The sequence below is a fragment of the Pseudomonas borbori genome (assembly GCF_900115555.1).
Taxonomy (GTDB): Bacteria; Pseudomonadota; Gammaproteobacteria; order Pseudomonadales; family Pseudomonadaceae; genus Aquipseudomonas; species Aquipseudomonas borbori.
On record NZ_FOWX01000019.1, the window covers coordinates 1 to 57,671 of the forward strand.

A 57,671-nucleotide genomic window follows, 5' to 3' on the forward strand; every position below is an offset into this window, starting at 1 on the left:
ACCGGCATCGTGAGGTGACGGGATGGGCGAACAGAAGTCAGCCGAGGCCGTAGTAGTTGCTCGAAACCGGAGTGACGAAGGGCTGAACCTGCCATGAGTGGACAGTCGGGTGTGATCTCTGTTGGATCGTAAAGCAGAAACTCCGCGTAGCGGGGGTCGAGACCATCAGGAGGTAGGAGCCGGAAGCTCCGAGGGCCGGTCTGGGCGCTTAGATACCGCAGGCGACACATCAACGGAACCAAGCTCGCTGACGCTGTTGGTTAGTAGGCAGGAACCGCCGTATACGGAACCGTATGTACGGTGGTGTGAGAGGACGGCGGGGGCAACCCCGCCTCCTACTCGATTTTCGGATTACTGCGGCGAACGCTCCAGTGGTTCCGGAGTCGGTACCGGCACGCTCTGCACCTCGTCGACTTCGCGCTGGATCTGTTCGAGCAAGGAGCCTGGCGCTGGCTTCTCTTCGGTTTGCGGTTGCACAGTGGCTGGCGGCGTCGTCACGCTGGCGCCATCCTGGCCGAGGATGGCCTCGTCGCGGCTGACACCAGGCATGAAGTCGCCCGACAGGCCGGCCAACTGATCGTTGTCATTGAAGACCAAGCTGACGCGCTCTTGCAGGCGTTTGCCGCCACCTGGCTGAATGCTGTACAGGTAGTCCCAGCGATTGGCATGGAAGGTGTCGGTCAATAGCGGGTTGCCCATGATAAAGCGCACTTGGCTGCGGGTCATTCCGGGGCGCAATTGGTCTATCATGTCTTGTGTAACGACGTTGCCCTGTTGGACGTCGATTTTATAAACCCCGGGGAAAGAACAGCCGGCGAGCGCGAGGAGTCCCACGAAGGTGAGACTGGTCAGCAGGAACTTGGTTTTTTGCATCGGCGGGTGACTTCCACTATCTTGGCTGGGCAACGTAAACCCCGATCATACCCGCAATAAAGGAAGCTGCGAAGCCGCTTCCGCGAGAAAGCAGACCATGGTTGAAAATAGCGAACTACGCAAAGCTGGCCTGAAAGTGACCCTGCCGCGGGTCAAGATTCTGCAGATGCTCGATTCCGCCGAGCAGCGTCACATGAGTGCAGAGGATGTTTACAAGGCGCTGATGGAGGCGGGCGAAGACGTCGGCCTGGCCACCGTATACCGCGTTCTGACCCAGTTCGAGGCGGCGGGGCTGGTGGTGCGGCATAACTTCGATGGTGGTCATGCCGTGTTCGAATTGGCCGATAGCGGTCATCACGACCATATGGTCTGTGTCGATTCTGGCGAGGTGATCGAGTTCTTCGATCCTGAAATCGAGAAGCGGCAGAGGGAGATTGTGCGCGAGCACGGCTTCGAGATGGTCGATCACAACCTGGTGCTCTACGTGCGCAAAAAGAAGTAAGCGCACCGGTGCGACATGCACAAAGGCGGCCCTCGGGTCGCCTTTGTCGTTGTGCGGTCAGGGGTTGTAAAAAATTCGAGCTTCGAGCGCAGTAGGCGAGTGTTTTTCCACAGGTTTCCAGGGGCTGAGAAAAGCCGGAGACCTTAACGAGTGCGCCGTCGGCAAGCGACATTTGTGCAGCCTCTCAGACCTGGGCGCTGCCGACCATCTGTCGGGCATGGGCCAGGGATTCTTCTGTCAGGTCGACACCGCCGAGCATGCGGGCGATTTCCTCGACCCGCTGGTTGCTATCCAGTTTGCTCACGGCCGTGCGGGTGGCGTCGTTGCCGCGTACCTTGTGCACGAACAGGTGCTGGTGGCCCTGGGCGGCTACTTGTGGCAGGTGGGTGACGGTCAGTACCTGGCCGCGTTCGCCGAGACGGCGCAGCAGTTGCCCGACCACTTCGGCGGTAGGGCCGCCGATGCCGACATCGACTTCGTCGAACACCAGGGTCGGCACGCGCGAGGTTTGTGCGGTGATTACCTGGATCGCCAGGCTGATGCGTGACAACTCGCCGCCGGAAGCCACTTTGGCCAGGGGCTTGAGTGGCTGACCGGGGTTGGCGCTGACCAGGAACTCCAGCTGTTCTAGGCCGTAGGGCTGTGGTTCGCTGCTGTTGTTGGCGCTCAGCCTGATGCTGAAGCGCCCTCCCGGCATGCCCAGATTGTGCATTTCCAGTTCGACTGCCGCCGCCAGTTCGCTGGCCGCGCGCTGGCGCAGGGTGCTGAGTTCGCCGGCCTTTTCCTGGTAGTGGCGCTCGAAGGCGGCCAGTTCTTCGTTCAGGCGTTCGGCGGCCTGGTCGTCGGCGTTGAGGCTTTCCAATTCCTCGAACAGTTGCTGCTGCATGGCGATCAGCTCGCCGGGCTGAGTGCGGTGCTTGCGCGCCAGGGTATAGATCGCGTCCAGGCGTTCCTCCATCTGCTGCAGGCGCTCGGGGTCGGCGTCGAAGTGGTCGAGGAAGCGGTTGAGTTCGCCGACCGCTTCCTCCACCTGGATCTGGGCGCTGGCCAGCAGGTTGGTCGCTTCGCTCAGGGCGCCCGGTTGGCCCTGAAAAGCGCCCAGGCGGTTGAGGCTGCCGGTCAGGGCCGAGAGCACGTTGCCGGCGTCGTTCTCGCTGCACTGCTCGATCACCAGGCGGCAGGCGCTGAGCAGGTTTTCGGCATTGGTCAGGTTCTTGTGTTCCTGCTCCAGTTGTTCCAGTTCGTTTTCGCCCAGGGCCAGGTTGTCCAGCTCTTCCAGCTGATAGCTGAGCAACTGGTGGCGGGCGCGCTGTTCGTCGCCGATGCTGGAGATGCGCTGCAGTTCGCTTCTGGTCTGTTTCCAGCGTTGTGCGGCCAGCAGCACCTGGCGTGCCAGTTCCTGGCTGCCGGCGTATTCGTCGAGCAGGCGGCGGTGGGTGTCGGCCTTGAGCAGGGACTGATGTTCATGCTGGCTGTGGATGTCGATCAGCAGTTCGCCGAGGGCCTTGAGGTCGCCCTGGGGGCAGGGGGAGCCATTGATGTAGCCGCGCGAGCGGCCTTCGGCGGTGATCACGCGCCGGAGGATGCACGGGCCGTCTTGATCCTGGTTGTGACCCAGGTCGCGCTCGGCCAGCCAGGCGCGGGCTTCGGGGATGTCGGCAAGGTCGAAACTGGCCAGGATATCCGCCTTGTCGGCGCCGGGACGGACCACGCCGCTGTCGGCGCGATCGCCCAGGCACAGGCCGAGGGCGTCGAGCATGATCGATTTACCGGCGCCGGTTTCGCCGCTGATCACGCTCATGCCGCTGTCCAGCTCCAGGTCGAGGTGTTCAACGATGGCGTAGTTGTGTACGGACAGGTGCACCAGCATGGCGAGGCCTCCCAATTCTTTAGTGTGTATATTTATACAGTGTTTGTTTCTCGGCTGACAATCCTTGCGCAGTACTTGAAGCTGCAGAATTTGTCCCCATATAGGCGGCAGACGCGCAAGTTTAGGTTTGCGTCGAATTTTTAGAGGAGAAACGCATGGCTGACGAACAGACCCGCGATAACCAGCTGCCAGAGCTTGCCCCCGATGCCGAAATGGGAATGAGCGATCAGTTGGATGCTCGCATCCAGGTGCTGGAGGAAGAGCTGGCTGCCGCTCAGGATCAGGCTCTGCGCATGGCGGCGGACCTGCAGAACGTGCGTCGTCGCGCCGAGCAGGATGTAGAGAAGGCGCATAAGTTCGCCTTGGAAAAATTCGCCAATGACCTGCTGCCGGTCGTCGATAGTCTGGAGCGCGGTCTCGAGCTGTCGAGTCCGGATGACGAGGCGATCAAGGCTGTGCGCGAGGGCCTGGAGCTGACCCTCAGGTTGTTCCAGGACACCCTCAAGCGCTATCAGCTGGAGGCCATCGACCCGCAGGGCGAGCCCTTCAATCCCGAGCACCATCAGGCCATGGCCATGCAGGACAGCACCCATGTAGAGCCGAACAGCGTGCTCAAGGTGTTTCAGAAGGGCTATCTGCTCAACGGTCGACTGTTGCGTCCGGCGATGGTGGTGGTCAGCAAGGCGCCTGCCGAAGTTCCGCCGTCTATCGATGAGCAGGCTTGAAATTCGCCGATCGGCCCCCATTTATGAGTCAAGCGTTTTAGTGCTGCCGCGGCTGACAAGGCATGGCGGCGGAAATATCAAAATTTCAGGAGAATGATGATGGGTAGAATTATCGGTATTGACCTGGGGACCACCAACTCGTGCGTCTCCATTCTGGAAAACGGCAACGTCAAGGTCATCGAGAACGCCGAAGGCACTCGCACCACGCCGTCGATCATTGCTTATGCCAATGACGGCGAAATCCTCGTCGGTCAGTCGGCCAAGCGTCAGGCTGTGACCAATCCGCATAACACCCTGTACGCGGTGAAGCGTCTGATCGGTCGTCGCTTCGAAGAAGACGTCGTGCAGAAAGACATCCAGATGGTTCCGTACAAGATCGTCAAGGCCGACAATGGCGACGCCTGGGTCGAAGTGAATGGCCAGAAGATGGCGCCGCCGCAGATCTCGGCTGAGATCCTCAAGAAAATGAAGAAGACCGCCGAAGACTATCTCGGCGAATCCGTGACCGAAGCGGTGATCACGGTTCCTGCGTATTTCAACGACAGCCAGCGCCAGGCCACCAAGGATGCCGGGCGCATCGCCGGTCTGGACGTCAAGCGTATCATCAACGAGCCGACCGCCGCGGCGCTGGCCTACGGTATGGACAAGGCCAAGGGCGACCACACCGTGATCGTCTATGACCTGGGTGGCGGTACCTTCGACGTCTCGGTGATCGAAATCGCCGAAGTCGATGGCGAGCACCAGTTCGAAGTGTTGGCCACCAACGGCGACACCTTCCTCGGCGGTGAGGACTTCGATATTCGTCTGATCGATTACCTGGTCGACGAATTCAAGAAAGAAAGCGGCATGAACCTCAAGGGTGACCCGTTGGCCATGCAGCGCCTGAAAGAAGCCGCTGAAAAAGCCAAGATCGAGCTGTCCTCGAGTCAGCAGACCGACGTCAACCTGCCATACATCACCGCAGATGCCACCGGTCCCAAGCACCTCAACGTGAAGATTTCCCGTGCCAAGCTGGAGTCGCTGGTCGAGGACCTGGTGCAGCGCACCATCGAACCATGCCGCATTGCGTTGAAAGACGCTGGTATCGACGTGGCCAAGATCGACGACGTGATCCTGGTCGGCGGTCAGACCCGCATGCCGCTGGTGCAGAAGCTGGTCACCGATTTCTTCGGCAAGGACGCGCGCAAGGACGTCAACCCGGACGAGGCCGTTGCCATCGGTGCCGCCATCCAGGGCGCAGTTCTGGCTGGCGACGTCAAGGACGTGCTGCTGCTCGACGTATCGCCGCTGACCCTGGGTATCGAAACCATGGGCGGGGTGATGACCGCGCTGATCGAGAAGAACACCACGATTCCGACCAAGAAGTCCCAGGTGTTCTCCACCGCCGACGACAACCAGAGCGCGGTGACCATTCATGTGCTGCAGGGCGAGCGTAAGCAGGCGTCGCAGAACAAGTCGCTGGGCAAGTTCGATCTGGCCGAGATTCCGCCGGCACCGCGTGGCGTACCGCAGATCGAGGTGACCTTCGATATCGACGCCAACGGCATTCTCCATGTCGGCGCGAAAGACAAGGCGACGGGTAAGACCCAGTCGATCGTGATCAAGGCCAACTCCGGGCTGTCCGAGGAGGAAATCCAGCAGATGGTGCGTGACGCCGAGGCCAATGCCGAGGAAGACCGCAAGTTCGAGGAACTGGCCACCGCGCGTAACCAGGGTGATCAGCTGGTGCATGCCACCCGCAAAATGATCACCGAGGCGGGCGACAAGGCGACTGCGGACGAGAAGGCCGCTATCGAGACCGCGCTGAGCGCGCTGGAAGCGGCGATCAAGGGTGACGACAAGACGGCTATCGAAGCCAAGATCAGTGCATTGTCCGAGGCTACCACCCCGCTGGCGCAGAAGATGTATGCCGAACAGCCGCAGCCGGGTGCTGCTGCCCAGGGCGCCGATGATGCGCAAGGCGCTGGCGACGATGTGGTCGACGCGGAGTTTGAAGAGGTCAAGGAAAGCAAATAGGCGCAAACAGGCGCAAGCCTGTGACCCACGGGGATGTGGGAACTGCAGCAAGCCGCTTGAGCGGCTGCTGCCTGCCGCTCCAGGCAGTCGTGGCCTAGGCTGCGACCGTTACGAACCGTCGCGCGGGAGCTTGCTCCCGCGTTGGCGCGTCTGGAGGATACGATTCAAGGGTGTTAAGGACTTATGGCTAAACGTGATTATTACGAGGTGCTCGGTGTCGAGCGCGGCGCCAGCGAAGCGGAGCTGAAAAAGGCCTACCGGCGCCTGGCGATGAAGCATCACCCGGACCGCAATCCTGACGATAAAGCGTCGGAAGATCTGTTCAAGGATGCCAACGAGGCCTACGAAGTATTGTCCGATGCCAGCAAGCGTGCGGCCTACGATCAGTACGGGCATGCCGGGGTGGACCCGAGTATGGGCGGTGCGGGTGGCGCCGGCTTCGGCGGGGCGAATTTCTCCGATATCTTCGGCGATGTGTTCAGCGACTTCTTCGGTGGTGCCGGCGGTCGTGGCGGCCAGCGTGGCGGTGCCCAGCGTGGCAGCGATTTGCGCTACACCCTGGAGCTGGACCTGGAAGAGGCCGTGCGCGGTACTACGGTCAACATCCGGGTGCCGACCCTGGTCAATTGCAAGGTCTGCGAAGGCTCCGGGGCGAAGAAAGGCACCTCGCCGGTGACCTGTACCACCTGCGGCGGTATCGGGCAGGTGCGCATGCAGCAGGGCTTCTTCTCGGTGCAGCAGACCTGTCCGCGTTGCCATGGCAGCGGCAAGATGATTACCGATCCGTGCGGCTCCTGCCATGGCCATGGTCGGGTGGAAGAGCACAAGACCCTGTCGGTGAAAGTCCCGCCCGGTGTCGATACCGGTGATCGCATTCGCCTGTCCGGCGAAGGCGAGGCGGGCGCGATGGGCGGCCCGGCGGGCGACCTCTATGTGGTGGTCAATGTGCGCGAGCACGCGATCTTCCAGCGCGACGGCAAACACCTGTACTGCGAGGTGCCGATCAGCTTCGCCGATGCGGCGCTGGGCGGCGAGCTGGAAGTGCCGACCCTGGATGGCCGGGTCAAGCTGAAGATTCCGGAAGGCACCCAGACCGGCAAGCTGTTCCGCCTGCGCGGTAAAGGCGTGGCGCCGGTGCGTGGTGGCGGTGCCGGCGACCTGATGTGCCGGGTCGCGGTGGAAACCCCGGTCAGTCTGGATCGGCGTCAGCGCGAACTGCTCGAAGAGTTTCGCAGGACGCTGCAGGGCGATACCCGCCATTCGCCCAAGGCCAGTGGCTGGTTCGAGGGTGTGAAGCGCTTCTTCGGTGATGTTTAATTTCCGGTGATGTTTAATTTCCAGTGGCAAGCTGCAAGCTGCAAGCCTCAAGAGGGTGTTGCTTGCGGCTGGAGGCTTGAGGCTTGGGGCTGACTTTATGCAACGAATAGCAGTGATGGGCGCCGCCGGGCGCATGGGCAAGACCCTGATCGAGGCCGTGCAACAGGCCGATGGCGTCAGCCTGACGGCGGCGATCGATCGTGCCGACAGCAGTCTGATTGGCGCCGATGCCGGCGAGCTGGCGGCGCTGGGCAAGATCGGCATCAGGCTGTCAGGCAGTTTGAGTGAAGTGCTGGATCGGTTCGATGTGCTGATCGATTTCACCCATCCTTCGGTAACCCTGAAAAACCTGGAAATTTGCCGGCAGGCCGGCAAGGCCATGGTGATTGGTACGACCGGATTCAGTGTCGAGGAAAAACAGCTGTTGGCCGATGCCAGTCGGCAGATACCCATAGTGTTTGCCGCCAACTTCAGCGTGGGCGTCAACCTGTGCCTGAAGTTGCTGGATACCGCGGCGCGGGTGCTCGGTGATGAGGTGGACATCGAGATCATCGAGGCCCATCACCGACACAAGGTCGATGCGCCATCCGGCACCGCCCTGCGCATGGGCGAGGTAGTGGCCAATGCCCTGGGGCGTGACCTGCAGAAGGTCGCGGTCTACGGCCGTGAAGGCCAGACCGGCGCCCGCGACCGCGAAACCATCGGCTTTGCCACGGTAAGGGCGGGCGATGTGGTCGGCGATCACACCGTGCTGTTCGCCGCCGATGGCGAGCGCGTGGAAATCACCCATAAAGCCTCGAGCCGTATGACCTTCGCCAAGGGGGCGGTGCGTTCGGCCGCATGGCTGCAGGGGCGTGCGCCTGCGCTGTACGACATGCAGGATGTGCTTGGCCTCAGCTGAGGCGCTTCGTCGGAAGCCTATATTCTGGCTAGGAGTTAATCGCATCTGCCGGTGGACCAAAAAGGCACTTTCCTGTAGGCTTCCTGCTTTAGTGTGTCCACTAAAAGTTGCGCAGAATGAATCATATAAAAAAGCGGGGTGACGGTCGGTACGTCATCCCGCTTTTTTACAATCTGCGTTTGCTTCAAGCTTTGATCTACGGAGGTTTTCTTGAGTAAGCCAGCCCTTAAACCTGCCATCCTGGCCCTTGCTGATGGCAGCATTTTTCGTGGCGAGGCCATCGGTGCCGATGGCCAAACTATTGGAGAGGTGGTTTTCAACACCGCCATGACCGGCTATCAGGAAATCCTTACCGATCCTTCCTATGCCCAGCAAATCGTCACCCTGACCTATCCGCACATCGGCAATACCGGCACCACGCCGCAAGATGCCGAGTCCAATAGGGTCTGGGCTGCCGGCTTGATCATCCGCGATCTACCGCTGATCGCCAGCAACTGGCGCAGCAAGCAGCCGCTGGATGAGTACCTGAAGGAAAACGGTACCGTGGCCATCGCCGGCATCGATACCCGTCGCCTGACCCGCATCCTCCGCGAGAAGGGTTCGCAGAACGGCTGCATCCTGGTCGGCGATGACGCCACCGAAGACAAGGCTCTGGACCTGGCGCGCAGCTTCCCCGGCCTCAAGGGCATGGACCTGGCCAAGGTGGTCAGCTGCACCGAGCCCTACGAGTGGCGCTCCAGCGTGTGGAACCTGAAGGACGACAGCCACCCGGAAATTCCGGCCAGCGAGCTGCCTTACCATGTGGTCGCGTACGACTACGGGGTCAAGTTGAACATCCTGCGCATGCTGGTCGAGCGCGGTTGCCGGGTGACCGTGGTGCCGGCGCAGACCCCCGCTGCCGAGGTGCTGGCGCTGAGTCCCGACGGTGTGTTCCTGTCCAACGGGCCGGGCGATCCCGAGCCGTGCGACTACGCGATCCAGGCAATCAAGGAAGTGCTGGAAACCGAGATTCCACTATTCGGTATCTGTCTCGGCCACCAGCTGTTGGCCCTGGCCTCCGGTGCCAAGACCCTGAAAATGGGCCACGGTCACCACGGTGCCAACCACCCGGTGCAGGATCTGGACAGTGGCGTGGTGATGATCACCAGCCAGAACCATGGTTTCGCCGTGGATGAAGCCAGCCTGCCGAGCAACGTGCGGGCGATTCACAAGTCGCTGTTCGACGGTTCTTTGCAAGGTATCGAGCGGACCGACAAGGTTGCCTTCAGCTTCCAGGGGCACCCCGAAGCGAGCCCCGGCCCAGCCGATGTGGCCCCGCTGTTCGACCGTTTTATCGAAGCCATGGCCAAGCGCCGCTAAACCTCGCCGACTGACCCAAGGATTCGAGTAACCGCTATGCCAAAACGTACAGATATTAAAAGCATCCTGATCCTCGGTGCCGGCCCGATCGTCATCGGCCAGGCCTGCGAATTCGACTATTCCGGCGCCCAGGCCTGCAAGGCCCTGAAAGAAGAGGGCTACCGCGTCATTCTGGTGAACTCCAACCCGGCCACCATCATGACCGACCCGGCCATGGCCGATGCCACCTACATCGAGCCGATCAAGTGGTCGACCGTGGCCAAGATCATCGAGAAGGAGCGCCCGGACGCCCTGCTGCCGACCATGGGCGGGCAGACCGCGCTGAACTGCGCGCTGGACCTGGAAAAGCACGGCATTCTGGAAAAGTTCGGTGTGGAAATGATCGGTGCCAACGCCGACACCATCGACAAGGCCGAAGACCGTTCGCGCTTCGACAAGGCGATGAAAGACATCGGCCTGGCCTGCCCGATTTCCGGCATCGCCCATAACATGGAAGAAGCCTACGTCGTCCTCGAGAAAGTCGGCTTTCCCTGCATCATCCGGCCGTCCTTCACCATGGGCGGCACCGGTGGCGGCATCGCCTACAACCGTGAAGAATTCGAGGAGATCTGCGCGCGCGGCATCGATCTGTCGCCGACCAACGAGCTGCTGATCGACGAGTCGCTGATCGGCTGGAAGGAATACGAGATGGAGGTGGTCCGCGACAAGAAGGACAACTGCATCATCGTCTGCGCCATCGAGAACTTCGACCCCATGGGCGTGCACACCGGCGACTCGATCACCGTGGCCCCGGCGCAAACCCTGACCGACAAGGAATACCAGATCCTGCGCAACGCCTCGCTGGCGGTACTGCGCGAAATCGGCGTGGAAACCGGCGGCTCCAACGTGCAGTTCGGCATCTGCCCGAACACCGGCCGTATGGTGGTGATCGAGATGAACCCGCGGGTCTCGCGTTCCTCGGCGCTGGCTTCCAAGGCCACCGGCTTCCCGATCGCCAAGATCGCCGCCAAGCTGGCCGTCGGTTACACCCTCGACGAGCTGAGCAACGACATCACCGGCGGCCGTACCCCGGCGTCGTTCGAGCCGGCCATCGACTACGTGGTGACCAAGATCCCGCGTTTCGCCTTCGAGAAATTCCCCAAGGCCGACGCGCGCCTGACCACCCAGATGAAGTCGGTCGGTGAGGTCATGGCTATCGGTCGCACCTTCCAGGAGTCCATGCAGAAAGCCCTGCGCGGCCTGGAAGTCGGTGTGTCCGGCTTCGATCCGATGCTCGATCCGAACGACCCGGATGCCGAGAGCACCCTCAAGCGCGAGCTGACCGTGCCGGGTGCCGACCGCATCTGGTACCTGGCTGACGCCTTCCGTGCCGGCAAGACGGTTGCCGAAGTGTTCGAGCTGACCCGCATCGACGAGTGGTTCCTGGTGCAGATCGAAGACCTGGTCAAGGACGAGGAAAAGATCAAGACCCTGGGTCTGGTCAGCATCGACCGCGACCTGATGTACAAGCTCAAGCGCAAGGGCTTCTCCGACATCCGTCTGGCCAAGCTGCTCGGCGTCTCCGAGAAGAGCCTGCGCAGCCACCGCCACAAGCTGAAAGTGCTGCCGGTGTACAAGCGCGTCGACACCTGCGCCGCCGAGTTCGCCAGTGACACCGCCTATATGTATTCGACCTACGAGGAAGAGTGCGAGGCGGCGCCGTCGAGCCGCGACAAGATCATGATCCTCGGCGGCGGGCCGAACCGCATCGGCCAGGGCATCGAGTTCGACTACTGCTGCGTGCACGCCGCATTGGCGCTGCGTGAAGACGGTTACGAGACCATCATGGTCAACTGCAACCCGGAAACCGTCTCCACCGACTACGACACCTCCGACCGCTTGTATTTCGAGCCGGTAACCCTGGAAGACGTGCTGGAAATCGTCCGCGTCGAGCAGCCCAAGGGTGTGATCGTGCAGTACGGTGGGCAGACCCCGCTGAAAATCTGCCGCGCGCTGGAAGAGGCCGGTGTGCCGATCATCGGTACCAGCCCCGAGGCGATCGACCGCGCCGAAGACCGCGAGCGCTTCCAGCAGATGGTCCAGCGTCTGGGCCTGCGCCAGCCGGCCAACGCCACGGCGCGCAGCGAGGAGGAGGCCCTGGCGGCGTCCAAGGTCATCGGCTATCCGCTGGTGGTGCGTCCGTCCTATGTGTTGGGCGGACGGGCGATGGAAATCGTCTACCAGGAAGAAGAGCTCAAGCGCTACATGCGCGAAGCGGTGAAGGTGTCGAACGACAGCCCGGTGCTGCTCGACCACTTCCTCAACTGCGCCATCGAAGTCGACATCGATGCTATCTGCGACGGCGAAACCGTGGTGATAGGCGCGATCATGCAGCATATCGAACAGGCTGGCGTGCACTCCGGTGACTCGGCGTGCTCGTTGCCGCCGTATTCGCTGCCGGCGCATATCCAGGACGAGATCCGCGACCAGGTCAAGAAAATGGCCCTGGAGCTCGGTGTGATCGGCCTGATGAACGTGCAGATGGCGGTGCAGGGCGAGGATATCTTCGTCATCGAAGTCAATCCGCGCGCCTCGCGCACCGTGCCCTTCGTCTCCAAGTGCATCGGCATCTCCCTGGCGATGCTCGGGGCCCGGGTGATGGCCGGCAAGACCCTGGCCGAAGTCGGTTTCACCGAGGAAATCATTCCCAACTTCTACAGCGTCAAGGAAGCGGTGTTCCCCTTCGCCAAGTTCCCGGGCGTCGATCCGATCCTCGGCCCGGAAATGAAGTCGACCGGTGAAGTGATGGGTGTCGGCGATACCTTCGGCGAGGCCTTCGCCAAGGCCCAGCTGGGCGCCAGCGAAATCCTGCCCAACAGTGGCTGTGCCTTTATCAGCGTGCGCGACGACGACAAGCCGCTGGTGGCCGAGTTGGCGCGCAACCTGATCGAACTGGGTTTTGACGTGGTGGCCACTTCGGGTACCGCCAGGCTGATCGAGGCCGCCGGCTTGCCGGTGCGCCGCGTGAACAAGGTGACCGAGGGTCGTCCTCATGTGGTCGATATGATCAAGAATGACGAAGTCACCCTGATCATCAATACCACCGAGGGTCGTCAGTCGATCGCCGACTCCTATTCCATTCGGCGTAATGCGCTGCAGCATCGAATCTGCTGCACCACCACGCTGGCGGCGGGTGAAGCGATTTGTGAGGCGCTCAAGTTCGGTCCCGAGAAGACCGTGCGCCGGTTGCAGGACCTCCATGCAGGAATCAAAGCATGACTAAATACCCCATGACCGTCCGGGGCGCTCGCGCCCTGGAAGAGGAACTGGCCCACCTGACCAAGGTGGTGCGGCCCAAGCTCAGCCAGGACATCGGCACCGCGCGTGAGCTGGGTGACCTCAAGGAAAACGCCGAATACCATGCCGCCCGCGAGCAGCAGGGCATGGTCGAGGCGCGCATCCGTGATATCGAAGGCCGTCTGCAGAATGCGGTGGTTATCGATGTCACCGGTATTGCCCACACCGGCAAGGTGATTTTCGGCACCACCGTGGAGATCGCCAATGTCGAAACCGACGAAAGCGTGACCTATCAGATCGTTGGCGAAGACGAAGCCGATATCAAACTCGGCAAACTATCGGTTGGCTCGCCTATCGCCCGTGCGCTGGTCGGCAAGGAAGAGGGCGATGTGGTGGCGGTGAAAACTCCCAGCGGCATCGTCGAGTACGAGATCGTCGAGGTTCGTCATATCTAGGCCCGACAGCCAAGCTGCTGGTGCGATAAGCTGGCTGCTGGCCCAGACCTTCTGGGTCGGCGGTCTGTGGTTGTTGCATTTTCTGCTGTTGCCGGCAATCGCCAAGCTGGGCTTGGCGCCGTTGCTGGTCGAGGAGATCGCCCGCGCGGTTCGCCCGCTATTGGTAGGGCTGGCTGGGGTTTGTGCGGGGCTGCAGGTGCTGGTGCTGATCCGTGCCGAGCGTTTGGTCAGTCTGTGGCGCGATATCCGCGGGCAACTGTTGTTGACGGTGTTGGTGATGGCGGCCAGTTACTTTGGTGTGCGCCATTACTGGCCTGGCGGCGGGCTCTGGCTGATGTTCAGCTACCTGGTGATGGCGTTTTGCGGTTTGCTGCTGGTGCTGCAGCCAGTGCCGGGCCGTGGCAAGCGAAAAGCTGCAAGCTTCAAGTAAGGCAGGAAGCGTGCAGCCTGAAGCGATCAGCCGTGATGACGGTGAACGTTGGACAGGTTTTTGTTGACCTTGGGGTTCTTGCGGTAGATCAGCGCCATCTTGCCGATGACCTGCACCAGATCGGCATGACCGGCTTTGCACAGCTCGTTAATGGCTGCAAGGCGGCTTTCGCGCTCGACGATGCGCAATTGCACTTTGATCAGTTCATGGTCGCTCAGGGCACGCTCCAGTTCGGCCAGCACGCCTTCGGTCAAACCATTGTCGGCCACGATCAATACGGGTTTCAGGTGGTGGCCGATAGATTTGAATTGTTTCTTCTGCTCTTGAGTGAGCGGCATAATCTGATTCCTGCATTTAATCTGGTAAAAAACGGCGATCAGTTTACCCGAGCGCCTTGGTTGCCGCCCAGATATTCATGCTCTGCACAATTCGAGGTATTGCGTGGCCCGTTCCAAAACCAGTCAAGGTTGGCTGAAAGAGCATTTCAACGACCCTTACGTCAAAATGGCGCAAAAGGATGGCTATCGCTCGCGCGCCAGCTACAAGCTGCTGGAGATCCAGGAAAAGGATCGAATCCTGCGCCCGGGTATGACTGTGGTCGACCTGGGAGCTGCGCCAGGTGGCTGGTCGCAGGTCACCAGCCGCTTGATCGGCGACAAGGGCACCCTGATCGCCTCCGATATTCTGGAGATGGACAGCATTCCCGATGTCACCTTCATTCAGGGCGATTTCACCGACGATGCGGTGTTCGCGCAGATCCTCGAGGCGATTGGCGGTAATCCGGTAGACCTTGTGATTTCCGATATGGCCCCCAATATGAGTGGAGTAAGGGCCGCCGATCAGGCACGCGCCATGTATCTGTGCGAATTGGCGCTGGACTTGGCTGGGCGCGTGCTGCGTCCGGGTGGTGATTTTTTGATCAAGATTTTCCAGGGCGAAGGCTTCGATATTTACCACAAGCAGGTGCGCGAAATGTTCGACAAGGTGCAGATGCGCAAGCCCTTGTCCTCGCGTGATCGCTCGCGCGAGCAATACCTGCTTGGGCGCAGCTTTCGTGGCGGCTAGCAGGCTGCTAGATAAATGCAACCAAGGGCTGGCATGCCAGTCCTATGTGGTATGGGTGCTGCGGCTTATGGGCGCCAAAATAAAGGGTTACAGACGGCGTCTGCCAGGGGCGGGCGTTGTGTAGTAAGTTAGGTCGGTACATAACTGGTCGTCATGCGAAGTGCGCTTCGGCACGGGGCCTGCTTCAGAGGGTAGCTAATTGAACGACATGGCAAAGAATCTGATCCTGTGGCTGATCATCGCCGCTGTCTTGGTGACGGTGATGAACAATTTCTCCAGCCCGAGCGAGTCCAACAAGCTCAACTACTCGGAGTTTATCCAGCAGGTTCAGGATGGCGCGGTGCAGCGGGTCACTGTTGATGGTTTCATCATCAGTGGCGTGCGTGGCGATGGTTCGTCCTTCGAGACCGTGCGCCCGGCGATTCAGGATAACGGCCTGATCAAGGATCTGATCGACAACAACGTGCAGATAATCGGCAAGCAGCCGGAGCAGCAGAGCATCTGGACCCAGTTGCTGGTAGCCAGCTTCCCGATCCTGGTGATCATCGCGGTGTTCATGTTCTTTATGCGCCAGATGCAGGGCGGTGCCGGCGGCAAGGGCGGGCCCATGAGCTTCGGCAAGAGCAAGGCGCGCCTGCTCTCGGAAGATCAGGTCAAGACCACTTTCGCTGACGTCGCCGGGTGCGACGAAGCCAAGGAAGAAGTCAGCGAGCTGGTCGAATTCCTGCGTGATCCGGGCAAGTTCCAGCGCCTCGGCGGGCGTATCCCGCGCGGCGTGTTGATGGTCGGTTCGCCGGGTACCGGCAAGACCTTGCTGGCCAAGGCGGTTGCTGGTGAGGCCAAGGTGCCGTTCTTCACCATTTCCGGCTCCGACTTCGTCGAGATGTTCGTCGGTGTCGGTGCGTCCCGCGTGCGCGATATGTTCGAGCAGGCGAAGAAGCATGCACCGTGTATCATCTTCATCGACGAAATCGACGCCGTCGGTCGCCATCGTGGTGCTGGCATGGGTGGCGGTCACGACGAGCGCGAGCAGACCCTCAACCAGTTGCTGGTGGAGATGGACGGCTTCGAGATGAACGATGGCGTGATCGTCATCGCCGCGACCAACCGCCCCGACGTACTCGATCCGGCGCTGTTGCGTCCCGGTCGTTTCGACCGTCAGGTGGTGGTCGGTCTGCCGGATATCCGTGGTCGTGAGCAGATTCTCAAGGTGCACATGCGCAAGGTGCCGATGGGCGAGGATGTCCAGCCGGCGATGATTGCGCGTGGTACGCCGGGCTTCTCCGGTGCCGATCTGGCCAACCTGGTCAACGAGGCCTCGTTGTTTGCCGCGCGTGCCGGCAAGCGCCTGGTCGAGATGAAGGAATTCGAGCTGGCCAAGGACAAGATCATGATGGGCGCCGAGCGCAAATCCATGGTCATGTCGGACAAGGAAAAGCTCAACACGGCGTTCCACGAAGCCGGTCATGCCATTGTCGGGCGTCTGGTGCCCGAGCATGATCCGGTCTATAAGGTGTCGATCATTCCTCGCGGACGGGCCCTGGGTGTGACCATGTTCCTCCCGGAAGAGGATCGCTACAGCCTGAGCAAGCGCGCCTTGACCAGCCAGATCTGCTCGCTGTTCGGTGGTCGTATCGCCGAAGAGATGACCTTGGGCTTCGATGGCGTGACCACTGGGGCCTCGAACGACATCATGCGTGCCACCCAGCTGGCGCGCAACATGGTGACCAAGTGGGGCTTGTCCGAGAAGCTCGGTCCGCTGATGTATGCCGAGGAGGAGGGCGAGGTTTTCCTTGGGCGCAGCATGGGTAGCCAGCACACCAATGTCTCGGCCGATACGGCCAGGGTGATCGACCAGGAGGTGCGCAGCATCATCGATCAGTGTTATGGCACCGCCAGGCGCCTGCTGGAAGAGAATCGCGACAAACTCGACGCCATGGCCGAGGCCTTGATGAAGTACGAAACCATCGATGCCGAGCAGATCGACGACATTATGAATGGCCGTGCCCCGCGCGAGCCGCGCGACTGGAGCGGTGGTGGCGATGCCGGTATCCCGGTTGCTGGTCTCGATGAAAAGGATCGTCCAGAGAAACCTATCGGCGGTTCTGCTGTCGAGCATTAAGGATCACGATGTCTGAAGTGCACCATCCGAGCCGGCTGCCTTGTGGCAGCCGGTTTCTTGATTTAACCCGTCCGCAGGTGATGGGTATCCTCAATGTCACCCCCGACTCCTTCTCCGATGGCGGCCGTTTCGGTCAGCGTGATGCAGCCTTGCGTCATGCCGAGGCTATGTTGCGTGCCGGCGCCAGCCTGATCGATGTCGGTGGCGAATCCACGCGCCCCGGGGCGCGAGCGGTGTCACCGGTTGAAGAGCTTGAGCGCGTTGCGCCCATTGTCGAGGCCATCGCTGCCGAGCTGGATGTGATCATCTCGGTGGATACCTCGACGCCTGCAGTGATGCGTGAGACTGCTCGTCTCGGTGCGGGTCTGATCAACGATGTGCGTTCGTTGCAGCGTGACGGGGCGCTGGATGCCGCGGCCGATAGCGGTTTGCCGGTGTGCCTGATGCACATGCGCGGCGAGCCGACCACCATGCAGCAGAACCCCCGGTACGACGACATCTTGAGTGAGGTCCGGGTATTCTTGTCCGAGCGCATGGCCGCTTGCGCCGCGGCAGGGATCGCCGTCGAGCGGCTGATTCTCGACCCCGGCTTTGGTTTCGCCAAGACCCAGGAGCACAATCTCAGGCTGTTCAAGCATCTGCAGTCGCTGCATGAGTTGGGCCGGCCACTGCTGGTCGGCGTCTCGCGCAAGAGCATGATCGGACGGGCGCTGAATCGCGAGGTTGGCGAGCGTCTATACGGCAGTCTTGCCCTGGCGGCCTTGGCAATCACTAAAGGGGCGCACATCCTGCGGGTACATGACGTGCCTGAGACAGTTGATGTGGTGCGTATGCTGGCTGCAGTCGAAGCGGCTGAATAAGTAATCAAGGAATCCTGGTCATGACTAGAAAATATTTTGGTACCGACGGTATTCGTGGGCGGGTCGGCGAGTTTCCCATCACCCCGGATTTCATGCTCAAGCTTGGTTGGGCGGCCGGCATGGCATTTCGCAAGCAGGGCAAGTGCAGGATTCTGATCGGCAAGGACACGCGGATTTCCGGTTACATGTTCGAGTCGGCGCTGGAGGCCGGCTTGTCCGCGGCAGGTGCCGATGTCCTGTTGCTGGGGCCGATGCCGACGCCGGCGATCGCCTACCTGACCCGGACCTTCCATGCCGAGGCGGGTATCGTCATCAGTGCCTCGCACAATCCGCATCACGACAACGGCATCAAGTTTTTCTCGGGGCAGGGCACCAAGCTGCCTGACGAGGTCGAACTGATGATCGAGGAGTTGCTCGATGCGCCCATGACCGTGGTCGAGTCGGGCCAGTTGGGTAAGGTGTCGCGGATCAACGATGCGGCGGGCCGCTATATCGAGTTCTGCAAGAGCAGTGTGCCGACCAGTACCGATTTTGCCGGGCTGAAGATCGTGCTCGATTGCGCCAATGGTGCGGCCTACAAGGTTGCGCCTAGCGTGTTTCGCGAGCTCGGTGCCGTGGTTTCGGTGCTCTCGGCCCAGCCTGACGGGCTGAATATCAATGACGGCTGCGGCTCTACTCACGTCGAAGCCCTGCAGGCCGCGGTGGTGGCCCAGCAGGCCGATCTGGGCATCGCCTTCGATGGTGATGCGGATCGCGTGCTGATGGTTGACCACACCGGTGCCCTGGTCGATGGCGACGAGCTGCTGTTCATCATTGCGCGTGACCTGCAGGAGCGCGGCAAGCTGCAGGGCGGGGTGGTAGGTACGCTGATGAGCAATCTGGGTCTGGAGCTGGCGCTGGCCGATCTGGGGATTCCCTTTGTCCGCGCCAAGGTTGGCGATCGCTATGTGGTTGCCGAGTTGCTGGCGCGCAACTGGCAGATGGGTGGGGAGAATTCGGGGCATCTGGTGTGTTTTCAGCACACCACGACGGGCGATGCGATCATCGCCGCGCTGCAGGTGCTGCTGGCGCTCAAGCGCCGTGAGCAGAGCTTGGCAGAGGCGCGGCAGGGGTTGCGCAAGTGTCCGCAGGTGCTGGTCAACGTGCGTTTTGCCGGCGGCGTCGATCCGCTCGAGCACCCGGCGGTGCGCGATGCCAGTGCACGGGTGACCGAGCAGATGGCGGGTCGTGGGCGGGTGCTGCTGCGCAAGTCCGGTACCGAGCCGTTGGTGCGGGTGATGGTCGAGGGCGACGATGAAACCCAGGTACGCGGCTATGCCGATGAATTGGCTAAGGTTGTTGCTGAAGTCTGTGTTTGATTAGCTTGCCAGTCCAGGTGCTGTTGGGTAACATCTGCGCCCTCTTTGACCGATGAGGTAAGGCATGCGTCGCCCCCTGGTAGCTGGTAACTGGAAAATGCACGGTACCCGCGCCAGTGTCGCAGAGCTGATCAACGGTTTGCGTCGGCAGGTGTTGCCTGCTGATGTCGAGGTTGCAGTCTTTCCCTCCTGTTTGCATATCGTCCAGGTTCTGGAAGGTCTGGCTGACAGGGTGGCCGAGGTCGGCGCGCAAGATTGTGCGGCCGACCCGGCTCAGGGGGCTCTGACTGGCGAGGTTGCTGCCAGTCAGTTGCAGGATGCAGGTTGTACCCTGGTGTTGGTGGGGCATTCGGAGCGGCGCTTGCTGCTTGGTGAGACCGATGCTGATGTGGTGCGCAAGTTTGCAGCTGCGCAGTCTTGTGGTTTGATTCCGCTGTTGTGTGTGGGGGAGACCCTCGAGCAGCGCGAGTCCGGCAAGACCCTTGAGGTTGTGGGGGCGCAGTTGGCCAGTGTTGTCGATGTGCTGGGTATCGATGTCTTTGCTCGGGCGGTTGTTGCCTATGAGCCGGTCTGGGCCATTGGCTCGGGTTTGACGGCGTCGCCCGAACAGGCGCAGCAGGTGCATGCCGCTATTCGTGCGCAGCTGGCCGCGCACAGTGCCGAAGTGGCATGCACTGTAAGAATTCTATATGGCGGCAGTGTCAAGGCCGCTAATGCAGCCGAGTTGTTCGGTATGCCGGATATCGATGGGGGGCTCGTTGGTGGGGCCTCTCTGAATGCGGATGAGTTCGGTGCGATTTGTCGCGCCGCAGGAAGCTGACAAGATGCTGGAAACAGGCGTAGTGGTTTTTCATCTGCTGGGTGCAATCGGTGTGGTTGCGCTGGTTTTGCTGCAGCAGGGCAAGGGTGCCGATGCGGGGGCTTCTTTTGGTTCTGGTGCTTCTGCTACCGTTTTCGGTAGCCAAGGTTCCTCTACCTTTTTGAGTCGCGTTACTGCTATACTCGCCACCGCTTTTTTCATAACTAGCTTGGGCTTGGCGTTCTTTGCTAAAGAAAAGGCTGATGCGCTGAGTCAGGTTGGTTTGCCTGATCCGGCGGTGTTGGAAGTGCAGCAGGCTGCGCCCGCTGTTGAAGATGTACCCGTGCTCGAAGAGCAAAAGCCGGCTGTCGAAGCGGCTGATGTGCCTCAGGCTCCAGAGCAGTAACAAGCAGTACGCAACACGTGATTTTGCCGAGGTGGTGGAATTGGTAGACACGCTACCTTGAGGTGGTAGTGGCCATAGGCTGTAGGGGTTCGAGTCCCCTCCTCGGTACCAATTTACAAGCAAGCCCGCAGTATGCGGGCTTTCTTGTTGCTGAAGCGTTGGTTGACCCTCGTGTGGGTTCGGCCGTATACTTCGGCCCCAGCTTTGACGCGGGGTGGAGCAGTCTGGTAGCTCGTCGGGCTCATAACCCGAAGGTCGTTGGTTCAAATCCAGCCCCCGCAACCAGCAGCAGCGGAGCCCCTTTTCAGGGGCTTTTTGCTAGCTGGGAGACAGGTTTGCCGGCCTTTAGAGGCCGGTTGAAGGGATGGGCGTTTCGCCCATTTTTCATTTGCACAGCATGCGCGAGGGGCTCAGGTGTCGAGCAAGCTAGAACAGTTGCAGGCCTTGGTGGCCCCGGTAGTCGAAGCACTCGGCTATGAATGCTGGGGTGTCGAGTTCCTGTCGCAAGGGCGGCATTCTTTGCTGCGAATTTATATCGATCATGCCAATGGCGTTCTCATCGAAGATTGCGAGAAGGTCAGTCGGCAGATCAGTGGTGTCCTCGATGTCGAAGACCCGATCAGCGCGGAATACACCCTGGAGGTGTCTTCGCCCGGCATGGATCGGCCGCTGTTCACGTTGCAGCAGTTCGCCAGTCATGCCGGCGAGCAGGTGAAAATCAAGCTGCGTTCGCCTTTCGAGGGGCGCCGCAACTTTCAAGGTCTCCTTCGCGGCGTGGAGGAACAGGACGTGGTGGTGCAGGTGGATGACCATGAGTTTCTGTTGCCGATCGACATGATCGATAAGGCCAATATTATCCCCAGGTTTGATTGAGACGCGGATCCCGCGGATCCAATGGATTGCGAAAGGCGAGGCGTACGATGAGCAAAGAAGTACTGCTGGTTGTTGAGTCGGTGTCCAACGAAAAGGGCGTACCGGCTAGCGTGATATTCGAGGCGCTGGAATTGGCTTTGGCCACTGCCACCAAAAAGCGTTTTGAAGACGAAGTCGAGTTGCGTGTGGCGATCAATCGCCAGACCGGCAACTACGAAACTTTCCGTTGCTGGACAGTGGTCGAAGAAGCCGATTTCGATGACCCTGCGCATCAAGTTACCGTTGATATGCCACGGGCGATCGAAGCCAATGCGAAAGTCGGCGATGTACTCGAGGAAAAGATCGAGTCCATCGAGTTCGGTCGCATTGCTGCGCAAACCGCCAAGCAAGTCATCGTGCAGAAGGTTCGCGAGGCCGAGCGTGCTCAGGTGGTTGAAGCCTACCGTGAGCGCTTGGGCGAAATCATCTCCGGCACTGTGAAAAAGGTGACTCGCGATAATGTGATCATCGACTTGGGCAATAATGCCGAGGCGTTGTTGGCGCGTGAGGACATCATTTCGCGCGAGACTTTCCGCGTGGGTGCCCGGGTTCGTGCCCTGCTCAAGGAGATTCGTACCGAGAGTCGTGGTCCGCAGCTGATTCTCTCGCGCACCGCGCCGGAAATGCTGATCGAATTGTTCCGCATCGAAGTGCCCGAGATCGCCGAAGAACTTATCGAAGTCATGGCCGCTGCGCGCGATCCTGGCTCGCGGGCCAAATTGGCCGTGCGTTCCAAGGACAAGCGTATCGATCCGCAAGGTGCCTGCATCGGCATGCGTGGTTCGCGCGTACAAGCAGTATCCGGCGAGTTGGCCGGCGAACGAGTGGATATCGTGCTGTGGGATGACAATCCCGCGCAGTTTGTGATCAACGCCATGTCGCCAGCGGAAGTTGCCGCAATCATTGTCGATGAGGATGCCCATGCCATGGACATCGCCGTCGGCGAAGACAACCTGGCGCAGGCCATTGGCCGTGGCGGTCAGAACGTTCGTTTGGCCAGTCAACTGACTGGCTGGACGCTGAACGTGATGACCGAAGCGGACATTCAGGCCAAGCAGCAAGCAGAGACCGGCGACATTCTGCAAAATTTCATCGACGAGTTGGAAGTCGATGAAGAGCTGGCCCAGGTGTTGGTCGAAGAAGGCTTTACCAGCCTGGAAGAAATCGCTTATGTGCCGATGGAAGAGATGCTCAGCATCGATGGTTTCGATGAGGAAATCGTCAGCGAGCTACGGGCACGGGCAAAAGATCGCCTGTTGACCAAGGCCATCGCCACAGAAGAAAAACTGGCAGACGCCCACCCGGCCGAAGACCTGCTCTCGCTTGAGGGTATGGACAAAGGCTTGGCGCAGGAGCTGGCAGTACGCGGTGTGGTTACCCGCGAAGACCTGGCCGAGCAGTCGATTGACGACCTGCTCGACATCGACGGCATCGACGCAGAGCGTGCCGGCAAGCTGATCATGGCCGCCCGAGCCCATTGGTTCGAGTAAGTTTTACGGCCTGAGGAGAGAAGTGCATGACGCAAGTCACGGTGAAAGAACTGGCCCAAGTGGTCGACACACCGGTAGAGCGCCTGCTGCAGCAGATGCGTGAGGCGGGTTTGCCGCACAGCAGTGCCGAGCAAGTTGTCACCGATAACGAGAAGCAGGCTTTGCTTGCCCATCTCAAAAGCAGCCACGGCGTGAAAGCCGAAGAGCCGCGCAAGATTACCTTGCAGCGCAAAACTACCAGCACTCTTCGTGTGGCGGGTAGCAAGACCATCAGTGTGGAAGTGCGCAAGAAGAAAACCTTCGTCAAGCGCAGTCCTGAAGAGATCGAGGCCGAGAAGCAGCGTGAGCTGGCTGAGCAGCGTGCGGTCGCCGAAGCGGCGCGGGTGAAGGCTGAAGAAGAAGCCAAGCGCCGCGCGGCTGAGCAAGTCCAGCCGCTGGTCGCGGTCAAGAGCGACGCGGTTGCGGTTGCGGTCGCGGCACCGGTCGAATTGCCGGTGGTCGCGGCTGTGGTTGAAGAGCGCAAGAAAGACGAGCCGCGCCGTCCCGACAAGCCGCGCAATGAAGATGCCGATCGCCGTGGTGAGCGCAAGACCACCCAGCATCGTCCTGCGGTCAAGGAAAAGGCGCCGGCCCCGCGTGTGGCGCCGCGCAGCATCGACGAAGAAAGCGACAGCCACCGTCGTGGTGGGCGTGGCAAGTCCAAACTGAAGAAGCGCAATCAGCACGGCTTCCAGAGTCCGACCGGTCCGGTCGTGCGTGATGTCGCCATCGGCGAAACCATCACCGTCGGTGAGTTGGCTCAGCAGATGTCGGTTAAAGCGGCGGAAGTGATCAAATTCATGTTCAAGATGGGCACCCCGGTGACCATCAACCAGGTGCTGGATCAGGAAACTGCCCAGTTAATCGCCGAAGAGCTGGGTCACAACGTCAAGCTGGTCAGCGACAACGCCCTGGAAGATCAGTTGGCCGAGTCGCTGAAGTTCGAAGGCGAGACCTTCGCCCGTGCGCCGGTGGTGACCGTAATGGGCCACGTCGACCACGGCAAGACTTCGCTGCTCGACTATATCCGTCGCGCCAAAGTGGCCGCGGGCGAAGCCGGTGGTATCACTCAGCACATCGGTGCCTACCACGTCGAAACCGATCGCGGCATGGTCACCTTCCTCGACACCCCGGGGCACGCGGCCTTTACCGCCATGCGTGCCCGTGGTGCCCAGGCGACCGATATCGTGATTCTGGTGGTGGCGGCGGACGACGGTGTGATGCCGCAGACCGTCGAAGCCGTTCAGCATGCCAAGGCCGCCGGGGTTCCGTTGGTCGTCGCAGTGAACAAGATCGACAAGCCGGGCGCCGATCTCGATCGCATCCGCAGCGAGCTTTCGGTTCACGGCGTTACATCCGAAGAGTGGGGCGGTGATACGCCGTTCGTTTCGGTCTCGGCGAAAGTCGGTACCGGCGTCGACGAGTTGCTCGAGGCCGTCTTGTTGCAAGCCGAAGTGCTCGAGCTGAAGGCCACTCCGTCCGCTCCTGGGCGTGGCGTCGTGGTCGAGTCGCGTCTCGACAAGGGCCGTGGCCCGGTTGCCACCGTTCTGGTTCAGGACGGTACGCTGCGCCAGGGCGATATGATCCTGGTCGGCTCCAACTACGGTCGTATCCGCGCCATGCTCGATGAAAATGGCAAGGCCATCAAGGAAGCCGGCCCGTCGATTCCGGTCGAGATCCTCGGCCTGGACGGTACCCCGGAAGCGGGTGACGAGATGAGCGTGCTGACCGACGAGAAGAAGGCCCGTGAAGTGGCGTTGTTCCGTCAAGGCAAGTTCCGCGAAGTCAAGCTGGCCCGTGCTCACGCCGGCAAGCTCGAGAACATCTTCGAGAACATGGGCCAGGAAGAGAAGAAGACGCTCAATATCGTCCTCAAATCCGACGTCCGTGGTTCGCTGGAAGCGCTGCAAGGTTCGCTTAGCGGCCTGGGTAACGACGAAGTGCAGGTGCGTGTGGTCGGTGGCGGCGTCGGTGGTATCACCGAATCCGATGCCAACCTGGCGCTGGCCTCCAACGCCGTGCTGTTCGGCTTCAACGTGCGTGCCGATGCCGGTGCGCGCAAGATCGTCGAGCAGGAAGGTCTGGATATGCGTTACTACAACGTGATCTACGACATCATCGAAGACGTCAAGAAGGCCCTGACCGGCATGCTCGGCAGCGATGTTCGCGAGAACATCCTGGGTATCGCCGAAGTGCGCGACGTGTTCCGTTCGCCGAAGTTTGGTGCGATCGCCGGCTGCATGGTGACCGAAGGTATCGTGCACCGTAACCGCCCAATCCGCGTATTGCGTGACGATGTGGTTATCTTCGAGGGCGAACTGGAGTCCCTGCGCCGCTTCAAGGACGACATGTCCGAGGTGCGTGCCGGCATGGAGTGCGGTATCGGCGTGAAGAGCTACAACGACGTCAAGGTCGGCGACAAGATCGAAGTGTTCGAGAAGGTCCAAGTGGCTCGTAGCCTGTAAGGCACGAGTTGCAACATGCAACGCCCGGCCCTGCTTTTGCTCGGCCGGGCGTTTGCCGCTTTTAGGTCCGACGCTTTTCAGAGTGTCGTGGCGAGTGGAAGGTAGTAGAAATGGCCAAAGAATATAGCCGTGCCCAGCGCATCGGCGACCAGATGCAGCGTGAACTGGCGCAATTGATCCGCATGGAAATCAAGGACCCGCGTCTTGGCGGCCTGGTGACCATCACCGCGGTGGAAGTCAGCCGCGACTCCAGTCATGCCAAGGTGTTCGTCACCGTAATGGGCGGCGAGCCTGAAGAGGGCGTCGATCGCGTGGCGCAGAGTATCAAGGTACTCAACGACGCCAGCGGTTTCCTGCGCATGCAGTTGGGCAAGGCGATGAAGCTGCGTAGCGTGCCCAATTTGCGCTTCCACTACGATGAAAGTGTGGTGCGTGGTGCGCAATTGTCGGCGTTGATCGAGCGGGCTGTCAGTGAAGACAATGCGCACGGCGATGAAAAAACCAGGGCCGAGGAGTAGGCGCGTGGCTCAGGTGAAACGTATTCGTCGTCCGGTCGACGGCATCATCCTGCTGGACAAACCGCGCGGCTTCAGTTCCAACGCGGCGTTGCAGAAAGTGCGCTGGTTGCTCAATGCCGAGAAGGCCGGGCATACCGGCAGTCTGGACCCCTTGGCCACTGGCGTGTTGCCGCTGTGCTTCGGCGAGGCGACCAAATTCTCCCAGTATCTGCTGGATGCCGACAAGGGCTATGAAACCCTGATGCAGCTGGGCGTCACCACCACCACCGCCGATGCCGAAGGCGAAGTCCTGGAGCGTCGGCCGGTGACCGTTGGTCGTGCCGATATCGAGGCCCTGTTGCCGCGTTTTCGCGGTGAAATCAGCCAGATACCGCCGATGTACTCGGCGCTCAAGCGCGATGGCCAGCCACTGTACAAGCTCGCCCGTGCCGGCGAAGTAGTGGAGCGCGAGCCGCGTTCTGTTACTATTGCGCGCTTGGAATTACTCAGCTGCGAGGCGGAGCAGGCGCGCCTGGCGGTCGATTGCACGAAAGGCACCTATATCCGCACCCTGGTCGAGGATATTGGCCAGTTGCTCGGTTGCGGCGCCCATGTTGCAGAGCTGCGGCGAACCAAGGCGGGTCCATTCGGGCTGGCGCAGACGGTTAGCCTGGAAGCGCTGGAACAGGCCCATGCCGAGGGTGGCCATGAAGCTGTCGATCAGTTTCTGCTGCCGGTGGACAGCGGCCTGCAGCACTGGCCGCTGTTGCAGTTCTCCGAACACAGTTCGTTCTACTGGCTGCAAGGGCAGCCGGTACGCGCACCGGAAGCGCCGAAGTTCGGCATGGTGCGGGTACAGGATCACAACGGTCGCTTCATCGGTATCGGTGAAGTGAGCGAAGACGGGCGCATTGCGCCGCGTCGCTTGATTCGGTCGGTATGACCGTGGCGTTGACGGAGGCTTCGGTTGCCATCAGCGTATCGAGGGTGGCTGTTAATAGGCACGGTCATTCCTCACTTGAAAACACGGGAAGCGATTCCCGGCCTATTGCAACTGTTTCGGCAGCTGCCTAACTGAGAGGATTGCCCACATGGCACTCAGCGTTGAAGAAAAAGCCCAGATCGTTAACGACTACAAGCAAGCTGAAGGCGACACCGGTAGCCCGGAAGTGCAAGTTGCACTGCTGTCCGCCAACATCAACAAGCTGCAAGGCCACTTCAAGGCCAACGGTAAGGACCACCACTCGCGTCGTGGCCTGATCCGTATGGTTAACCAGCGTCGCAAGTTGCTGGATTACCTGAAGGGCAAGGACACCAGTCGTTACAGCGCCCTGATCGGTCGCCTGGGTCTGCGTCGCTAAGCAATGCTTACGCGTAGCTGACTGCCGAAGCTGGAAGTGGGGTTTGCCCCTGCTTCCAGCTTTTGCTTTTCTGCTTTAGCTGTTTTGGACGACAGCGGGTCCGACTCCCGTAACCGCCCACACATTCTGCAAGACCCGTGTGCTCACATGCGTGAGCAACGGTTGCAAGAAACGCTTTCCCCAAGGGCAACAAAGAGAAGGAAAACACCGTGAACCCGGTAATCAAGAAGTTCCAGTTCGGTCAATCGACCGTTACCCTCGAGACGGGCCGTATCGCCCGTCAAGCCTCCGGCGCAGTGCTGGTCACCGTCGACGACGACGTCGCCGTGCTGGTCGCCGTAACCGGTGCTAAGACCGCCGACCCGAGCAAAGGCTTTTTCCCGCTGTCGGTGCACTACCAGGAAAAGACCTATGCCGCCGGCAAGATCCCTGGCGGTTTCTTCAAGCGTGAAGCGCGCCCGAGCGAGAAAGAGACCCTGACCTCGCGCCTGATCGACCGTCCGATCCGTCCGCTGTTTCCGGAAGGCTTCCAGAACGAAGTGCAGGTCATCTGCACCGTGGTTTCCACCAGCAAGAAGACCGACCCGGACATCGCTGCGATGATCGGTACCTCGGCTGCCCTGGCGATCTCCGGCATCCCGTTCAACGGCCCGATCGGCGCCGCGCGCGTGGCCTTCCACCCGGAAACCGGCTACCTGCTGAACCCGACTTACGAGCAGCTCAAGGCGTCGAGCCTGGACATGGTCGTAGCCGGCACCAAAGACGCCGTGCTGATGGTCGAATCGGAAGCCAAAGAGCTGACCGAAGACCAGATGCTGGGCGCCGTACTGTTCGCCCATGACGAATTCCAGGCCGTGATCCAGGCTGTCACCGAGCTGGCCACCGAAGCGGGCAAGCCGACCTGGGACTGGCAGGCCAAGCCCGAGAACACCGAGCTGCTGGCCGCCATCCGTGGCGAATTTGGCGAGGCGATCTCCCAGGCTTACACCATCACCGTCAAGCACGAGCGTTATGCCCGTCTCGGTGAGCTGCGCAATGAAATCGTTGCCAAGTTCGCCGGCGAAGAAGGTCAACCGTCCGCCGGCGAAGTCAAAGACGCTTTTGGCGAAATCGAATACCGCACCGTGCGCGAGAACATCGTTAACGGCAAGCCGCGTATCGATGGCCGCGACACCCGTACCGTGCGTGGCCTGAACATCGAAGTCGGGGTGCTGGCCAAGACCCACGGTTCGGCGCTGTTCACCCGTGGCGAAACCCAGGCCCTGGTGGTTGCTACCCTGGGCACCGCGCGTGACGCACAGCTGCTCGACACCCTCGAAGGCGAGCGCAAAGACCCCTTCATGCTGCACTACAACTTCCCGCCGTACTCGGTGGGTGAGTGTGGGCGCATGGGCGCTACCGGTCGCCGCGAAATCGGCCACGGTCGTCTGGCCCGTCGTTCCGTTGCCGCCATGCTGCCGAGCGCCGACGAGTTCCCGTACACCATTCGCGTGGTCTCGGAAATCACCGAGTCCAACGGTTCCAGCTCCATGGCTTCGGTCTGCGGTGCTTCCCTGGCGCTGATGGACGCCGGTGTGCCGATGAAGGCGCCGGTAGCCGGTATCGCCATGGGTCTGGTCAAGGAAGGCGAGAAGTTCGCCGTACTGACCGACATCCTCGGCGACGAAGATCACCTGGGCGACATGGACTTCAAGGTAGCCGGTACCGCCAAGGGCGTGACCGCGCTGCAGATGGACATCAAGATCCAGGGCATCACCGAAGAAATCATGGAAATCGCCCTGGGCCAAGCCCTGGAAGCGCGCCTGAATATCCTCGGCCAGATGAACCAGGTGATCGCCCAGTCGCGCAGCGAACTGTCGGCCAACGCACCGACCATGATCGCGATGAAGATCGACACCGACAAGATCCGCGACGTGATCGGCAAGGGTGGCGCGACCATCCGCGCCATCTGCGAGGAGACCAAGGCCTCGATCGACATCGAAGACGACGGCACCATCAAGATCTTCGGCGAAACCAAGGAAGCGGCCGAGGCGGCGCGTCAGCGCGTCTTGGGCATCACCGCCGAGGCCGAGATCGGCAAGATCTACGTCGGCAAGGTCGAGCGCATCGTCGACTTCGGCGCCTTCGTCAACATCCTGCCGGGCAAGGACGGTCTGGTGCACATCTCGATGCTCAGCGATCAGCGGGTCGAGAAGGTCACCGACATCCTGAAAGAAGGTCAGGAAGTGAAGGTACTGGTACTGGACGTGGACAACCGCGGCCGTATCAAGCTGTCAATCAAGGACGTGGCAGCAGCGGAAGCCTCGGGCGTTTAATCAGCCCAGCGCTTCACGCCTATAAAGAGAGGGTCCCTTGCGGGACCCTCTTTTTTTTCGAGTAGCTTTACGGCGCGATGGCATGTTGATGGCGGCGGATGACTTGGGCAACCAAGCCCCGCGGGTGTAATCAGTTGCCGCGTTTGCTGTCGATGTCGCGCAGCCGGTTACCTTCGAAACGCAGGAAATGGTACATGCCGTTGCGCGGGCCGTAGGTCCATTCCTCGATGGGCACTTCGTTGTAAAAGCCATAGCTGTCGAGTACTTCACGGTAGCCGAGGAAGTCGCGGCTGCGGGGTTCGCCGCATTTGCCGAGGACTTCGCTGGTGCTGTCGTCGGTGCTGATCAAGGCGCTGCCGCAGCGCAAGGTCGCGGCCTGGATATTGCCGGCCAATAGCGCGAGCAGGGTGGCGACAAGGATTTTCACAAGGCTTAACCGGTTGGCCGTTGAGGTGGCTCAGGCTACCGCGCGGGGCATGTGTTTGTCAGCGGCTGCGGCGCCTTTCTATGCGTGTCAGGCGGTTGCCTTCGAAGGTCAGGATGGTCAGCATGCCGTTGCTGGGCCCGTAGACCCATTCCTCGATCTTCAGCTCGCGTCGCTGGTAAGGCCCGAGGGTGTAACCGACCGGGTCGCGAAAAACCGGTTCGCCGCATTTCTGCTCCACCTCGAATGTGCGGTCACCGACGCTGACCAGTTGACTGCCGCAGCGCAGGGTTTCGCCCTGGGCTGCGCCGGCGCAAGCGAGGAGCAGGGTCAGACTGAGGTGTTTGAGGGGGGGCATTGGTCTGGCCTTATTCGCTATCGAGGTGCAACGCCGTGGCTACCCGGCCGTCCGCTTGCGCCTGGCCGAGGCCGACATCCAGCAGGTAGATGCGTTCGTCGGCCAGGCCGCCCTGCTCGACCAGATAATCCTTGATGCTGGCGGCGCGGGCCTGGGCCAGTTGGCGCTGCAGCAACTGGCTCTTGCCCCAGAGTTGCAAGAGGGCGGCGCGCAGATTGGCGGCGCGCTGCTCCTTGTCCAGTTCCTGCCACTCGGCGGGTGGCTGCTGTTTCAGGCGGGCGCGGTAGATGCCTTCGAGCAGCGGATCTTGCTCGTCTTGCGGGACCTCGAGCTGGCTGGCCTCGGCGGGCACCGTATCGCCGCGGCGCTGGAGGATCTTGTAGTAGGTGGTCTGGTACTCGCGCTGCAGGCGCTGTTCGGCCAGGAGTGGGCCGTCACTGCTCTGTGCGCTGATGCCTTCTACTTCAAGGCGCAACGCCGGGCGCTCCTTCAGGGCGCTGGCAAGCACGCCGAGGGCGGCCTGGGCGCGGCTGTCGAGTTGGCTACTGCCTGGGTCGAACTGTACGGTGCTGAGGTCCATGTCCGCACCGCCGCTGACCAGCCCGCCGATGAATTTGAACGGCGCCTGGGCCGCGCGCAGGATCAGGTTGCGCAGGGTTTGCCAGACAATCGGCATCACGCTGAATTCGGGGTTGTTGAGGTCGCCCTGCACCGGCAGGCTCAGGGCGATCTTGCCCTCGGTATCCTTGAGCAGGGCGACGGCCAGGCGAATCGGCAAGTCGACCGCGCTGGGGCTGTCGACTTTTTCACCGAGCTGCAGTTGTTCGACCACCACGCTGTTTTCGGCATTCAGTTTGCCCTGGCTGATGCGGTAATGCAGGTCCAGATTGAGCCGGCCCTTGCGGATGCGATAGCCGGCGAACTTGCCGGAGTAGGGCGTCAGGGTGGTCAGTTCGAGCTGTTTGAACTGGGTGATGATATCCAGGCTATCCAGCGGGTCGAAGGGGTTGAGGCTGCCCTTGATGCTGACCGGGGCGTAGCGGTCGACCTTGCCGGCGATGTCCACGCTGGCCGGTTTCTGTGCGCGGCTGTCGAGGCTGCCGATGCGGCCGTTGAGCTGCTGGATGGCCGTGGCGAAGTTGGGGGTCAGGCTGAAGTCGGCGAAATTGGCCGAGCCGTCGGCGAGGGTCACCTCGCCGATATGGATGCCCAGCGGCGGGCTGGCGGACTCCGGCGGGGTGGCCGGCTCGGCGGACGTCGGATCGCCGGGCCCCGGAGCGCCGGACCGAGCGATCAGCAGGTCGCTGACGTTGGTGGTCAGGTCTTCGTTGATGATGAAGCGCGCATAGGGCTGGTTCAGCCGCACCTTGTCGATGCTCAGGCGGTCGCCGTGGCGGTAGTTGAGGCCGAGCAGGTCGAGTTGCTGCCAGCGCACGAAGTCGCGTTCCTTGAGGGTGTCGAGGGTATGCAGCTGGTTGACCTGGGCCTTGCCTGTGACGCTGAACGCCAGTGGCTCGGTGGCGTCCAGGGCGACGTCCAGATCGCTGTCGAGCAGGCCGCTGCGCAGCTCGATGCGCACCAGGGGGCTGAGATAGGCCTGGGCCAGGCGCAGGTCGATTGCGCGGCTGGTGACTTTCAGGCTGGCCGTGGTCGGGTTCAGTTGCACTTGCCCCTCGGCCTGCAATGTCCCCTGTTGACCCAGACCGGTGTCGAGTCTGAGGGTGAAGGGCGAGGTACCCAGGCTGTCGAAATCTTGCAGGTCGAGGTCAAGGGGGCCCAGTTCGAGGGCGACATCCTGTTCCGGCACGCGGTCGGCCAGGTGCACCCGGTAGTCACGCAGTTGCACATCGCGTAGCAGTACTTGCCAGGGTTTGCCCGGCGCCGTCTCGCTCTGCTCCTTGTCCTCCTGCTGCGCGCCGCTGGCTGGCGAGGTGGCGAACAGCTTCTGCCAATCCAGTTGGCCATCGGCCTCACGGGCGGCCCAGGTTTCCAGGCTCTGGCTGCGGATCTTGCCGACCACCACCTGCTGCTTGAGCAGATCCAGGCTGGTGTCGCTGACTTCCAGGCTGGCCAGTTTCACCAGTGGCCGGCCGTCCGTTGCCTTGATGGCGAAGGGGGCGATCTTGATCCGGGTGTTGTTCAGCAGCAGTTGTGTGTCGCTGGTCAGGCTCAGGCTGTAGTCGGTGGCCAGGTCGATCACCCCCTCTTCCAGCTCCAGCGGCACGGCATCGCGTACATAGGGCCATATGGCTTTGAGTTTGCCATCGCTGAGTTTCAGGCTGCCGCTGGAGCCGATCGGCACCAGGCTGATCTGTCCGTTCCAGTCGATCCGTCCACCATGGGGGCCGGTGGCGACCAGGGTCATCTCGGCACTGTCGTCCGGCAGGGTGCTGAGATTGTGCAGTTCGAAGTTGAGGTCGTCGTAGACAAACTCGATGGGTTCGCTCGGGCGCAGATCCTCGAAACGCAGGTCGCCGCCGGCCAGTTTGATGTGATCGATGCGCAGCGGCAAAGGCTCACCGGCCGGTTCCCCGGCGACCGGCTCGGCGCTGGCCGGCAGCTTGAACAGCTGGGCCAGGTTAAGCGTACCGTCCTTGGCGAACAGCAACTGGGTCTGTGGCCTATCCAGCTCGACTGCGCTCAGGTGCAGAACGCTGCGCCACAGGCTGTCGAGTTGCAGGTTGGCATAGAGGTGCTCGAAGGCCACTTGTTCCTCGCCGGGCTCGCCGATGCGCAAGCCCCAGAGCTTGGCTTCCAGGCTGAAGGGGTTGAGTTGCAGGCGCTCCAGCGTGGCGGGCGCATTGCTGTACAGGGCGAGTTGCTGGTTGGCGATGCGCAGGCCGATGCCGGGCAGGATCAGAAACCCGAGCAGGCTGTAGAGGACAACGGCAATCAGCAGGGCGCCGGCGGCGCGCTTTATTCCTTTAAGCATAAAAACGTCATCTATCCCGACGAGAAGTGCTTTGGAGTATGGCACGCGCGCACAGTTCCAGACGACGGGCGTGGCGTGCTTCCTGCGCGGCTTTGGCTTGGCTTAGAACTGCAGGATCAGGGTTTTCAGCGGCGGCTGGCCGTCACGTGAAGGGAAGTCCGGCGCTGGTGCCAGCACCTGACACTCGCGTACCGGCCGCCCGAGCTTTTCCGCGCAGCGCAGCACCTGCGCGCGCCAGTCGCTCAGGGCGACCTTCGCCAGGTTGTTGCAGCAGATCAGCACGCCGTCGTCGGCGGTGGCGAGAATCGCCGGTTTGAGCAGGCTCTGGTAGTCGCGCAGCAGGTCGACGGTGCCGAAGGCGCTCTTGGCCCAGGCGGGCGGGTCGAGCACTACCCGATCGAACTGGCGCTGCTGCAGGCGTGGGTAATCGGGCAGCTTGTGCCCGCGCCGTGTGCTGATCGGCAGCCCGGCCAACTGGCGAATCGCCGGAAAATAGTCGGACTGGATGAACTGCATGGACGCCAGGCCGGGATTGAGTGCGGCGTTTTCGCGGCCGACCGCCAGGTTGCCTTCGGCAAAATCCAGGTTGATCACTTCGCTGGCGCCGCCGGCCGCCGCGCTGAGGCCGACGCCGCAGGTGTAGGCGAACAGGTTGAGCACGGATTTGCCGGCGCTGTGCGCCTTGATCCAGCCGCGGGCGTTGCGCAGGTCGAGAAACAGCAGCGGATCCTGTCCGGCATGACGACCGCGCACACGGTACTTGAGGCCCCATTCGTGGCCGACCAGGTCCGTCAGGGCCTCGGGCTCGGCCTGGTAGACCGGGTCACTGCGATCGATCCGCGAGTTGCCCTGGGAACGGTCGTTGTAGACCAGCAACAGCGGCGTATCGAGAGCCTGCTCGCATTGCCCGGCCAGTTGCAGCAGCTGGTCATGGCCGAGGCCCTGATGAAAGCTTTGCACCAATAGTTGTGGGCCATAGCGGTCGATGGTCAGACCGCCGGCGCCTTCCTGGCTGCCGTGGAACAGGCGGTAGCAGTCGGTGCCCTGTTGATGCAGTTCCGTCAGCAGGACTTGGCGGTTGTTCAGTGCGGCGCGCAGCGCCTGGTCGAGAGAAGGCATGCGCGGCGACTCGGAAAAGAGGGGCGCGCAGTTTACCAAGAAAAAGGTCGGAGCCGGCGGGTGCAACCCGTGGGGGTTGCACCCGCAGCGGCATTTATCCGCGCTCGATCGCCAGGGCCACGCCCTGACCGCCGCCGATGCACAGGGTAGCCAGGCCCTTGTGGGCGTCGCGCTTGATCATCTCGTGCAGCAGGGTCACCAGAATCCGGCAGCCGGAACCGCCAATCGGGTGGCCGATGGCGATGGCGCCACCATTGACGTTGACCTTGCTCGCATCCCACTGCAGTTCCTTGCCGACCGCCAGGGCCTGGGCGGCGAAGGCTTCGTTGGCCTCGATCAGGTCCAGTTGCTCCAGGCTCCAGCCGGCCTTGGCCAGGCAGCGCCGGGTGGCGCTGACCGGGCCGATGCCCATGATCGCCGGATCGACGCCGGCATTAGCGTAGCCGGCGATCCTGGCCAGCACCGGCAGGCCGAGGGCCTCGGCCTTGGCCGCGCTCATCAGCAATACCGCGGCGGCGCCGTCGTTGAGGCTGGAGGCGTTGCCGGCGGTGACGCTGCCGTCCTTCTTGAACGCCGGCTTGAGCTTGCCCAGGGCCTCGGTGCTGGTACCGGCACGCGGCTGCTCGTCGGTGGCGAAGGCCAGGGGCTCGCCCTTGCGCTGGGGAATCAGGATCGGGGTGATTTCATCCTTGAAACGACCGGCCTCGATGGCGGCGCAGGCTTTTTGCTGCGACGCAGCGGCGAAGGCATCCTGCTCCTCGCGGCTGATGGCGTACTTGTCCACCAGGTTCTCGGCGGTGATGCCCATGTGGTAGTCGTTGAAGGCGTCCCACAGGCCGTCCTGGATCATCGTATCGATGAGCTTGGCGTGGCCCATGCGCAGGCCGGTGCGGGCGCCGGGCATGACGTAGGGCGCCAGGCTCATGTTCTCCATGCCGCCGGCGATCACCACCTCGGCGTCGCCGCAGCGGATCGCCTGGGCGCCCAGATGCAGGGCCTTGAGGCCCGAGCCGCAGACCTTGTTCAGGGTCAGCGCCGGCACCGCGTGGGGCAGGCCGGCGCGGATCGCCGCCTGGCGCGCCGGGTTCTGCCCGGAGCCTGCGGTGAGCACCTGGCCGAGGATCACTTCGTCGACCTCGGCGCCGTTCAGGCCGGTCTGCTCCAGCAGGCGGCGGATCACCGCGGCGCCCAGTTCGGGGGCGGCGATGTTCGCCAGAGAACCCTGGAAGCTGCCGACGGCGGTGCGGGTGGCGGCGACGATGACGACTTCTTGCATGGTGGGCTTCCTCAAGAAAGTGGGGGCGGTGAGTTGCAGCGAGGGCGCTATGGTTGCACAGCAGCTTGGTTGTGGGCCAGCACGCGAACCGGCCGGTCACCTGCTAAAGGATGCTGCTTGGGGGCGGCATCAGGCGGGCGGCAGCGCCAGGCGTTTGCGCGCGCGGTGGATGGCACTGTTGCGCACCGCCCAGCGCAATACCGGCGCCAGGCTGTGCACGCCGCCATGAATCAAGCGGCTGCGCAGTGGCCCGATGGGCTGTTCGAGCATGCTCTGCGCCCAGTCCGGCAACAGGTCGATGCCGGCCTGGGTCAGCAGTTTGGCCACAGGCACGGCGAGTGCGCTGGGTGCCGGGGCATTGCGCAGAATCTGCAGAATCTCCCGGGAGCGCTGCTCGCAGCGTAATTGCGGGCGGATGGCGCTCAGGTAGGCGGCGATTTCGCTGCGCGAGCGCGGCACCTGGCTGGCGCCGAGGCGCTCGGCCACCAGGGCGATCTCGGCGTAGTAACGATCCTGATCGGCAGCGCTCAGCCGCGGATTACGGTAGCGCAGATGGGCCTGGAGAAAGCTGTGCACCTCGGCCACATGCACCCAGGTCAGCAGGGCCGGGTCGCTGGCCGCATAGGGACGGCCATCCGGCGCCGTGCCGGTCACCTGCAGGTGGATGCGTTTGACCTTGTCGATCAGCCAGTCGGCATCGGCGCGGGCGCCGAAGGTGGTGCCGGAGATGAACTGGCCGGTGCGCCGCAGGCGGCCGAGCAGGTCGTTGCGGAAGTTCGAGTGGTCCCAGACCCCGGCCAGGGCCAGCGGATGCAGTGCCTGCAGCAGCAGGGCGCTGATGCCGCCGATCAGCATGCTGGTGAAGTCGCCATGCACCTGCCAACTCACCGAATCGGGGCCGAACAGGCCGGGGTCGCCCTTGGGGTGTTCGAAGTCGATCTGGCCGAGGGCGATGCCGCTGAGGCTGAACACCTGGGTCTCGATGTGGCGGCGAAGAAATTCCATGAGGAACTACGGCTCGGGTGAGGGGAGAGTCTGTAGGAGCCAGCTTGCTGGCGATCAGGTGCGGATCGTCGGAATGCCGAACCACAGCAAGGACTGAGCGTCCCCCTGGCTCCTGCATGGGCACGGCGTTATTGGTTCAGGCGTTGGCTGACCAGGTTGTCGACTACCGTCGGGTCGGCCAGGGTCGAGGTGTCGCCGAGGCTGTCCAGTTCGTTGCAGGCGATCTTGCGCAGAATGCGCCGCATGATCTTGCCCGAGCGGGTCTTGGGCAGACCCGGCGCCCATTGGATCAGCTCCGGCTTGGCGAAGCTGCCAATCTCCTTGCCGACCAGGGCCAGCAGTTCCGTCTTCAGCTCGTCGCTGGGGTCCACCCCGTTCATCGGCGTGACGAAGGCGTAGATGCCCTGGCCCTTGAGGTCGTGCGGGTAACCGACCACCGCCGCCTCGGCGACCGCGTCGTGCAGCACCAGGGCGCTTTCCACCTCGGCGGTGCCGATGCGATGGCCGGAGACGTTGATCACGTCGTCGACCCGCCCGGTGATCCAGTAGTAGCCGTCCTCGTCGCGGCGCGCGCCGTCGCCGGTGAAGTAGTAGCCGGGATAGGGCTTGAAGTAGGTGTCGACCATGCGCTGATGGTCGCCGTAGATGCTGCGGATCTGGCTCGGCCAGCTGGCCTTGATCGCCAGCACGCCGCTGCCAGGGCCGTCGATTTCATGGCCCTGTTCGTCCAGCAGCACCGGCTGTACGCCGAAGAACGGCCGGGTCGCCGAGCCGGGCTTGAGGTCGGTGGCGCCGGGCAGCGGGGTGATCAGGATGGCGCCGGTCTCGGTCTGCCACCAGGTGTCGACGATCGGGCAGCGCATCTCGCCGACCACGTGGTAGTACCACTCCCAGGCTTCCGGGTTGATCGGCTCGCCCACCGAGCCGAGCAGGCGCAGGCTGCTGCGCGAGGTCTTCTCGACCGGGCCCGTGCCTTCGCGCATCAGCGCGCGGATGGCGGTCGGTGCGGTGTAGAAGATGTTCACCTGGTGCTTGTCGATCACCTGCCAGAAGCGCGAGGCGTCCGGGTAGTTGGGCACGCCTTCGAAGACCAGGCTGGTGGCGCCGTTGGCCAGCGGGCCGTAGACGATATAGCTGTGGCCGGTGACCCAGCCGACGTCGGCGGTGCACCAGTAGATATCGCCTTCGTGGTAGTCGAACACGTACTTGTGGGTCATGGCGGCCATCAGCAGGTAGCCGCCGGTGCTGTGCAGCACGCCCTTGGGCTTGCCGGTGCTGCCCGAGGTGTAGAGGATGAACAGTGGGGCTTCGGCGTCCATCGGCTCCGGCGGGCAATCGCTGGCGGCGCTTTGCAGCGCTTGGTGATACCAGATGTCGCGGCCGGGAACCCAGTCGACCTCGCCCTGGGTGCGCTCGACCACCACCACTGTGCTGACGTTCGGGCAGCTCTGTAGTGCCTTGTCGACGTTGGCCTTGAGCGGCACGTACTTGCCGCCGCGTACGCCTTCGTCGGCGGTGATCAGCGTGCGGCAATCGGCATCGAGGATGCGGTCGCGCAGGGCATCGGGGGAAAAACCGCCGAACACCACCGAATGCACCGCGCCGATGCGCGCGCAGGCGAGCATGGCGTAGGTCGCCTCCGGGATCATCGGCATATAGATGCACACCCTGTCGCCTTTCTTCACGCCACGGCTTTTCAGCACGTTGGCCAGGCGGCAGACATGGCTGTGCAGTTTGTTGTAGGTAATGTGGGCGGATTCGCTGGGATTGTCGCCTTCCCAGATCAGGGCGACTTGCTCGCCGCGTTGCGCCAGATGGCGGTCGATGCAGTTGTAGCTGACATTCAGGCGAGCGCCCTTGAACCAACTGACCTGGCCCTTTTTCAGATCGCCGCTGTAGACCTTGTCCCAGGGCTTCGACCAGTCGAGAAAGGCCTTGGCCTGCTCGGCCCAGAAGCTTTCCGGCTGTTCGACGGATTGCCGATACAGGCGCTGGTAGTCGGCGTCGTTGAGGTGCGCGCGCTGACGCATGGCCTCGGTGACGGGGTGGCGGGTGATCTCGAACATGCCGGGTCCCTATTCTTGTGTGCCGCGATAGGCATAAGGGTAGCACTCGCGCCAACGCCGGGGTCAGTGTTGGCGGGTCAATCCCACGCCTAGCAGGCTGTTGAAAAACTACCTACGTTGCCGATACGGCGTTAAAAACGGCCTCAAAATGCTCATTTACAACACGTAAACTGCGCTTTTTCGGCCGTTTTTGCCTTGTCTCGGCTGCCTCGCCTACGTTTTTCAACGGCCTGCTAGGGCCTGCGCTGTTGTGGCCGCCGGTTGGCAGAAACCCAGTCGCATAGAGCCGCAACCCGGCCAGGGCCGGGTTGCGGGCGAGCGATGCTTCAGCCGCGATGGCGGCCGCGGAAGAACTCGACCAGGCCCTGGGTCGATCCGTCTTCGGCAGCGCTGGTTTCATCGCCGACCATGCGCGAATAGACGCTCTTGCCCAGTTCCTTGCCCAGCTCGACCCCCCACTGATCGAAGGCGTTGATGCCCCAGATCGCGCTCTGGGCGAACACCTTGTGCTCATACATCGCCACCAGGGCGCCGAGGCGGCGCGGGCTGATGCGTTCGAGTACCAGGGTGTTGCTCGGCCGGTTGCCGGGGATCACCTTGTGTGGCGCCAGGCGCTGCACCTCGGCCTCGTCCAGGCCCTGAGCGTGCAGTTCGGCCTCGGCCTCTTCGCGGGTCTTGCCGAGCATCAGCGCCTGGCTCTGCGACAGGCAGTTGGCGTACAGCCACTGGTGGTGGTCGGCCACCGGGTTGTAGCTGACCACCGGGACGATGAAGTCCGCCGGAATCAACTGGGTGCCTTGGTGCAGCAGTTGGTGATAGGCATGTTGGCCGTTGCAGCCGACCCCGCCCCAGATTACCGGCCCGGTGGCGCACTGTACCGGCCTGCCGTCCTGCAGCACGCTCTTGCCGTTGGATTCCATGTCCAGTTGCTGCAGGTGCTTGGTGATGTTGCGCAGGTAATGGTCGTACGGCAGGATCGCCTGGCTCTGCGCGCCCCAGAAGTTGCCGTACCAGATGCCCAGCAGGGCCAGCAGAACCGGCATGTTTTGTTCGAAGGGGGCGCTCTGGAAGTGCTCGTCCATGCTGTAGGCGCCGGACAGCAGCTCCTTGAAATTGGACATGCCGATCGACATGGCGATCGGCAGGCCGATGGCCGACCACAGCGAATAGCGCCCGCCGACCCAGTCCCACATCGGGAAAATGTTCTCTTCGTGGATGCCGAAAGCCACTGCCGCCCGGGTGTTGCTCGATACTGCAATGAAGTGCCGATACAGCTCGGCCTCGGAACCACCCTGGGCCAGGTACCAGCTACGCGCGGCCTGAGCGTTCTTCAGGGTCTCCAGGGTGCTGAAGGATTTCGACGAGACGATGAACAGGGTGGTTTCGGCGCGCAGCTTGGCGGCCAGTTCGTGGAACGAGCTGCCATCGATATTGGCCAGGTAATGGCAGCGCACGCCACGCTGGGCGAACGGCAGCAGGGCTTCGGAGACCAGTTGCGGGCCGAGGAAGGAGCCGCCGATGCCGATATTCACCACGTCGGTGATCGGCTTCTCGCTGTAGCCGCGCCACAGGCCGTCGTGCACCCGCCCGACCAGTTCGGTCATCTGGTGCAGCACCCGCTGCACCTCGGGCATCACGTCGACGCCATCGACCAGCACCTTGTCGCCGATCGGCCGGCGCAGCGCGGTGTGCAGGGCCGGGCGGGCCTCGGAGGCATTGATCGGCTCGCCGTCGAACTGCGCCCGAATGGCCTGCTCCAGTCCGCATTCCTTGGCCAGGCTGACCAGCAGGTCGCGGGTTTCCAGGGTGATCAGGTTTTTCGAGTAGTCGAGAAACAGACCGCAGCTACTCAACGAAAGGTGCTCGAAACGCTGCGCGTCCATGTTGAACGCCTCGCGCATGCTGAAGCTCTGCAGGCTGGCGCGGTGTTCCTGGAGGGCCTGCCAGGTGGGCAGGGCGGTGACATCGAGGGGGTGTTGGTAGTACGCCATGTGGGGTGGCTTCCTTGTGCTTGAGCGATCTTTGCTGAATCGACGCCGGGATAACGAAGGGGCACTCTAGCTGTTGGTTGTTGCCATGGCTGAATAGTCCGAAGACGTCGTCTGCAGGCGCTTCAGCCGATGCAACAGGTAACCGGGTCATGGCCAAGCAGCAGCCCGCAGCCCGGCAAGAATGAGGCTCAGTGTAACTGGCGTGAGCCTGGGTTAGGCAAGCGCATTAACGGTGCGGTACCGCCGGTTGGCCAGCCTGCATGCCGACGCACGCGTCGATCAAGCCGTGGCGTCGAGGTCGAGGGTCAGGTTGTCGATCAGGCGGGTGCTGCCGAGAAAAGCCGCGGTCAGAATCACCAGCTGGCGATCGCTGGCAGTTGCCGGACGCAAGCTGTTCGCCTCGCGAATTTCCAGGTAGTCCGGGCGCAAGCCGGCGGTCAATTGTTGCTGGCGAGCCGCCTCGACCAGCTTGGCGAAGTCGCGCTCACCGCCGCCAAGTGCAGTGGCGACCTGTTGCAGGCTGCGGTACAGGGTGGGTGCGGCGGCGCGTTGTTCGGCGTTCAGGTAGCCGTTGCGCGAGGATAATGCCAGGCCATCGTCGGCGCGGATGGTCGGCTCGCCGAAAATCTGCACCGGCATGTTCAGGTCGTGCACCAGGGTGCGAATCACCGCCAGTTGCTGGAAGTCCTTCTGGCCGAATACGGCGAGGTCGGGTTGCACCAGGTTGAACAGCTTGGTCACCACGGTGGCGACGCCGTCGAAATGGCCGGGCCGACTGGCGCCGCACAGGCCTTCGGAGACCCCTTGCACGCTGACCCGGGTCTGGCCGGCCATGCCGCCGGGGTACATCTCGTCCACCTCCGGATGGAACAGCAGGTGACAGCCGGCATCGAGGAGTTTCTCCTGGTCGGCGGCCAGGGTGCGCGGGTAGCTGCCCAGGTCTTCGCCGGGGCCGAACTGCAACGGGTTGACGAAGATGCTGGCGACCACGAAATCGGCGCGCTGGGCGGCTTTCTCGACCAGGGCAATATGTCCGGCGTGCAGGTTGCCCATGGTCGGGACGAAGCCGATCTGCTTGCCCTCGGCGCGGGCCAGGGCGACGGCTGCGCGCAGTTCGCGGATGGTTTTAACCGTGTTCATGCGGAGAATCCGTGTTCGGTTGCAGGAAAACTGCCGTCTTTGACTGCCTTGACATAGGCGCTGAGCGCGTTCTGGATGCTGCTTTGGCCGGCCATGAAGTTCTTCACGAACTTGGCCGTGCGACCGCTCAGGGACAGGCCGAGCATGTCGTGCATGACCAGCACCTGGCCATCGGTGGCGCCGCCGGCGCCTATGCCGATTACCGGGATCTTCACCGCCTGGCTGATTTCTGCGGCCAGTTCGCTGGGCACACACTCGAGCAGCAGCATGGCCGCGCCGGCTTGTTCCAGGGCCATGGCGTCGGCGCGCATCTGCCGCGCCTGGGCTTCCTGACGGCCCTGGACCTTGTAGCCGCCGAGGATATTCACCGCTTGCGGGGTCAGGCCCAGGTGCGCGCAGACCGGTACGCCGCGCTCGGCCAGCAGACGGATCGGTTCGGCCAGCCAGGCCGCGCCCTCGAGTTTGACCATGTGCGCGCCGGCTTGCATCAGCGTCGCGCAGTTGTGCAGCGTCTGCTCGCTGGTGGCGTAGGCCATGAAGGGCAGGTCGACGAGGATCAGGGCGCCCTGGTTGCCGCGTTTCACGCACGCGGTGTGGTAGGCCATGTCGGCGACACTGACCGGCAAGGTGCTGTCGTGACCTTGCAACACCATGCCCAGGGAGTCGCCGACCAACAGCACCTCGACCCCGGCCTGGCAGGCAGCCTGGGCGAAGGTGGCGTCGTAGCAGGTCAGCATGGCGATTTTCTCGCCGCTCTGCTTGAGGCTTTGCAGGGTGGTCAGGGTAACGTCAGGCATAACAATCGTCCTCACTCAGGCGTTCGGCGAGCAGTCAATCGCTGCTTCAAAGTGGCCTGCATTGGCCTCGGTGGCACCGGTGCGGGGCAACGGGACGCCTATAGTCCTGATGGGGCGACGCGAAGTCAATTACAGGTGTTACCGATCTGTTACTGGCGTTACCGTCTGTGTGCTCGCGTAGAGTTGGGGCTGGAGTGCTGGTGTGGGTCGCAGGTTGGGTTAGCGGCGGCTGAACTCCAGAGCTAGTCACGGATTCGAGGCGCCGCGTAACCCAACAGGGCGTCAGCAGGTACGCCGTAATGATGGGTTACGCCGCGCAGAAAATGCGGTCTTGCCGGGCATCGCCTGGGCGGCTAACCCATCCTACGGACCGTCAGACAGACGTTCTAAGCCTGCGAAGGGGCAGGCGGCGAGCAGGTCCTGCAAGGCGCGGCCGTCGGGCAGACGCAGCTCGGGGGCCAGCTCGGCCAGCGGGTAGAGCACGAAGGCCCGGGCGTGCATGTGGTAATGCGGCACGTGCAGGCGTGGCGCGTTCAGTATCAGGTCGCCGAATAGCAGGATATCCAGATCGAGGGTGCGTGGCCCCCAGCGTTCGGCTTTGCGCTCACGGCCCTGGTTCAGCTCGATGGCTTGCAGGGCATCGAGCAGTTGCAGAGGTTCCAGCGCGGTATCCAGCGCCGCCACGGCGTTGACATAGCGCGGCTGATCGGCCGGGCCGAGCGGGTCGCTGGCATAGAAGGAGGAGGTGCCGGCTAGCTGCGAGCGCGGCAGCGCGGCCAGCGCCTTGAGGGCGCCGCGCAGTTGCGCGAGCGGCTCGGCAAGGTTGCTGCCGAGACCGAGATACACGCGCTGCATTATTCGCCGGCAGCAGGCTTGGGCGCACCGCTGGCGCCGGGCGCGCGTTTGCGCTTGCTGCCGCTGCGCCGCCGCTTGCGCGGTGCAGCGCTGTCGTCCTGGCTGCTGAGGTCGCGAATCATGCCGCGCCTTTCACTGTCGCTGGCGTCCTGGTAGTCCGTCCACCAGTCGCCGAGGCCGCCAGTCTCCTCGCCGGCGCTCTCGCGCAGCAGGAGGAAGTCGTAACCGGCGCGAAACCGCGGGTTTTCCAGGAGCAGGTCGGAGCGCTTGCCACTGCGCCGCGGCAGGCGTTCCTGCATATCCCAGATCTCGCGGATCGGCAGGGTGAAACGCTTGGGTACGGCGATCAACTGGCACTGTTCGCTGATCAGCTGCTGGGCCGCTTCCTGCATCGCGGGGATCGCCGGCAGGCCACGCTCCTGCAGCTTGATGACGCGTGCCGGCAGCGCCGGCCAGAGCAGGGCGGCGAAGAGGAACGCGGGCGTCACCGTCTTGCCCTGCTGGATGCGCAGGTCGGTGTTGGCCAGGGCGTTGCGGATCAGGCAGTCGGTGTAGTCCGGGTTGTGCTTGAGCGCCGCGGCGCTGGCGGGAAACAGTTGCCCGAACAGGCCGTAATCGACCAGCAGTTCATAGGTGTAGACCGCGTAACCGGCAAGGAACAGCTTGAGCACTTCGTCGAACAGGCGTGCGGAAGGGATATCGCGCAGCATCGGGGCCAGTTTGTAGATAGGCGCGGCGCTGTGTTTCTCGATATCGAAGTCCAGCTTGGCGGCGAAGCGCACGGCCCGCAGCATGCGCACCGGGTCTTCCTGATAGCGCTGGGTCGGGTCGCCGATCAGGCGGATCAGGTGGTTGCGGATGTCGTGCACGCCATTGGCGTAATCGAGAATGCGTTCGGTGGCCGGATCGTAGTACAGGGCATTGATCGTGAAGTCGCGGCGCTGGGCGTCGTTCTCCAGGCTGCCGTAGACGTTGTCGCGCAGGATGCGTCCGCTCTCGTTGCGCGAAGACAGGTTGCTGTTCTCTTCCTCGTCGCCCTCGGGGTGGTTGGCGCGGAAGGTGGCGACTTCGATGATTTCCCGACCGAAGTGCACATGCACCAGCTTGAACCGCCGGCCGATCACCCGGGCATTGCGGAATTCGGCGCGGACCTGCTCGGGGGTGGCGCTGGTGGCCACGTCGAAATCCTTGGGGTCGATGTCGAGCAGCAGGTCGCGCACGCAGCCGCCGACCAGGTAGGCCTGGTAGCCGGCATGTTGCAGGCGCTCGACCACGCTGATGGCGTAGCGGCTGATTTCCCCGCGGTTGATCGGGTGCTGGCTACTGTTCAGCACTTCGGGGGTGCTGTGCGGATGTTTGCCGCGGCGCAGCGGGGAACGGAAAGACTTGAACAGCTTTTTCAGCATGGGATGCACTGTTTGACGAAATGACAGGCCAGGATAAACGCTGGCCACTGGAATGGCGCGGATTCTAGCATTGAGTCGGGAGATGGTGTAGGAAGCAGCGGAAGAGAGGTATTTCGCGGAAGCTACTGGGGGAGCCGAAGCTCCCCCCCAAGTAGGTGCGTGCTTTGTTTTTATTGTTATGGCGGGCTTGTTGTTTTTGTTGAGTTGCCCGTTCCATCGAGTCAAGGACCCTCTGAAAGCCTCCCAAGCCAGGAGTTAATAGCAAACGGATTGTTTTGAATGCTGACGCTGCCATGATCAGTGCGTGACCCAACCAGTACGGGAGCTGCTTCGAGGCAGTTTTGTTGTTCTCTGTCTGGTTGTGGGGCAAGCCCCAAAGGCAATTCCTTTCCAAAAGAATCAGTTAGCTGCGCCTCCGCGGTGTTGTTTTTGTTGTGCTGGAGTCGATACGTCTTGTTTTTATTGTCTGGGCAGTGCTTGTTATTGTTGTTGTTTCAGAGATACAGCATGAGCCGTGCCAGTTTTTTTGAATCCTTTTAAAACAAAGGCTTAGGGTGATTTATGGGTGAGCGTTCGCCATGAAAAAGCCATGCGTTCGTTACCATAAGCCCCGGACTTTGTTACGAGGTGTTGAATCGGTAACAGCGAGGGGAACCTTGTGCCCGGCAATCTGTCACCTTGCCTCGCCCGCCGACCCGCGCAGGCTTCGCAAGCTCAGCACCTAGCTGCATCGAAACCTGTAGCCCGGATGCAATCCGGGAGCGGTTCTGTCGGCGATGAATGTCCCCGGATTGCATCCGGGCTACAAAAAATGCTGTTCACTTGGCTTAAGTGAACAGCATTGGGCTTGAACCGACATTTCATGGTTGACGCGACACTAGTCGGCGGTCGCGCCGGTCTTGCGCCGTGGAATGCCCAGACGCTGACGGCGTTCCCACAGGCATTTGCGGCTGATGCCGAGTTTGCGTGCCAGTTCGGTTTCGGTCATGTGATCCTGATGTTCGAGGACGAAGTGCTGGAAATAGTCTTCCAGCGACAGATCCTCGGTCGGCTCGAGGCTGGTGCTGCTGGCCTGTGCCGCCAGGCCGGGGAAGTCGTCGTCATCCAGGTCGTCCAGTTCGATGTCGATGCCCAGCAGCTCAGCCGAGATAGCCGTGTTTTCGCAGAGGATAACCGCGCGCTCGATGGCGTTCTCCAGTTCGCGCACGTTGCCCGGCCAGGCGTAATGCCGAATGGCCTGTTCGGCATCCGCGGCGAAATGCAGGCCGTCGCGACCCATGCGTGTGCATTGACGCAGGAGGAAGGCGCGGGCGATTTCGCTCACGTCGCTGCCGCGCTCGCGCAGTGCCGGCAGTTTCAGGGCGATGACATGCAGACGGTAGTAGAGGTCTTCGCGGAACTGGCCGACCTTGGCCAGGCTCTTCAGGTCGCGGTGGGTCGCCGCGATCAGCCGTACATCGACTTTTTGCGACTGTACCGAGCCGACCCGGCGAATTTCGCCTTCCTGCAGCACGCGCAGCAGGCGGGCCTGGGCTTCCAGCGGCAGCTCGCCGATCTCGTCGAGGAACAGGGTGCCGCCATCGGCGGCCTCGACCAGACCGGCGCGGCCGGCGCTGGCGCCGGTGAAGGCGCCTTTCTCGTGGCCGAACAGTTCGGACTCGATCAGGCTTTCCGGGATGGCCGCGCAGTTCACCGAAATCAGCGGTGCCTTGGCGCGCCTGGACAGGTTGTGCAGGGCGCGCGCAACCAGTTCCTTGCCGGTGCCGGACTCGCCCTGGATCAGTACATTGGAGTCGGTCGGCGCGACCTTGCGGATCTTGCTGTACAGCTCCTGCATGGCCGGGCAGGAGCCGATGATGCCGATCTCGCCATTGCTGTTGTCGACGGTTTTTTCGCTGCCGCGGCCCGTTGTGCTGGCGGGTGTACTCGGCGCCTGTCGGACCTCCTGGCGTTCGCGCAGGATGCGCGACACGGCCTGCAGCATCTCGTCATGGTCGAAGGGTTTGGCGATGTAATCGACCGCGCCCATCTTCATCGAGTCGACGGCAGAACGCAGGCTGGCGTAGCTGGTCATGATCAGCACCGGTTTGCCTTGGGCGAGCTTGATCAGTTCGGTGCCCGGTGCGCCGGGCAGGCGCAGGTCGCTGACGACCAGGTCGAAGCCGGGAATGCTGAAGCGTTCTTGCGCCTCCTGCACCGAGCCGGCTTCGCTGACCTGGTACTGGTTGCGTTCGAGCAGGCGGCGCAGGGCGGAGCGGATAATGGTTTCGTCTTCGACGATCAGAATATGGGGCATTAATTCGGTCTCTCGACGGTCTCAGGTCGCTGGTTCAATTCGCTTTGGACGTCGCTTCGACATGCCGCGGCAGCGTCACCCGGATGCGGGTGCCGCGTTGGTGCTCGGGGTCAGCCGGGCTGTCGATTATTATTTGGCCATAATGCTCTTCCACGATGGAATAGACCAGCGCGAGGCCAAGCCCCGTGCCTTCGCCTGGGTCTTTGGTGGTGAAGAAAGGTTCGAACAAGCGATCGATGATCGCCTTGGGAATACCGCTGCCTTCATCTTCCACGATCAGGTCGACGGTGTGTTCCGACGCTTCGGTTCTGACCCGGATCGCGGCGCCGGGCGGCGAGGCGTCGCGGGCGTTGGACAGCAGGTTGATCAATACCTGGGCGAGACGCTGCGGGTCGCCGTCCACCCAGTGATCGGCGTCGCACAGATTGAAGAACTCCACTTCGACGCTGCGTCTATTGAGTGACAGCAGGCCGATGGCGTCTTGCGCCACCTGGGCCAGGCACACCGGTTCGTCGGCCTGTTGGTGACCGCCCGAATGGGCGAAGCTCATCAGCGAGTGGAGGATGCGCGAGACCCGCTTGGTCTGCTCGAGAATCTGCGCGCTGATCTCGATCAACTCGCCATCGCCTTCGCGTTCTTCGCGCAGGTTCTGCGCCAGGCAGGCAATGCCGGTAATCGGATTGCCGATCTCGTGGGCCACCCCGGCAGCCAGGCGACCGATACTGGCCAGGCGCTCGGAGTGCACCAGCTTGTCTTCCAGGTACTGGGTTTCGGTGAGGTCCTCCACCAGCAGGACCAGGCCGCTGTTACCCGGGGTCAGTGGCTCGTCGATTGCCGCCTTGTGCAGGTTGAGCCAGCGGGTCTGGCCGTCTAGGCCCAGGCGCTGCTTGTGCAGGTGCTGGTCGGGCAGCTCGATGAAGTGCTGCAGCAGTTCGCGCCAGGGTTCGCCGAGCGCCGACAGACGCGAGCCGACGATGCGATGCGCGGGAATCTCGGTGAGCTCCTCCATGGCCTTGTTCCACATCAGGATCTCCTGGTCCTTGGCCAGTGAGCAGACGCCCATCGGCAGCTCCTGCAGGGTCTGGCGGTGGTAACGGCGCAGTGCGTCGAGCTCCGCGGCCAGACCGGTGAGGCGCGAGTGGTAATCCTCCAGGCGGTTCTCGATGAAGTGGATGTCCTCGGTGACGAAGGTTTCGCTGCCGGCCTTGTAAGGCAGAAATGTCTCGGCTATGTCCTGGGCCACGCTCGGCCCCATCAAACCGGAGAGGTTGGCTTCGATGCGGTCGCGCAGGCGGCGCAGGGCATAGGGGCGGCTTTCGTCGAAGGGCAGGTGCAGATCGCGCAGGGCCTGCTCGACCTCGCGCTGGGCGGTCTTGGCGCCGAGCGGTTTGGCCAGCTGGGTGGCGAATTCCTGCGGCGACTGGGCCAGCAGTTCGCGCCGTTGCGGGCGCCGCACGTTGTCCACGGCGCAGGCTTCGGCGGCACTCTTCTCCTCGGGGCTGGCCTCGGTAAACAGCGAGATCAGGGTGAACACCAGCACGTTGGCCGCCAGCGAGGCGATGGCCGCGAAATGCCAGCTACTGTCGTCCAGCACATAGATCAGGTTGAGTGCGGGGATGTAGAAGCCTTGCAGGTTGCCGAGCATCGGCAGCAGCATGCCCACTGCCCAGACGCCGATGCCTGCCAGCAGGCCGGCGATATAACCGCGGCGGTTGGCTGTCGGCCAGTACAGTACCGAGAGCACGCCGGGGAGGAACTGCAGGGTGGCGACGAAGGCGACGATGCCCAGGTTGGCCAGATTATGCTCGGCACCCAGCAGCAGATAGAAACCGTAACCGGCCATGATGATGGCGACGATCAGCGCGCGCCGGGTCCACTTCAGCCAGCGGTAGATATTGCCTTCGGTGGGGGGCTGATAGAGCGGCAACACCACGTGGTTGAGCACCATGCCGGACAGCGCCAGGGTGGTGACGATGATCAGGCCGCTGGACGCCGACAGTCCCCCGACATAGGCGATCAGCGCCAGGGTCTGGTTGTTGACTGCGATGCCCAGGCCGAGGGTGAAGTATTCCGGGTTGGTGGTGACGCCCAGCTTGAGGCCGGCCCAGAGAATCAGGGGCACCGCCAGGCTCATCAACAGCAGGAACAAGGGCAGGCCCCAACTGGCGCTGACCATTGCCCGCGGGTTGAGGTTTTCGGTAAAGGTCATGTGGTACATGTGCGGCATGACGATGGCCGAGGCGAAGAACACCAGCAGCAGGGTGCGCCAGGGGCCTTCCTGCAGTGGCGTATGCAGGCTGGCCAGGGCCGCCTGGTTCTGCACCAGCCAGCGTTCCAGATCCTGCGGCCCATCGAATACGCCATACAGCGCATAGATGCCGATGATACCGATGGCGGTCAGTTTGACCACCGACTCGAAGGCGATGGCGAATACCAGGCCTTCGTGCTTCTCGCGGGTGGCGATATGGCGGGCGCCGAACAGGATGGTGAAGAGGATGATCAGCCCGCAGTAGGCCAGCGCCACCCGTTCCTTCACCGGTTCGCGGGTGAGGATGCCGATGGAGTCGGCCACCGCCTGGAACTGCAGAGCGAGCAAGGGCAGCACGCCGATCAGCATGAATACGGTGGTCAGGGCGCCGGCCCAGGTGCTGCGAAAGCGGAAGGCGAACAGATCGGCCAGCGACGATAGCTGGTAAGTGCGGGTAATGCGCAGGATCGGATAGAGCAGCACCGGCGCCAGCAGGAAGGCCCCGGACACCCCGAGGTAACTGGCGAGAAAACCGTAGCCGTACTGGTAGGCCAGGCCCACCGTGCCGTAGAACGCCCAGGCGCTGGCATAGACGCCAAGCGACAGGGTGTAGGTCAGCGGGTGGCGAATGATCGCGCGCGGGATCAGGCCGTGTTCGCTGACCCAGGCCACGCCGAACAGCACCAGCAGGTAGGCGGCGCTGATCAGAATCAGCTGGCTAAGGCTAAAGCTCGTCAGCATCACGTTAACTCTGCGAATAAAGATATAAGGGCAGTCACCGGGGGCTTTCGCCGGTACGGATCAGAGTTCATCGGCATCAGGCTGGCTCTGCGAAGAATGATAAGGGGCGGTCACCAGGTTTCGCCGCCATGCCTCAGAGCTCATCGGCATCATGCTGACTCTGCGAAGAATGATAAAGGGCGGTCACCGGGGGCTTTCGCCGGTACGAATCAGAGCTCATCGGCATCACGCTGGCTCTGCGAAGAATGATAAAGGGTGGTCACCAGGTTTCCCCGCCATGCCTCAGAGCTCATCGGCATCATGCTGACTCTGCAGGATAAAGGTCACCACGATCAGGATCAGCCAGAGCGAGTAGGGCCGGTACCAGGCGCCGCTGGGGTCGATCCACCAGTCCATGATCGCCGGGGAGAACAGGTAGATCCCCACTACCAGGATCAGAACCAATCGATAGATATACATGCCGCATCTCTTTTCGTGAGTGGCGCGATGGTAACGGATGCGCGCCGGCCTGCGTAGGTCGAGGCCGCCTGTCTGGGCAAGATTGCTGCCGGCGTTCAAGGGGTACAGGGGCTGTGCGCAGCTTGCGCTGATGAACCGCTGGGGTAATATCTTGTCCATTGCAGTGGCTGGCGCCAGCGAGAATCCTCGTTGCCCTTCATACACACTGCTTATGCCCGCCAAGGAAAGGCCACTATGTCACCCAAAGAACAGCAGCTCAGCGAACTCCTCGCCCTCAACTCGCGCAGCCTCACCCACCTGACCGCCGCGATAACCACCCTGTCATTCGACCTGATGCGCAGCGCCGACCCCAGCGTGCGTGGTGCCGGTTCACGGATGATCGTCAGGCTGGAAGCGGTCAGCAAGGAGCTCGATCAGCAGTGGGCGCTGATCAGCGAACTGACCGGTGTGGTGCAGCCGGCGCGTGACGATGCCGTGGTGGAAGTCCAGCTGCATTCTGCGAGCTAGGGTCTGTTGCCGTTTCAGCGCAAGCCGCGTTGCCGCGAAAAATCTCGCCAGGCTAGGCGTAGGACGCCGGTAATGGTTGTTCCCTTGCCAAGTCCTGCAACAACGCATGGCGAGATTTTCCGCGCAACCCGCAGGGCCGGGCCTGTTTTAGCGCGATGTGGCGTTTCTCGACGCTCATTTGGAACGACCAAACTTCGCGTCTCGTGCCTTGCCTCGCGCTAAAACAGGCTCCGGCGCGGTCGCGATGAAACGGCAACAGACCCTAATCGCCGAAGCCAGGTTCGCGCTCCACCCATTTTGGCGCGGCGCTCGGCTGCCAGTCACGCAACAGCTGTAGCAGTTCATGCGGCGATTCGCCGAGTTGCAGCATGGCGCGGTGCTGGGAACGCACGAAAGCTTCGCTGACCAGATGGTCGAGGAATTCGCCGAGCCTGCTGTAGAACCCGCCCGCATCGAGCAGGCCGAGCGGCTTGCGGTGATAGCCGAGTTGCCCCCAGGTCCACACCTCGAACAGCTCCTCCAGGGTGCCGAGCCCGCCGGGCAAGGCGATGAAGGCGTCGCTGAGCTCGGCCATGCGGGCCTTGCGCGCATGCATGCCGTCGACCACTTCCAGGCGGGTCAGGCCTGGGTGGCCGATTTCGGCGCGCTCCAGGCTCTGCGGGATGATGCCGATGACCTCGCCGCCCGCGGCCAGAGCCGCATCTGCCACCACTCCCATCAGACCGACCGCGCCGCCACCGTAAATCAGACGCAGCCCTTGCTCGGCGAGATGACGGCCGAGGTTTTCCGCCGCCTGGCGATAGAGCGGCCGAGCGCCGGGGCTGGCGCCGCAGAACACGCAAATTGAACGCAAGGTCATGCTCGCTTCCTGACTGCCGAGGGGCTCACAGAGTAACCAGTCTGCGGTCGTCTACCAAGCGCTCATGCTGCCACTGGCGCCAGCGGCATAGGCGGCGAGCAGGCTGCGTAACAGGTCATCCGGGGGCATGGGTTCCCTCCTGTTGCCTGACGTTCAGGCTACAACCCAGGTGCCGTTCGAGCGGGTTGATTGTGTCGATGAGGGCGATAGCGTCGGGCTGGCCTGGCAAGTGGATAAGTATGCGATCGAGTTGCCCACAAAGACTGTGGAACGAGCTGTGGATAAGATGGGTGTAGGCTCGCGCAGGCCTAGTTGTGCGGTTGTTCGGGCTGTCTGTGTGTTTTTTGATCAGCCCTGTTTTTATCGATAAAACAAGTGCTTGGGAAACTTATTCAGGGCTTGCGGGTAAAGGTGGGAAGTTGTCCACGACTATTGTGGGTAGGCCTGTGGGTAACTCTGTATGCCTGGCTGAATGCCTTGGCAGTCGTGGCTTTGCGTGGCTTGATCGGTTTTTGATCGATTCATCCGGGCGCTCGGCAAGGGCATGTCGACTCGCTTCAGGTCAAGGAATAATCCTGTTATTTCAAGGATTTGTTTGGCGTATCCGGTGCTCTCGGAATAGTTATCCAGTGCAGCTGTGGAACGATCTGTGGATAAGCTGAGCGCGCTTGTGCCCAGACCACAGAAGACTAAGCGTGGCCGTAATTGCTGGTTTTTTGTGCAATTGCAGCATCGGTTGCCGATCCGGCGCGCCGATTTGTGTCGCGCGCAATCGGGGCGCGGACCCTGTCCGCTATCGCCCCGGGTCGGGCCTCCTACGGGGTGCTGTGCTGCCTGGCTATCTGGACAGGCCCGCATCTGGATCACGCCGAGGGTTATCCAGGCTTGGCGCTGCTGTTGTGGGAGGGCCGCCCCGGCGCGATGCTTGTGCTGGCGGAGGGGACTCTGTCCGCTATCGCCCCGGGTCGGGCCTGCTGCGAGGTGTTGTGCTACCTGGCTATCGGCGGTCCTGCGGCAGGACCTCCTGCCGGCTGTCCTTCACCTCGCCGAGCAGCGGTGGCGGATTGTTGCTCGGCAGGGCGAAGGCGCTGCTGGCGAGCAGGCTCAGAAGCAGGCTGATAACGAATGGGCTTTTCATGATCGGCTCCTCCAGGTGGGGTTCAATGGCTACAGGAGGCAATACTAGGGACTTGGCCGTTAATAAGAAGTTGAACGACCTGATAGTGGCCATCGATCCTGGTGATTATGGCGTCGGCGCCGCGCCAGCCGTGTTTTCGCCGGCTTTAGCCTATGGTTGGCCGCACATTGCGCGCATGCCAACGTGACTGGTGGCAGCCGATCCACAGGTTTCAAACAGGGAAGATGAGTGATGTCGAATAGTGCTGCGCCACGTTATCCCCTGGTATTGGTGCCGGGCTTGCTCGGCTTCATTCGTTTGCTCGGTTATTCCTATTGGTTCGGCATCGTCTCGGCGCTCCGTCGCCAGGGCGCCCGGGTCTTCCCGGTGCTGGTGTCTCCGGTGCATTCCAGCGAGGTGCGTGGCGAGCAACTGCTCGAGCGCATCGCCCAGATCCTCGAGCAAACCGGCGCCGCCAAGGTGCACCTGGTCGGCCATAGCCAGGGCGCGCTGAGCGCGCGTTACGCCGCGGCTTTGCGGCCGGAATGGGTCGCGTCGGTGACCTCGGTGGCCGGGCCCAATCATGGCTCGGAGCTGGCCGACTATCTCCAGCGCAAGGCCCCCCACGGCAGCCTGCGCGAGCGCGTGCTGGCGCTGCTGTTGCGCGCCGTGGCGTTCTGCATGGCCTGGCTGGAGACCGGCTACACGGGCCCGCGCCTGCCCATCGATGTCGCCGCCGCCCAGCAATCGCTGACCACCGAGGGCGTCGCCGCCTTCAACCGGCGATTCCCCCAAGGCCTGCCGGATACCTGGGGCGGCGAGGGCGCCGCCGAGGTCGATGGCGTGCGCTATTACTCCTGGTCCGGCACCTTGCAGCCCGGCATCACCGATCGTGGCGGCAACCGCTTCGACGGGCCGAACCGGGCCTGCCGCCTGTTCGCCCGCACCTTTCAGCGCGAAGCCGGGCAGTGCGACGGCATGGTCGGGCGCTACAGCTCGCACCTGGGGACGGTGATCGGCGATGACTTTGCGCTCGACCACTTCGACATCGTCAACCAGAGCTTCGGCCTGGTCGGCAAGGGCGCCGATCCCGTGGGCCTGTTCGTCGAGCATGCCCGGCGCCTGCACGCCGCCGGGTTGTAGCGCGCGGCCCATGCGTGCGCCAGTGCAAGGCGGGCCGCCAGAGGCCGGCTGCTGGCACATCGCCGGCTCCAAGTTGGTTTTATCCAATGTTCAACTAGAGTTTCGGAATAGCCAATATTTCGTGGGTCTGTTGCATGCCTAAGGTCATACGGGGGTTCGTGCGAGCGGTGGACGCGATGAACCGGGTCATCGGTCGCTTCGCCATGTACCTGATCTTCGCCATGATTGGCGTTCTGCTCTATTCCTCCATCAGCAAGACCTTCGCCGATCCGGCGCTCTGGACCCTGGAAACCGCCCAGTTCCTGATGGTCGCCTACTTCCTGCTGGGCGGTGGCTATTCCATGCAACTGGATGCCCATGTGCGCATGGACCTGTTCTATAGCCGCTGGTCGCCACGCACCAGTGCGACCATGGATGCGCTCACCATCGGCTTCCTGATTTTCTACCTGGTCTTTCTCCTCTACGGCGGCGTTTCCTCGACGCTCTATGCCCTCGAGTATGGCGAGACCAGCTACTCGTCCTGGTCGCCGCCCATGGCGCCGATCAAGATCATCATGACCGTCGGCGTCGCCTTGATGCTGCTGCAGGCGATCGCCACCTTCTTCAAGGACCTCGCCAGCGCACGCGGGGAGACGCTGTAATGAGTTACGAACTCATCGCGCTGCTGATGTTCTCCACCATGATGTTGCTGCTGCTCACCGGTAAGCGGGTGTTCGGTGCCATCGGCTTCGTCGCGGTGGCCGCGGCCCTGTGGCTGTGGGGTGATGGCGGCTCGGAGGTCGCCTTCAGTGCGGCCATGAAGCTGATGAAGTGGTACCCGCTGCTGACCCTGCCGTTGTTCGTCTACATGGGCTACATGCTCTCCGAGTCCGGCTTGGCCGAAGACCTCTACCGCATGTTCCACGTCTGGATGGGGCCGCTGCATGGCGGCCTGGCCATCGGTACCATCGCCCTGATGGTGGCAATCTCGGCGATGAACGGCCTGAGCGTCGCCGGCATGGCGATCGGCGCCAGCATCGCCCTGCCCGAGTTGCTCCGGCGTGGCTACGACAAGATCATGGTCACCGGGGTGATCCAGGCCGGCAGTTCGCTGGGCATCCTCATCCCGCCCAGCGTGGTGCTGGTGCTGTACGGCATGATCGCCCGCCAGCCGGTGGGCCAACTGTGGCTGGCCGGGGTCTTTCCCGGGCTGATGATGGCGACCCTGTTCGTCCTCTACATCGTCATCCGTTGCCGCCTGAACCCTGCGCTCGGGCCGGCCCTGCCCGAGGAGGAGCGCCAGCAGATCAACTGGAGCGAGAAACTGCGCCTGCTCAAGGCCGGCATCGCGCCCTTGTTCATCTTCTTCTCCATGACCGGCCTGTTCCTGATGGGCATCACCAGCCTGGTGGAAAGCTCGGCGGTGGGCGCCACGGCCGCCACCCTGGTGGCCCTGGTCAAGCGCCGGCTGAACGCCAGGGTGTTCGAGGAAACCCTGCGCAAGACCCTGGGCATCAGCTGCATGTTCATGTGGATCATCCTCGCCGCCCTGTGCTTCGGCGCGGTGTTCGACGGCCTCGGCGCGGTCAGGGCCATCGAGACCTTCTTCGTCGACCGCCTGGACCTGGGCCCCTGGCAGATCCTGATCATGATGCAGCTGTCGTTCATCTTGATGGGCATGTTCCTCGACGACACCGCCATGCTGGTGATAGTCGCGCCGCTCTATGTGCCGCTGGTCGGCGCCCTCGGTTTCGACCTGATCTGGTACGGCGTGCTCTACACCATCACCTGCCAGATCGCCTACATGACCCCGCCCTTCGGCTACAACCTGTTCCTCATGCGCGCCATGGCGCCGCCGGAGGTGTCGCTGCGCGACATCTACGTCTCGGTCACGCCCTTCGTGCTGGTCATGCTTCTGGCCCTGGTGCTGGTGATGGTGTTTCCGCAGATCGCCCTGTGGCTGCCGCAGTGGCACTACGCACGTTGAACCCAAGAATTCAGGAACGGCAGTACATGACGATTGGATCGCAGAACTACCCAGCCACCCATGAGGATCGAGTTGCCCACCTGAAAACGCTGCACCGACCTGGCCGGGTCGCAGTGGTGCGAAAAGCCTGTCGGACCAAGTCCGGCAGGCTTCTGTTGGATGCATGACATCTGAATCGACACTATTGGAGATAACAGCATGAGTACGAGACGCAGCTTCCTCAAGACCGCGGCGGTCACCACCGGTGCGGTGGGCGCCACGGCCCTGGGCTCGGCGCACATCTATGCCCAGGAACCGAAGAAAATCACCTGGCGCCTGCAGACCTATGCCGGTCCGGCCCTCGGCGAGCACGTGATCAAACCCTCCATCGATGCCTTCAACCAGGCGGCCAACGGCCAGATGGAGATCCAGCTGTATTACGCCGACCAACTGGTGCCGACCGGCGAACTGTTCCGCGCCATGCAGCGCGGCACCATCGACGCGGTGCAGAGCGACGACGACTCGATCGCCGCGCCGGTGGACGTCTCGGTGTTCGGCGGCTACTTCCCCTTTGCCACCCGCTACAGCCTGGACGTGCCGGTGCTGTTCGAGAAGTACGGCCTGCGGCAGATCTGGGAGGAGGCCTACGGCGAGGTCAAGGGCGTTACCTGGCTCGGCGCCGGCGCCTGGGACCCCTGCCATTTCGCCACGGTCGAGCCGATCAGGAGTCTGGCCGATCTCAAGGGCAAGCGCATCTTCACCTTCCCCACCGCCGGCAAGTTCCTCTCCCGTTTCGGCGTGATCCCGGTGACCCTGCCCTGGGAAGACGTCGAGGTGGCGGTGCAGACCGGCGAACTGGACGGCATCACCTGGTCGGGCATCACCGAGGACTACACCGTCGGCTGGGCCAACGTCACCAAGTACTTCCTCACCAACAACATCTCCGGCGCCTGGATCGGCTCCTACTTCGCCAACTCGGACAAGTGGGCCGAAGTGCCCGAGCACCTCAAGACCCTGTTCAAACTGTGCATGGACAGCTCCCACTACTACCGCCAGCACTGGTACTGGGGTGGCGAGGCGCAGTTGCGGGTCGAGGGCGGCAAGCTGCAGCTGACCACCATCCCCGACGCTGAGTGGGCCACGGTCGAGGCCGAGGCGCAGAAGTTCTGGGACGAGATCGCCAAGACCAGCCCGCGTACGGCCAAGGTGGTGGAGATCTTCAAGAAGTACAACGCCCTGATGGCCAAGGCCGGCCCGCCCTATCGCTACTCCTGACGGAGAGGGGGCAGGCCGGCGTGCCCATGCCACGGCTGCGGGTCCGCGCCGTGGCCCTGGGTCGATTTCGCCGAAGTTGCTCGGGCCTCAAGCCAGCGGCAGGTTCCCGGACCCACGTCGGCAGGGGCGACGCGTGCCCGCGCCATGCCCCCGGTTCTGTAGGGCCGGCGGGGGCGCCTAGCTGGGGGCGCCTAGCTGGGGACGCCCAGTCCCATGGCCGCGAAATATCGGGTCAGGCCGCGAATCGCAGGCATGACCGGCGCTACGGAGCCAACAGGCAACAGCAACAGAGCCATAAC

At 62.5% G+C, this 57,671-nt stretch carries 47 protein-coding genes and 2 tRNA genes; 29 read left to right on the plus strand and 20 right to left on the minus strand.

Annotated elements, in window-relative coordinates; all coding sequences use genetic code 11:
- Nucleotides 1-351: 351 nt before the first annotated feature.
- The gene (locus BM315_RS14675) at nt 352-873 is read right to left on the minus strand and encodes an outer membrane protein assembly factor BamE (RefSeq protein WP_090502259.1); all 522 of its coding nucleotides are present in this window, start codon (nt 871-873) and stop codon (nt 352-354) included.
- A gap of 97 nt (nt 874-970) precedes the next feature.
- Between BM315_RS14675 and fur the strand changes: the two genes are divergently transcribed.
- Nucleotides 971-1,375, plus strand: coding sequence for a ferric iron uptake transcriptional regulator (gene fur, locus BM315_RS14680; RefSeq protein ID WP_090502261.1), 405 nt, complete (start codon nt 971-973; stop codon nt 1,373-1,375).
- 184 nt (nt 1,376-1,559) lie between these two features.
- On the opposite strand, the gene recN is transcribed toward fur, so the two are convergent.
- On the minus strand, nt 1,560-3,245 hold the full coding sequence (gene recN / locus BM315_RS14685) for a DNA repair protein RecN (protein ID WP_090502263.1): 1,686 nt from the start codon (nt 3,243-3,245) through the stop codon (nt 1,560-1,562).
- A 155-nt stretch (nt 3,246-3,400) separates the two neighbouring features.
- Here recN and grpE point away from each other — a divergent pair, with 155 nt between their 5' ends.
- From grpE to BM315_RS14725, 8 genes are all read left to right on the plus strand, one after another.
- Nucleotides 3,401-3,970, plus strand: a complete 570-nt coding sequence (gene grpE / locus BM315_RS14690; protein ID WP_090502265.1) for a nucleotide exchange factor GrpE — start codon at nt 3,401-3,403, stop codon at nt 3,968-3,970.
- A gap of 99 nt (nt 3,971-4,069) precedes the next feature.
- Nucleotides 4,070-5,986, plus strand: coding sequence for a molecular chaperone DnaK (gene dnaK, locus BM315_RS14695; protein ID WP_090502267.1), 1,917 nt, complete (start codon nt 4,070-4,072; stop codon nt 5,984-5,986).
- A gap of 183 nt (nt 5,987-6,169) precedes the next feature.
- The gene (dnaJ, locus tag BM315_RS14700; protein WP_090502269.1) at nt 6,170-7,303 is read left to right on the plus strand and encodes a molecular chaperone DnaJ; all 1,134 of its coding nucleotides are present in this window, start codon (nt 6,170-6,172) and stop codon (nt 7,301-7,303) included.
- Nucleotides 7,304-7,400: 97 nt separating this feature from the next.
- Nucleotides 7,401-8,204 carry a 4-hydroxy-tetrahydrodipicolinate reductase gene (gene dapB, locus BM315_RS14705; RefSeq protein WP_090502271.1) on the plus strand — a complete coding sequence of 268 codons (804 nt, stop codon included), beginning with the start codon at nt 7,401-7,403 and terminating at the stop codon, nt 8,202-8,204.
- Nucleotides 8,205-8,414: 210 nt separating this feature from the next.
- Entirely contained in the window at nt 8,415-9,563 is a 1,149-nt protein-coding gene (carA, locus tag BM315_RS14710) for a glutamine-hydrolyzing carbamoyl-phosphate synthase small subunit (RefSeq protein ID WP_090502273.1), read from the plus strand.
- 36 nt (nt 9,564-9,599) lie between these two features.
- Nucleotides 9,600-12,821: a carbamoyl-phosphate synthase large subunit gene (carB, locus tag BM315_RS14715; RefSeq protein WP_090502276.1), complete on the plus strand. Its 3,222-nt coding sequence runs from the start codon at nt 9,600-9,602 to the stop codon at nt 12,819-12,821.
- A complete protein-coding gene (gene greA, locus BM315_RS14720; RefSeq protein ID WP_090502279.1) occupies nt 12,818-13,294 on the plus strand; it encodes a transcription elongation factor GreA in 477 nt (158 codons plus the stop codon). The genes carB and greA overlap by 4 nt, the downstream gene beginning before the upstream one ends.
- The gene (locus tag BM315_RS14725; protein ID WP_090502281.1) at nt 13,287-13,724 is read left to right on the plus strand and encodes a DUF4149 domain-containing protein; all 438 of its coding nucleotides are present in this window, start codon (nt 13,287-13,289) and stop codon (nt 13,722-13,724) included. Before greA ends, BM315_RS14725 begins: the two co-directional genes overlap by 8 nt.
- A gap of 26 nt (nt 13,725-13,750) precedes the next feature.
- On the opposite strand, the gene yhbY is transcribed toward BM315_RS14725, so the two are convergent.
- Nucleotides 13,751-14,062 (minus strand): ribosome assembly RNA-binding protein YhbY, encoded by a 312-nt coding sequence (gene yhbY / locus BM315_RS14730; protein ID WP_090502282.1) that lies wholly within the window; start codon nt 14,060-14,062, stop codon nt 13,751-13,753.
- 103 nt (nt 14,063-14,165) lie between these two features.
- On the opposite strand from yhbY, the gene rlmE reads away from it, so the two are divergent.
- The 15 genes from rlmE to pnp all read left to right on the plus strand — a co-directional run bounded on the left by rlmE (nt 14,166) and on the right by pnp (nt 29,413).
- Nucleotides 14,166-14,789, plus strand: a complete 624-nt coding sequence (gene rlmE, locus BM315_RS14735; RefSeq protein ID WP_090502284.1) for a 23S rRNA (uridine(2552)-2'-O)-methyltransferase RlmE — start codon at nt 14,166-14,168, stop codon at nt 14,787-14,789.
- Between the two features lie 208 nt (nt 14,790-14,997).
- The gene (gene ftsH, locus BM315_RS14740) at nt 14,998-16,911 is read left to right on the plus strand and encodes an ATP-dependent zinc metalloprotease FtsH (protein ID WP_090502286.1); all 1,914 of its coding nucleotides are present in this window, start codon (nt 14,998-15,000) and stop codon (nt 16,909-16,911) included.
- Nucleotides 16,912-16,919: 8 nt separating this feature from the next.
- On the plus strand, nt 16,920-17,771 hold the full coding sequence (folP, locus tag BM315_RS14745; protein ID WP_090502288.1) for a dihydropteroate synthase: 852 nt from the start codon (nt 16,920-16,922) through the stop codon (nt 17,769-17,771).
- 20 nt (nt 17,772-17,791) lie between these two features.
- Entirely contained in the window at nt 17,792-19,129 is a 1,338-nt protein-coding gene (gene glmM / locus BM315_RS14750) for a phosphoglucosamine mutase (protein ID WP_090502290.1), read from the plus strand.
- Between the two features lie 64 nt (nt 19,130-19,193).
- Nucleotides 19,194-19,949, plus strand: a complete 756-nt coding sequence (gene tpiA / locus BM315_RS14755; RefSeq protein WP_090502292.1) for a triose-phosphate isomerase — start codon at nt 19,194-19,196, stop codon at nt 19,947-19,949.
- Nucleotides 19,912-20,334, plus strand: coding sequence for a preprotein translocase subunit SecG (gene secG / locus BM315_RS14760; RefSeq protein ID WP_425287788.1), 423 nt, complete (start codon nt 19,912-19,914; stop codon nt 20,332-20,334). Before tpiA ends, secG begins: the two co-directional genes overlap by 38 nt.
- A 25-nt stretch (nt 20,335-20,359) precedes the next feature.
- Nucleotides 20,360-20,445 (plus strand) — tRNA-Leu (locus BM315_RS14765).
- A gap of 97 nt (nt 20,446-20,542) precedes the next feature.
- Nucleotides 20,543-20,619, plus strand: a tRNA-Met gene (locus BM315_RS14770).
- A gap of 129 nt (nt 20,620-20,748) precedes the next feature.
- Entirely contained in the window at nt 20,749-21,207 is a 459-nt protein-coding gene (gene rimP / locus BM315_RS14775) for a ribosome maturation factor RimP (protein ID WP_090502296.1), read from the plus strand.
- 47 nt (nt 21,208-21,254) lie between these two features.
- Nucleotides 21,255-22,736, plus strand: coding sequence for a transcription termination factor NusA (gene nusA, locus BM315_RS14780; RefSeq protein WP_090502298.1), 1,482 nt, complete (start codon nt 21,255-21,257; stop codon nt 22,734-22,736).
- A gap of 26 nt (nt 22,737-22,762) precedes the next feature.
- Nucleotides 22,763-25,240 carry a translation initiation factor IF-2 gene (gene infB, locus BM315_RS14785; protein ID WP_090502300.1) on the plus strand — a complete coding sequence of 826 codons (2,478 nt, stop codon included), beginning with the start codon at nt 22,763-22,765 and terminating at the stop codon, nt 25,238-25,240.
- Nucleotides 25,241-25,350: 110 nt separating this feature from the next.
- Nucleotides 25,351-25,758, plus strand: a complete 408-nt coding sequence (rbfA, locus tag BM315_RS14790; RefSeq protein WP_090502302.1) for a 30S ribosome-binding factor RbfA — start codon at nt 25,351-25,353, stop codon at nt 25,756-25,758.
- Nucleotides 25,759-25,762: 4 nt separating this feature from the next.
- Nucleotides 25,763-26,680, plus strand: a complete 918-nt coding sequence (truB, locus tag BM315_RS14795; RefSeq protein ID WP_090502304.1) for a tRNA pseudouridine(55) synthase TruB — start codon at nt 25,763-25,765, stop codon at nt 26,678-26,680.
- Nucleotides 26,681-26,828: 148 nt separating this feature from the next.
- Nucleotides 26,829-27,098: a 30S ribosomal protein S15 gene (rpsO, locus tag BM315_RS14800; protein WP_042554902.1), complete on the plus strand. Its 270-nt coding sequence runs from the start codon at nt 26,829-26,831 to the stop codon at nt 27,096-27,098.
- Between the two features lie 209 nt (nt 27,099-27,307).
- Nucleotides 27,308-29,413, plus strand: coding sequence for a polyribonucleotide nucleotidyltransferase (gene pnp, locus BM315_RS14805; protein WP_090502306.1), 2,106 nt, complete (start codon nt 27,308-27,310; stop codon nt 29,411-29,413).
- 130 nt (nt 29,414-29,543) lie between these two features.
- On the opposite strand, the gene BM315_RS14810 is transcribed toward pnp, so the two are convergent.
- The 15 genes from BM315_RS14810 to BM315_RS14880 all read right to left on the minus strand — a co-directional run bounded on the left by BM315_RS14810 (nt 29,544) and on the right by BM315_RS14880 (nt 50,526).
- Nucleotides 29,544-29,840: a DUF2845 domain-containing protein gene (locus BM315_RS14810; protein ID WP_170862226.1), complete on the minus strand. Its 297-nt coding sequence runs from the start codon at nt 29,838-29,840 to the stop codon at nt 29,544-29,546.
- Nucleotides 29,841-29,898: 58 nt separating this feature from the next.
- Entirely contained in the window at nt 29,899-30,195 is a 297-nt protein-coding gene (locus BM315_RS14815) for a DUF2845 domain-containing protein (protein ID WP_090502308.1), read from the minus strand.
- Between the two features lie 10 nt (nt 30,196-30,205).
- On the minus strand, nt 30,206-33,127 hold the full coding sequence (locus BM315_RS14820) for a DUF748 domain-containing protein (protein WP_090502310.1): 2,922 nt from the start codon (nt 33,125-33,127) through the stop codon (nt 30,206-30,208).
- A gap of 102 nt (nt 33,128-33,229) precedes the next feature.
- Complete coding sequence (locus BM315_RS14825) at nt 33,230-34,246, minus strand: class I SAM-dependent rRNA methyltransferase (RefSeq protein ID WP_090502312.1); 1,017 nt, start codon at nt 34,244-34,246, stop codon at nt 33,230-33,232.
- A 94-nt stretch (nt 34,247-34,340) separates the two neighbouring features.
- Complete coding sequence (locus BM315_RS14830; protein ID WP_090502314.1) at nt 34,341-35,522, minus strand: acetyl-CoA C-acetyltransferase; 1,182 nt, start codon at nt 35,520-35,522, stop codon at nt 34,341-34,343.
- A 129-nt stretch (nt 35,523-35,651) separates the two neighbouring features.
- A complete protein-coding gene (locus tag BM315_RS14835) occupies nt 35,652-36,527 on the minus strand; it encodes an oxygenase MpaB family protein (protein WP_090502316.1) in 876 nt (291 codons plus the stop codon).
- A 128-nt stretch (nt 36,528-36,655) separates the two neighbouring features.
- On the minus strand, nt 36,656-38,593 hold the full coding sequence (gene acs, locus BM315_RS14840; protein WP_090502318.1) for an acetate--CoA ligase: 1,938 nt from the start codon (nt 38,591-38,593) through the stop codon (nt 36,656-36,658).
- A 326-nt stretch (nt 38,594-38,919) separates the two neighbouring features.
- Nucleotides 38,920-40,584: a glucose-6-phosphate isomerase gene (gene pgi, locus BM315_RS14845; RefSeq protein WP_090502320.1), complete on the minus strand. Its 1,665-nt coding sequence runs from the start codon at nt 40,582-40,584 to the stop codon at nt 38,920-38,922.
- A 279-nt stretch (nt 40,585-40,863) separates the two neighbouring features.
- Nucleotides 40,864-41,724, minus strand: a complete 861-nt coding sequence (gene panC / locus BM315_RS14850; RefSeq protein ID WP_090502322.1) for a pantoate--beta-alanine ligase — start codon at nt 41,722-41,724, stop codon at nt 40,864-40,866.
- Nucleotides 41,721-42,521, minus strand: a complete 801-nt coding sequence (gene panB, locus BM315_RS14855; protein WP_090502324.1) for a 3-methyl-2-oxobutanoate hydroxymethyltransferase — start codon at nt 42,519-42,521, stop codon at nt 41,721-41,723. The genes panC and panB overlap by 4 nt, the downstream gene beginning before the upstream one ends.
- A 363-nt stretch (nt 42,522-42,884) precedes the next feature.
- Nucleotides 42,885-43,376: a 2-amino-4-hydroxy-6-hydroxymethyldihydropteridine diphosphokinase gene (gene folK / locus BM315_RS14860; RefSeq protein ID WP_090502326.1), complete on the minus strand. Its 492-nt coding sequence runs from the start codon at nt 43,374-43,376 to the stop codon at nt 42,885-42,887.
- Nucleotides 43,376-44,782 (minus strand): polynucleotide adenylyltransferase PcnB, encoded by a 1,407-nt coding sequence (locus BM315_RS14865; protein ID WP_090502328.1) that lies wholly within the window; start codon nt 44,780-44,782, stop codon nt 43,376-43,378. Before BM315_RS14865 ends, folK begins: the two co-directional genes overlap by 1 nt.
- 877 nt (nt 44,783-45,659) lie before the next feature.
- A complete protein-coding gene (locus tag BM315_RS14870) occupies nt 45,660-47,078 on the minus strand; it encodes a sigma-54-dependent transcriptional regulator (protein ID WP_090502330.1) in 1,419 nt (472 codons plus the stop codon).
- 34 nt (nt 47,079-47,112) lie between these two features.
- Nucleotides 47,113-50,067, minus strand: a complete 2,955-nt coding sequence (locus BM315_RS14875) for a sensor histidine kinase (RefSeq protein WP_090502332.1) — start codon at nt 50,065-50,067, stop codon at nt 47,113-47,115.
- A gap of 282 nt (nt 50,068-50,349) precedes the next feature.
- Nucleotides 50,350-50,526, minus strand: a complete 177-nt coding sequence (locus BM315_RS14880; protein ID WP_090502334.1) for a hypothetical protein — start codon at nt 50,524-50,526, stop codon at nt 50,350-50,352.
- A 234-nt stretch (nt 50,527-50,760) separates the two neighbouring features.
- Here BM315_RS14880 and BM315_RS14885 point away from each other — a divergent pair, with 234 nt between their 5' ends.
- Entirely contained in the window at nt 50,761-51,033 is a 273-nt protein-coding gene (locus tag BM315_RS14885; protein WP_090502337.1) for a hypothetical protein, read from the plus strand.
- 262 nt (nt 51,034-51,295) lie between these two features.
- Here the strand turns inward: BM315_RS14885 and BM315_RS14890 are convergent, their stop codons facing one another.
- On the minus strand, nt 51,296-51,892 hold the full coding sequence (locus BM315_RS14890) for a cytokinin riboside 5'-monophosphate phosphoribohydrolase (RefSeq protein WP_090502339.1): 597 nt from the start codon (nt 51,890-51,892) through the stop codon (nt 51,296-51,298).
- A 997-nt stretch (nt 51,893-52,889) separates the two neighbouring features.
- The gene (locus tag BM315_RS24685; RefSeq protein ID WP_170862227.1) at nt 52,890-53,030 is read right to left on the minus strand and encodes a hypothetical protein; all 141 of its coding nucleotides are present in this window, start codon (nt 53,028-53,030) and stop codon (nt 52,890-52,892) included.
- Nucleotides 53,031-53,261: 231 nt separating this feature from the next.
- Between BM315_RS24685 and BM315_RS14895 the strand changes: the two genes are divergently transcribed.
- The 4 genes from BM315_RS14895 (at nt 53,262) to dctP (ending at nt 57,372) form a co-directional block, all read left to right on the plus strand.
- Complete coding sequence (locus tag BM315_RS14895; protein ID WP_090502341.1) at nt 53,262-54,152, plus strand: esterase/lipase family protein; 891 nt, start codon at nt 53,262-53,264, stop codon at nt 54,150-54,152.
- 134 nt (nt 54,153-54,286) lie between these two features.
- On the plus strand, nt 54,287-54,793 hold the full coding sequence (locus BM315_RS14900; RefSeq protein ID WP_090502343.1) for a TRAP transporter small permease subunit: 507 nt from the start codon (nt 54,287-54,289) through the stop codon (nt 54,791-54,793).
- Complete coding sequence (locus BM315_RS14905; RefSeq protein WP_090502345.1) at nt 54,793-56,118, plus strand: TRAP transporter large permease; 1,326 nt, start codon at nt 54,793-54,795, stop codon at nt 56,116-56,118. Before BM315_RS14900 ends, BM315_RS14905 begins: the two co-directional genes overlap by 1 nt.
- Before the next feature lie 198 nt (nt 56,119-56,316).
- Nucleotides 56,317-57,372: a TRAP transporter substrate-binding protein DctP gene (gene dctP, locus BM315_RS14910; protein ID WP_090502347.1), complete on the plus strand. Its 1,056-nt coding sequence runs from the start codon at nt 56,317-56,319 to the stop codon at nt 57,370-57,372.
- Nucleotides 57,373-57,671: the final 299 nt, after the last annotated feature.

Bases quoted from the DNA above. Each gene is read 5' to 3' on its own strand.
- BM315_RS14675 (WP_090502259.1), bottom strand. From the start codon at position 873: ATGCAAAAAACCAAGTTCCTGCTGACCAGTCTCACCTTCGTGGGACTC.
- fur (WP_090502261.1), top strand. From the start codon at position 971: ATGGTTGAAAATAGCGAACTACGCAAAGCTGGCCTGAAAGTGACCCTG.
- recN (WP_090502263.1), bottom strand. From the start codon at position 3,245: ATGCTGGTGCACCTGTCCGTACACAACTACGCCATCGTTGAACACCTC.
- grpE (WP_090502265.1), top strand. From the start codon at position 3,401: ATGGCTGACGAACAGACCCGCGATAACCAGCTGCCAGAGCTTGCCCCC.
- dnaK (WP_090502267.1), top strand. From the start codon at position 4,070: ATGGGTAGAATTATCGGTATTGACCTGGGGACCACCAACTCGTGCGTC.
- dnaJ (WP_090502269.1), top strand. From the start codon at position 6,170: ATGGCTAAACGTGATTATTACGAGGTGCTCGGTGTCGAGCGCGGCGCC.
- dapB (WP_090502271.1), top strand. From the start codon at position 7,401: ATGCAACGAATAGCAGTGATGGGCGCCGCCGGGCGCATGGGCAAGACC.
- carB (WP_090502276.1), top strand. From the start codon at position 9,600: ATGCCAAAACGTACAGATATTAAAAGCATCCTGATCCTCGGTGCCGGC.
- greA (WP_090502279.1), top strand. From the start codon at position 12,818: ATGACTAAATACCCCATGACCGTCCGGGGCGCTCGCGCCCTGGAAGAG.
- yhbY (WP_090502282.1), bottom strand. From the start codon at position 14,062: ATGCCGCTCACTCAAGAGCAGAAGAAACAATTCAAATCTATCGGCCAC.
- ftsH (WP_090502286.1), top strand. From the start codon at position 14,998: ATGGCAAAGAATCTGATCCTGTGGCTGATCATCGCCGCTGTCTTGGTG.
- folP (WP_090502288.1), top strand. From the start codon at position 16,920: ATGTCTGAAGTGCACCATCCGAGCCGGCTGCCTTGTGGCAGCCGGTTT.
- glmM (WP_090502290.1), top strand. From the start codon at position 17,792: ATGACTAGAAAATATTTTGGTACCGACGGTATTCGTGGGCGGGTCGGC.
- tpiA (WP_090502292.1), top strand. From the start codon at position 19,194: ATGCGTCGCCCCCTGGTAGCTGGTAACTGGAAAATGCACGGTACCCGC.
- secG (WP_425287788.1), top strand. From the start codon at position 19,912: ATGAGTTCGGTGCGATTTGTCGCGCCGCAGGAAGCTGACAAGATGCTG.
- nusA (WP_090502298.1), top strand. From the start codon at position 21,255: ATGAGCAAAGAAGTACTGCTGGTTGTTGAGTCGGTGTCCAACGAAAAG.
- infB (WP_090502300.1), top strand. From the start codon at position 22,763: ATGACGCAAGTCACGGTGAAAGAACTGGCCCAAGTGGTCGACACACCG.
- rbfA (WP_090502302.1), top strand. From the start codon at position 25,351: ATGGCCAAAGAATATAGCCGTGCCCAGCGCATCGGCGACCAGATGCAG.
- rpsO (WP_042554902.1), top strand. From the start codon at position 26,829: ATGGCACTCAGCGTTGAAGAAAAAGCCCAGATCGTTAACGACTACAAG.
- BM315_RS14815 (WP_090502308.1), bottom strand. From the start codon at position 30,195: ATGCCCCCCCTCAAACACCTCAGTCTGACCCTGCTCCTCGCTTGCGCC.
- BM315_RS14820 (WP_090502310.1), bottom strand. From the start codon at position 33,127: ATGCTTAAAGGAATAAAGCGCGCCGCCGGCGCCCTGCTGATTGCCGTT.
- BM315_RS14825 (WP_090502312.1), bottom strand. From the start codon at position 34,246: ATGCCTTCTCTCGACCAGGCGCTGCGCGCCGCACTGAACAACCGCCAA.
- BM315_RS14830 (WP_090502314.1), bottom strand. From the start codon at position 35,522: ATGCAAGAAGTCGTCATCGTCGCCGCCACCCGCACCGCCGTCGGCAGC.
- BM315_RS14835 (WP_090502316.1), bottom strand. From the start codon at position 36,527: ATGGAATTTCTTCGCCGCCACATCGAGACCCAGGTGTTCAGCCTCAGC.
- acs (WP_090502318.1), bottom strand. From the start codon at position 38,593: ATGTTCGAGATCACCCGCCACCCCGTCACCGAGGCCATGCGTCAGCGC.
- pgi (WP_090502320.1), bottom strand. From the start codon at position 40,584: ATGGCGTACTACCAACACCCCCTCGATGTCACCGCCCTGCCCACCTGG.
- panC (WP_090502322.1), bottom strand. From the start codon at position 41,724: ATGAACACGGTTAAAACCATCCGCGAACTGCGCGCAGCCGTCGCCCTG.
- panB (WP_090502324.1), bottom strand. From the start codon at position 42,521: ATGCCTGACGTTACCCTGACCACCCTGCAAAGCCTCAAGCAGAGCGGC.
- folK (WP_090502326.1), bottom strand. From the start codon at position 43,376: ATGCAGCGCGTGTATCTCGGTCTCGGCAGCAACCTTGCCGAGCCGCTC.
- BM315_RS14865 (WP_090502328.1), bottom strand. From the start codon at position 44,782: ATGCTGAAAAAGCTGTTCAAGTCTTTCCGTTCCCCGCTGCGCCGCGGC.
- BM315_RS14870 (WP_090502330.1), bottom strand. From the start codon at position 47,078: ATGCCCCATATTCTGATCGTCGAAGACGAAACCATTATCCGCTCCGCC.
- BM315_RS14875 (WP_090502332.1), bottom strand. From the start codon at position 50,067: ATGCTGACGAGCTTTAGCCTTAGCCAGCTGATTCTGATCAGCGCCGCC.
- BM315_RS14880 (WP_090502334.1), bottom strand. From the start codon at position 50,526: ATGTATATCTATCGATTGGTTCTGATCCTGGTAGTGGGGATCTACCTG.
- BM315_RS14885 (WP_090502337.1), top strand. From the start codon at position 50,761: ATGTCACCCAAAGAACAGCAGCTCAGCGAACTCCTCGCCCTCAACTCG.
- BM315_RS14890 (WP_090502339.1), bottom strand. From the start codon at position 51,892: ATGACCTTGCGTTCAATTTGCGTGTTCTGCGGCGCCAGCCCCGGCGCT.
- BM315_RS24685 (WP_170862227.1), bottom strand. From the start codon at position 53,030: ATGAAAAGCCCATTCGTTATCAGCCTGCTTCTGAGCCTGCTCGCCAGC.
- BM315_RS14895 (WP_090502341.1), top strand. From the start codon at position 53,262: ATGTCGAATAGTGCTGCGCCACGTTATCCCCTGGTATTGGTGCCGGGC.
- BM315_RS14900 (WP_090502343.1), top strand. From the start codon at position 54,287: ATGCCTAAGGTCATACGGGGGTTCGTGCGAGCGGTGGACGCGATGAAC.
- BM315_RS14905 (WP_090502345.1), top strand. From the start codon at position 54,793: ATGAGTTACGAACTCATCGCGCTGCTGATGTTCTCCACCATGATGTTG.
- dctP (WP_090502347.1), top strand. From the start codon at position 56,317: ATGAGTACGAGACGCAGCTTCCTCAAGACCGCGGCGGTCACCACCGGT.